This is a genomic window from Kribbella sp. NPDC051952, assembly GCF_040680855.1.
GTDB lineage: Bacteria > Actinomycetota > Actinomycetes > Propionibacteriales > Kribbellaceae > Kribbella.
In genome coordinates this window covers 1-56410 of record NZ_JBFAXQ010000037.1, presented here as the reverse complement: position 1 = coordinate 56410, position 56410 = coordinate 1, and the positions used below count along the sequence as shown (strand labels likewise).

The following is a 56410-nucleotide window of genomic DNA, read 5'->3' as shown; positions in this document are numbered from 1 at the left end:
CTTCGCGGCGGACGCTTCGGCCGGAACGCCGACGGGACGCTCTCCGGCATGCTCTACGGGCAGGCCGGCGAGTTCATGCAGCGGTTGGTCAGCCCGATCTCACTGGAGCAGAAGCTGCTCGGCGCCCGCGGTGTCATGTCCCAGCTGAACGCGGTCGGGATCACCTCGATCCAGGACATCGCCCGCCTGCCCGCGGTGACCGAGGAGGTGATCCCACCGGTCTTTCTCGAGCGCAGCTTCTCCAACGCGGAGATCTTCCAGCGCCTCTCGGAGCGCAGCGAATTGTCCGTCCGGGTGTACGCGTTTCTCCCGCTCGACACCTTCGATCGCCTTGCCGGGCACGGTATTTCGCCGAAGTCCGGTGACGACTGGCTGCGGTACGGCGCGCTGAAGATCTTCATCGACAGTGGGGCGATGCTCCCGCCGTTCGACCCCGCGGACGCACCGGGGACCGGGCTGTCCGACGGCTGGTCGTACCGCTTCGTGGGGGAGCAGCGGCTGTCCGAACTCGTACAGGCCGGAGACGCGGCCGGCTTCGACATCGGGGTGCACGTCACCGGGGACCGTGGGGCCAGGATCGCGATCGAGGCGTTCGAGAACGCCGCAGAACTGAACGGTCCGCGGGATCGGCGGCACCGGCTGATCCACGCCTGGCACCTGGCCGAGGAGGACTTCGCGCGGGCCGGGAAGCTCGGGCTGGTCGCGGACGTGACGTCCGATCAGCTCGTCCTGTACTCGAACGGTCTCGACAAGGCGCTCGGAGTGGCCCGCGCGTCGAACGCGTTCGCCTGGCGCCGGCTGATCGACACCGACGTCACGGTCAACCTGGTCTCGGACTTCCCCGGTGCCTTCAACAAGTCGCACGTGGCCGAAATCGATCCGCTCCGCAACATGTACGCCGCGGTGACCCGCAAGGCCCGTGCGGACGGCGAGCCGTTCCATCCCGAGCAGGCGATCACGGTCGACGAGGCGCTGCTGGCCTACACCGCAAACCCGGCGTACTCCTCCCACGAGGAGGACGTGAAGGGGACCATCACGCCGGGCAAGCTGGCGGATCTCGTCGTACTGAGCGAGGACGTTCGTACCGGTGCGCCTGAGGTGCTGCTGCGAGCGCGGGTCGAGCAGACCTACCTGGGCGGACGGCTGGTGTACGACGTCACGGAATGAGGTCCGTGATCGCGGTCGAGGCGACGACGTCGACGAGCAGCCGCTCGTTGGCGTCGGCGTGTTCCTGGACCAGGCGGCTCGCGGTCGCGACGTCGCGGTCCAGGAACGCGGCCCAGATGGCCCGGTGCTCGGCCAGCGCCTCGGCGGGGCGGTGTGAGGACTCGTGGTACGTCGACTCGAGGATCGAGAGGGCGAACCGCATCTCGACCGCGATGTCGGCGAAGAAGTCGTTGACGCGGGTGCTCCCGATCAGCCCGACCACGGCCTGGTGGAAGGCGAGATCCGCGCTGACGATCGCCTCGGCCTGACCGTCGTTCGTCGCGGACTCGAGGTCCTCGAACGCCTCGGTCAGGCCCTTCAACTGGGCGTCGGACAACTCGCCCGCCCGGGCCGCCGCGCTGCCTTCCAGCGTGGTGCGGACCCGGTAGAGGTCGTGGATGTCGTTCTCGGTGAAGAGCACGACGCGCGAGCCCTTGTGCCGGTAGTGCCGGACGATCCGCTCACGCGCGAGCAGGCCGAGCGCGTCGCGGACAGTACGCCGGGAGACGTCGAACTGGGCCGACAAGCCTTCCTCCCGCAGCTGCTCGCCGGGCTTGAGCGAGCCGCTCATGATCAGGTCGCGCAGCAGTGCCGCGACTTCCTCGGCCGTCGTGCCGCGACTCAACGTCGGGATTCTTCCGTCGACCGGCATGGGCGGTCCCCTCCTCGCCTGAACAAACTCTGCGCAACTGTAGTCGCGTTCTGTCGCCATGGTAGCATTGCTACATTGGTGACCAATTATGGTCAACCATCAGGTGGGAATGGCAGAGTAGGACCGGCGGAGTGGGGATGGCGAATGCTGGGTGTTGAGGTCCTCGAGGAAACCTTCGGTCTTCGTCCGGTGGCGGCATCGCCGCTGGGTGGGGAGGTCGATCAGAACCTGGCTGTTGATCTCGACAACGGTTCGCGGGTGGTCGTGAAGATCTCGCCCCCGGGTGCCGATGCCACGGAGCTGCGCTGGCGACACGGCCTGATGGAGCTGGCCGGCCAGGCGGGTGCGTTGGATCCGGTCAGCGTCCCGAAGCTCTTCGCCGCGCGCACCGGCGAGACACTGCTCGAGGTCGGTCAAGGCCGGCTGATGACCGTGCAGTCGTGGCTGCCGGGCCGGACATTGTCCGAGCTGAGCCATCACTCTCCGCAGCTCCTCGGTGAGCTCGGCCGGACTGCCGCGCGGATGGTCCGCGCGCTGGCGCCGGCTCCCGTGGCAGCGACCACGCATCACTGGGATCTCCTGCGCGCACCGGAATCCATTGCCGCCGGCATCGATGCGGTCGACGATCGGGATCAGCACGAGCAGGTGCGGCGGATCCTCGCCTGGTACGCCGAGGCACTCGGACTGCATCTCGGGAGCCTGCCGATGGCGGTCGTGCACCATGATCTGAACGACTTCAACGTGCTTGCACGCCGCGCGCCGGACGGTCGCCACCACGTGCACGCCGTACTCGATTTTGCCGATGCTTTGCACAGCACGCGGGTCAGTGAGCTGGCGGTCGCGGTGGCGTACGCCATGCTGCGCAAGAAGAATCCGTTGACGGCGGCAACTGCCGTGGTTCGCGGGTATGCGGAGGAATTGGAGCTGACCGACGCGGAGCTCGCGGTCCTCTACCCGCTCGCGGCGGCCCGGTTGTGCGTCAATGCCGTGACGTGGACGACGCGCGGCGGCACGTACGGGCACGACCGGATGGAACACACCTGGCCGACGATCGCCCGCCTCGCCAAGACTCCACCGCAACTCGCCGAGCTGTTGTTCCGCGAAGCGGCCGGCGCTTCGATCGCGCCGGCGCTGCCGGTGCTCGGGCTCGGTGCCCGGTCCACGGTCTCTGATGCTGAGGTAGGCGGCCACCTCGAGGTTGTCACCGGGAGCCGTCGATCGACTGTGTCGGGCGAGACGGCAACGCAGCGGCTCGGCGTGGAAATCACGGCGGAGGAGTCGTTCAAGGTCGTCGCGCCGTACGCCGGTGTGGTCGAAGAGAACGCTGGGTTCCTGGTCCTGCGCCATGAGGGATCCCTGTGGTCTCGCTGGACCGGGCTGACCTCGTCGCTGGCGGCGGGTTCTTACGTCGCCGCCGGTGAGGTCCTGGGTGAGGCCGCGGCGGTTCGAGTGGCGATCTTCCGGTCGCTGGATGCGGCGCTGGTGGTCGACCAGGCCTCGGTGCCGCCGTCGGAAGCGGCCGCCTGGGCGATCGTGTCACCGGATCCACAGGAGTTCCTCGGTCTCGGCGTACGACGCGTGGAGGGTGAGTGGTCCGCCGAGCAGGTGCTCGCGACCAGGAGCCGGCGGTTCGCCCGATCGCAACGCTCGTACTACGACCAGCCGATGAATCTCGTCAGCGGTCGCGGCTCCTGGTTGTTCGACGAGTTCGGCCGCGGGTACCTCGACGCCATCAACAACGTCAGTCACGTCGGCCACGCCAACCCTCGCGTCGTCGCGGCGGCCACTGCGCAGCTGCAGCGGCTCAACACGAACAGCAGATTCCTCTATCCCGGTATCGCCCAGTACGCCGAACGGCTGACCTCGTTGCTGCCCGACCCGCTCGAGGTCGTGTTCCTGGTCTGCAGCGGGAGCGAGGCCAACGACCTGGCGATCCGGATCGCGCGTCAGGTGACGGGACGCTCGGACGTTCTCGTGATCGACGGCGCCTACCACGGCAACACGTCGGTGATCACCGGCCTGAGTCCCAACCGCTACAAAGGTCCCGGCGGCACCGGTCCCGATCCGACGACGCACGAGGTCGAGCAGCCCGATCAGTACCGCGGCCGCTACGGGTACGACGACGTCGACGCGGGACCGAAGTACGCCGCCGATGTCCAACGCCAGATCGACCGGCTCAATGGACTCGGGCGGCCGCCGGCCGCGTTCATCGCGGAGTCGGCCCAGGGGACGGCCGGCAGCATCTTCTATCCCGATGGCTATCTCGAGAACGCCTTTGCGTCTGTCCGGGCCGCCGGTGGGCTGTGTATCTCGGACGAGGTGCAGGTCGGCTTCGGCCGGTTCGGTGATGTGTTCTGGGGCTTCCAGAGCCAAGGCGTCGTACCCGACATCGTGACGATGGGGAAGCCGATCGGCAACGGGCATCCGATGGCCGCGGTCGTGACGACCCGGGAGATCGCGGACGCGTTCGACACCGGGATGAAGTACTTCAACACGTTCGGCGGCAACCCGGTCTCGTGTGCGATCGGAACCGCCGTGCTCGATGAGATCGCCGCGGAGAATCTGCAGCAGCACGCGGAGACGACCGGGCGGGAGCTCAAGCGCAGGCTGGAAGAGCTGGCCGGTCGACATGAGCTGATCGGGGATGTCCGCGGGCACGGCATGTACCTCGGGCTCGAGCTGGTTCGCGATCGCGCGACCAAGGAGCCGGCGGTCCAGGAAGCCTTGCTGGTCAGCGAGCTGATGAAGGACGAGGGTGTGATCGTCTACCCGACCGGGGGCAACACCCTCAAGATCAAACCGCCGCTCACGTTCACGGCGGACGACGCCGAGCTGTTCACCTCGGTACTCGACGAGGTGCTGACCCGGGACTGGTGACTCACCAGCCTTCGGTCAGCACCCGATCGAGGGTGTCGGCGAAGAAGTCGGCATCCTCGATCCCGAGGCCCAGCGGCGGCTTGATCTTGAGCACGCAGAGCCGGTCGGAGGTCGGCTGCATGATCACGCCGAGCTCGCGCATCCGCTCGCAGATCGCGGCGGTCTCCTGCGGAGCCGGTTCCAGCGTGTCGCGATCGCGGACGAGCTCGACACCGACGTACAGACCCATCCCGTGGACCGCGCCGATGAGCGGGTGGCGCTCGGACAGCTCCAGCAGGCGCTCCCGGAGATGGTTGCCTACTACCCGCGCATTCTCCTGGAGCTTCTCGTCCCGCAGTACGTCGAGAACCGTCAGGCCGGCGGCGCAGCTGACCGGGCTGCCGCCGGCCGACGAGAAGAAGTACCCCTGGGTGCGGTACGCCGCCGCGATCTCGGGGGTCGTGATGACCGCGCCGAGCGGGTGACCGTTGCCCATGGCCTTCGCCACCGTGACGATATCGGGTACGACGCCTTGTTGCTCGAAGCCCCAGAAGTGGTTGCCGAGGCGACCGTATCCGACCTGGACCTCGTCGGCGATGCAGAGGCCGCCTGCTCGCCGTACGGCGGCATAGATCTGCTGGAGGTAGCCGTTCGGCAGCGCCATCCCGCCGGCGTTGCCGTAGAACGGCTCGGCCAGGAAGGCGGCCGGGGGAGTGCCCTTCTCCACCAACTGGTTGAGGTAGGCAACGGCATCGTCGGCGTACCGGTAGGTCTCCTCACCTCGGTACTGACCGCGGTAGGTGTTCGGGGCCGCGACCGTGTGCACCCAGGGCGGCCGGGTGGTGAGCGCGTTGGGGTTGTCGGCAACCGAGGTGGAGATGGCGTCGGTGGCGTCCGACCACCCGTGATAGGCCTCGCGGACGGCGATGACGTCACGCCGGCCGGTGGCGGCCCAGGCGAGGCGGAGGGCCAGGTCGTCGGCCTCGGTTCCGCTGTTGACCAGGAAGACCGCGTTGAGCGGGACGGGCAGCAGCTCGGCGAGGCGCTCGGAGAACTCGACGACGGCCCGGTAATGGAAGCGGGAGTTCGTGTTGAGCAGGCGCCACTGGCGCTCGATCGCCTTGGCCAGCCGTGGGTGTCCGTGCCCGAGGATCGACACGTTGTTGACCATATCGAGGTACGCGCGTCCTTCGGTGTCGAACAGGTGGTGGCGCCAGCCGCGTTCGATCTGGGGAGGTTCGCGGAAGTAGTGCTCTTGCACGGTCGCGAACGATGCGTCGCGTCGGGCCAGCAAGGTGCCGTCGTTCAGGTCGGCCGTTGCGTCGGGGTCGAGCAGGCCGGTCGGGTCCGCGGAGGACTGCGCCCACGCCTCGGCGATGGAGGCTCGCGCGAAGAACGGCGGCTGTTGGTCGAGGCTGGTGACCTGCACGTGCAGTGTGCTGACTTCGCCGTGCAGCCGGAGTCGGCCGAGGATGTCGCCGGACTCGACGGGACCCTCGCTGGTGCTGTCGAGATCTGAGGTGGTCAGCCAGAGCGTCGTACCGTCCGGGCCTTTGAGAGTGAGCGAAGTGCCTTGCCTGCTGAGGGTTCCGGGCCACGGGGCTCGGAGCTCCAGGTCGCGGACTGTGAACAGCTCGACGCCGACGCCGACGGATGCTGGGGGATCGAACGAATTCAGCTGCGTCCGCGTCAGCCGTGGTTGGAGGAACGGGACATAGACCGCGCCCGACGCCACTTTGCTGATCGCGTGGACGGCTGCGCCCGACTCCGTGCTGGCCGGGTCCAGGTCGGGGTTCAGCACCGACAGGTCCAGTTGGCCTGGCACGATTGCTCGACCGTCGGCCCAGAGCAGAGGCGATCCGGTGGCAGATCGGCGTTCTTCGGCCGGTCGCACGGCGGCGCGGATGAGCTCGGTGAGGACTTCGAGCGGGAGTGCGGTCGCGTGGTCGAAGATGCGCCACTCGCGAGCAAGGTTCTCGGCGGCGTACCGGTTGTCGCCGTCGACCTGGGTCTGCTGCTGTCCACTCACCATCAGCGCGGCCGCGCGCAGGACGATCAGCGGTGCCATCGCGGCGAGTTCGTCGTCGGAGATCGGCCTGATCCGGTCGAACGACTGGATCGCGGGCAGCATGATCGCCGGATCGGCCGAGTAGTGCAGGAGCGAGGCGCAGGTGACCGCGAGCTCGGCGATCGCCCAGGTCTCCATCAGGTCGCCGAAGTCGATCACGCCGACGGGTTGCGGCCGGCCGTCCGCGCCCGGGCGGGCGATCACGTTGTCGTCGGTGAGGTCGCCGTGGATGAGTTGCCGGGGAAGATTGTCGACGTACGGCGCGAGCGCGTCGGCAGCTGTGGTTGCGGCCGAACGGGCCGCGTCGGGGCCGCCCGGGACGGTGACATAGTCGGCCAGTCGGAAGACGACCTCCTCGGCGTGCCGGAGGTCCCATTGCAGGGCGCGAGCCGGGACCTCGCCGTCGAAGTCGGCCAGGGCTCGGCAGGTGCGGCCGGCGAGCTCGCCGAGTGCGGCGATCACCTCTGGAGCGAGGTAGCTGGAGTCGCTGAGGACGGCGCCGGCGACGTACGTCACGAGCCGCGCATGGGTCGGTTGGCCCGCGAGTACGACGGGTTGCACGGTCTCGCCGTTGAGTCCCGGGACCGCGGCAGGCAGGTCGAGGTCGGGCTCGTGCCGGCCGACGTGAGCGGCAGCCTGATCCTGGGCCAGGAGGTCCGTGGGGGAGAAGGCTGCGTTGGAGACCTTCAGGACATAGGTGTTCGGGTCGGCCTCGATCAGGAAGTTGGCGTCCTGCTGGCTGCCCAACTCGGTCACGGTGCCTTCGATGCCGTACGTCGTACGCACGAACTCTGCCGCCTGGTCCGCGGAGATGTCCGGTACCGGGAGGGACGGCTGGGTGAAGAAGTCGAACGTCTGGGTCATGCGCGTTCCTCCGCGATCGAGTTGCCGCCGTCGACGATGAGGCATTGGCCGGTCAGGTAGGACGAGGACGGGGTGCAGAGGTAGGCGATCAGGCTCGCGACCTCGTCCGCCGTACCGCTGCGGCCGATGGGTGTTCGCAAGCCTTGCTCGCGTTCTGCCGGGGTCTGTGAGTCGGTGTCGATCCAGCCGGGGGCGACGGCGTTGACGGTGACGCCGGCCGCGGCCGAGTCGAGCGCGAGGCCGCGGACGAGTCCGACCACGCCGGCCTTCGCGGCCCCGTACGCGATCTCGCCGCGCATCGCCATCGAGGGCCCGGTCAGACTGGACACCATCACCAGGCGGCCGGCATCAGACTCCTCCAAGGCCGGTACGACGGCCTGCGCGAACAGGAACGCCGCATCCAGATTGCGGGCCAGGCTGGCGCGCCAGGTCTCGAACGAGAGTTCGGTGACAGGTCCGGCCTCCGGGTCGGGGTGCGTCGTGGACGTCATCCCGGCGCAGTTGACGGCAATGTCGAGCCGCCCGAACCGGGAGACTGCCTCGTCGACGAGCCACTGCGCGGTTCCGTCCTGCGTCAGGTCTCCGACCACGCCGACGGTCCCGTCCGGCAGCTCATGCGCGCGCTGATGGACCCGATCCCCAGCCGCCGAGACCACCAGAGCCACCCCACGAGCAGCGAGCGCTCGAGCCACGGCGTACCCAATCCCACGGGCCCCACCAACCCCGGTAACCACCGCAACCCGGCCCAACAAGTCGCCCATCCCGGTGACGGGCGCAGCCCAGTCCACCAACTCGCCCACCCACGCCACCTTCCTCGTGATTGGTGAGCAATTTAGCAGAATCGGAATTGGTGATCAATCCTGAATCTCGCGATACGCGAGCCGGTGTGGAGCTAGAAGCCGAGGCGTTTGCGGAGTTGGGTCAGGTGCTCTGAGGCTTCGACCGACTGTTCCACGTTGGCGGCGGCGATGCCTTGGGAGAGGACGTCCGCGACGATGATCGAGGTGAGGGGCTCGCCGGTCAGGCCGGTGGGGGTGGTGGGGGAGTGCAGGGTGACGGTGACCTGTTCGGTGACCTTGCTGGTCGGGTCCTCGGTGATGAGGATGGTGGAGGCGCCGACCGTACGGGCGTGTTCGAGCAGGGTCTCGACCTCGATCACCGAGCGGCCCGGGGCGAAGAGGACGACCACGTCGCCGGACCCGATGCTGAGCAGATCGTCGGCGAGACGGAACCCGCCGGCCTGGAGGCTGGTCGAGCGGAGACCGACGCGGCGCAGGACCAGAGTCAGGTGATCGGCCGCCACGAACGAGGCGCCGAAGCCGTAGGTCAGCGTGTTCTTCGCGTCGAGCAGCAACTGGATCGCGTGCTGGTACTTCTCCAGTGAGAACGTCGGCTGCAGGAGTTCGATCCGGTCCAACGACTCCGTGAGTACTCGCTGCCAGACGTTCTCGAGGTCACCACCAGATGACTCGACCCGGCGCCGGGTCCGCAGTTCGGGCCGCGCGGCGCGGGCAAAGGGTGCCGCGATCCGGGCCTTCAGCTCCGCGAGCCCGGAGTAGCCGAGCGCTTGGACCGTACGGACGACGGTCGCGTTGCTCGTCTTCGCCTCGGCGCCGAGTTCGACGGCGGACAGGAAGAGGAGCTCCTCGGCCGAGCGCTCGGCCAGCGACTTGCAGACCGCGCGCGCGGCTGGCGAGAAGCCCTCCCACCGTTCCCGAATCCGTGACCGCAGGTCGGCAATGACCTCGGTCTGCGTCTCCTCGGTGGCCTCGTGAGCTTCATCCATGCCATGGATAGTACGAGCCGCCGAGGAGACGCACGCGCCAAGATGCCTGTTGCGGCTAGGTGTCGAGCGCCAGCGGCTTCACTTCTTTGCCGAGGAAAGTGATGAACGCCTCGAGGTCTGGTTCGTCCTGGCAGGGTTGGATCGAGATCGCGGTGACGCCGGCTGCGGCCAGCTCGCCGATCTGCTTGGCGACGCTGCTGGCGTCACCCGCCGCGCCACGTCCGGGCCCGCCGGGGATGCCGTAAGTGCCCAGCTCGGCGTCGACTCGCTCGCGAGCATCGGGGCCGGTGGCCACGATCATGCTGGCGATGACCTCGTGGCCGGGTGAAGCAGTGGACAGCGTGGTCGCGGTCGACTGCCTCGTATCGTCGACATCGAGTCCGAGCGCGAAGATCGTGCCGGTGCCGAGTTCGCCTGCCGCGGCGAGAGACTTAGGACCTGCCGCACCGATCAGCAGCGGCGCGGGCTCGAGCGGTGGATACTCCAGGGCGACGTCGTCGAGTTGTACGTAGCGCCCGGAAACGCTGACCCGCTCGCCGTCCAGCAATCGCCGAAGGGCCGCGGCGTACTCGCGCAGCAACGTGAGCGGTGCATCGGCCCGCACACCGACCTGCTCCATCCATGGTTGTACGCCGTGCCCGATGCCGGCGGCGAACCGTCCGGGGAACAGTCGATCGATGGTCGCGATCTCCATCGCGGCCTGCGCAACCGAACGCAGCGGCACCGGCAAGATGCCGATCCCGACCCGCATCCGCTCGGTCGCCGCAAGCACGGCCATGGCGCTGGCGACCGCACTCTCCTTGAAGCAGTCCTCGGACAGCCAGAAGTCGTCGAGTCCGGCAGCTTCCGCCGACCTGGCCAGTGGCCTGATCGACTCGGGTGGAAGTGCCGGGGGGAAAACCAGGCCCATTCTCAGTCGATTGGTCATGGCGGCCATGCTGGTACGGGCCACCGACAGTTTCACATATCCCCACGTCAGATGCCTGTAGTATATTACACACCACTGAATCGATGGAGGCTGACGTGCAGGTAGGGGTCGTGGATTACCACACCGGCGGCGAGCCGTTCCGGATCGTCGTCTCGGGTGGTCCGGAGATCGCCGGCGCGTCTGTCGCCGACCGGCGGGAGTATGCGCGGCACTCGGACGACGTCGACGTGTTCCGCAAGCTCCTGGTCAACGAGCCCCGCGGTCACGCCGACATGTACGGCGGATTCCTCGTTCCGCCCGACGACGAGGGCGCCGACCTCGGCGTGCTGTTCTGGCACAAGGACGGGTACTCCACCGCGTGCGGTCACGGCACCATCGCGCTCGGAGCCTGGGCGCTCGCGACCGGCCTCGTCACCGGCCCGGAAACCGGCGTGACTCCGGTCGTGATCGACGTACCGTCCGGCCGCGTCACCGCGCTCGTGCACCGGGTCGACGGTGCGATCCAGCAGATCGGGTTCCGCAACGTCCCGGCGTACGTCGTTGCCCGGGGCATCGAAGTCGAGACCGCCCGGGGAACGGTGTACGCCGACATCAGCTTCGGCGGCGCCTTCTACGCCTCGGTCCGGGCCGAGTCCGTCGGCCTGGCGGTGACTGCCGAGCACTACGGCGAACTGGTCGCGCTCGGCTGCGAGGTCAAATGGGCGCTGAACGAAACCGACTGGGTCCGCCACCCCACCGACAACCGGCTGGACGGCCTCTACGGCACGATCCTGTACGACGACCTCGGCCGGCATGACACCGGTCCGCACCAACGCAACCTGACCGTCTTCGCCGACGGTGAGGCTGACCGGTCACCCTGCGGCTCAGGCACTTCGGCCCGGCTGGCTCTTGTCGCCGACGAAGGGCTGATCGGTGCAGGGGAGATCCTCCGGCATGACTCGATCGTCGGCAGCACGTTCTGGGGCCGCATCGTCGAGAACGCGGCCGACGGGGTGATCACCGAGATCGAAGGCACGGCGTACGAGACCGGGCGGAGCACGTTCACGCTGGACCCGGCCGACGAACTCGGGACGGGATTCGTGCTGCGATGACCACCTTGGACGTGCCCAATCTCGGTGGCGGGCTGAATCTGCGGCAGCGGATCCGTGATGTCCTACGCGCGTCGATCATCTCCGGCGCGATGCATCCAGGGCCGGTGTACTCCGCGCCCACGCTGTCCCAGCAGTTCGGCGTCTCGTCGACGCCGGTGCGTGAGGCGCTGCTCGATCTGGTGGCCGAGGGGCTCGTAGAAGCCGTTCGTAACAAGGGGTTCCGGGTCACCCAGCCGTCGGACAAACAGCTCGACGACATCACCGCCGTACGACGGATGCTCGAAGTACCTGGGATGGCTCAGCTGGCCGGCTCGCTGACCGACGCACAGCGCGAAAAGGTGCAGTCGCTCTATCCGGCCGCGCATGATCTGGTCGAGCTTGCGGCGAGGCGAGAGCTGGTCGACTGGGTGCAGGCGGATCGGCGGTTCCATCTCGAGCTGCTCGGTCTGGTGGGCAACGCGGTGTTGCTGGAGCTGGTCGCGAACCTTCGCGCCCGCAGCCGGCTGACCGGCCTGGACTCCCTCGGCATCGATGCGCTCGTCGCCTCGTCCGAGGAGCACGTGACGATCCTCGACCTCCTGCTCGCCGGTGACGAGGCCGGGCTCATTGACGTGATGGGCAGGCATATCGACCACATCCGCGGCGCCTGGGCAGGCCGCCCCGAAGAGCAGGAGACGACATGACCTCGATTGACCTGGCGGTCGTGGGCGCGGGCAACATGGGCGGCGCAATCCTGGCCGGGCTCCGCAAAGGTGAGACCAGGCGTCTGGCGATCGTCGAGCCGAACGAGGCCCAGGCAGCGCGAGTCACCGAGGAGTACGGCGTACGCGCGGTCACGCTGACCGAGGCGGTCCGGGCTCGGGTGTTGGTGATCACCGTCAAGCCGCATCTGGTCCCGGGTTTGCTCGAGGACCTGGCTGCGACCGGGCGGACGCCGGAGCTCGTCATCACGGCGGCGGGAGGGGTCACCACCGAGCGGGTCGAGGCGGCGCTCGGCAGCGACGTCGCGGTCGTTCGCTGCATGCCGAACACCGCGGTCGCCATCGGGCAGGGCGTCATCGCGATCAGTCCTGGGCTCTCGGCGACGCCCAAGCACCTGGCCGAGGTGACGGAGCTGTTCGCGCCGTTGGGTCAGGTGATCGAACTGCCCGAGGCCCAGCTCGATGCCGTGACCGCACTCTCCGGCAGTGGGCCGGCGTACTTCTGTCTGCTGGCCGAGGCACTGATCGACGCCGCCGTACTGCTGGGGATCCCAAGGCCTGCGGCGGAGACGCTGGTGACTCAGACCGCGGCCGGCGCGGGGTTGATGCTGCGTGACCTCGGCAAGGACCCGGTCGCGTTGCGGGCGGCTGTGACGAGTCCGGGCGGGGTGACGATCGCCGCGATCCATGAGCTGGAGCGCAACGCCTTCCGTGGCGCGGTCATGTCCGCGGCCCTCGCCGGTCGCGATCGCTCGACCGAACTCGGCCAGCAAGCATCCACCTAGCGCCGACGTCAGCGTAGGTCGAGGCGCATCAGGACGCGGGGGTGGCGGGCCAGGACGGAGGTGGTGTCGGCGGCCTTCGTGAAGCCGGCGCGTTCGAAGTTCTTGCGGATGCCGGCGTACGCCATGGTCAGGTCGACCTTGGCGTCGCCGCTGTCGAGCGGGTACGCCTCGACGACCGGGGCGCCGTTGGCGCGGGCGAAGTCGACGGCGCCGGTGATGAGTGCGTGCGAGATGCCTTTGCCGCGATGACCGGGCCGGACCCGGATGCACCACAACGACCAGACCGGTAGATCGTCGACGTGCGGGATCTTCCGGCTCCGAGCGAACGTCGTCTCCGCCCGCGGTGCGATCGCAGCCCATCCGACCGGCGTATCCCCGTCGTACGCAAGCACTCCCGGCGCCGGCTCCGCGGCACACAACTCAGCGACGAGCTCGGCCCGCTCCGTCCCGTGCAGCGCGTTGTTCTGCTTGGACGGGATCCGATAACTCAAACACCAACAAACAGTGGACGTCGGCGACTTCGGCCCGATAACACTCCGAACATCCTCGAACACCGACGCCGCCCGAACCTCGATCCCCATGAACCTACGATCGCACGCCAGCCGCAGAGCGAGCCGTAACGGCGGACCAGGCGGTACGGTGACCGAAAGGGGACTGTGAGGGGGAGACATGGCTGACGTCAAGGGGTCGGGGACGGCTGAGGATCCGTGGGTGCTGACCACGCCGCCCGGTGGTTCGGCCTACCAGGTTCATCGCGACGAGACTGCTGGGGAGCTCGTCTGTCAGGTGGGTACGACGAAGCTCAGCTACCAACTGCGGTGCATTGACGACCTGCACGCGATGCTGGCGACCTACGGCGACTGGATGCCGCTCGGCAACGCCGACGAGCAGAAGACGGCCGCGCCCGGCACAGTCGAAGCGTGGGCGCGCTCCGAGGACAATCCGGTCGGCGGCTGGTACGGCCTACGGAAGGGATACCGCGGCCGATTCGCCAACTACGTGCCGCCTGTCCTCGAAGCGCTCGGTCTGGTCGAGCTCGAGCACAACCCACGCAACAACCGGATGCGGGCGCTCTAAGCCTTTCGGTAGGTCAGGAACGCGAGACCGTCGCCGACGGTGCGTGCGTCGACGAGGCGCATCGGCTTCGCGGCGCTGGTCTCGCCGAAGACCCGCGCGCCCGCGCCGACCACGATTGGGTAGGTCGTGAGCCGGAGTTCGTCGACGAGGTCCCGCTCGATCAACGTGTGCACCAGGCGACCGCTGCCGTAGACAACGATCTCGCCGTCGACCCGTTCTTTCAGGGCGGCGACCTCGTCGACCGTGAGGACGGTCGCGTTGCTCCAGCCTTCGACCGGCGACGAGGAGACGACGTACTTGGGCAGGTCGCGCAACCGCTCGGCCCACGCGTCGCTACGCGCAGCCCAGCCGCGGGCGATGAACCAGTGGTACGTACGCCGACCCATCAGCAACGCCTCCGCCGCCAGCGCCTCCTCGAACTCGAGCTTGGCCCACTCCTCGCGATCCCGGTCGGAGGTCTGGCTGAACCAGTTCCCGCGACCGAGACCCTCGTCCCCGGTGGCGTCCTCGATGACGCCGTCGAGCGAGACGTTCTCGCTGACGATGATCGTTCCCATGGCGTACTCCTTCGTCGGTGGTGTTCCTCCGACGGGTACTGACGCCGCCGCACCACGAAAGGGGGCGCCCCTTTTCGAGGTCGGCCGGCGTCTGTACAGGATGTGAAGGTGGACTTGATCAGTAGGGCGCGGGCCGGGGACGACGAAGCGTTCCGGGCGTTGACCGAGCCGCATCGGCGCGAACTGCAGGAGTCCCTGCTGGATGCTTGGCGAGGGCTCAGTGGGTACGACGGTCGCGCGTCGATGCGCACGTGGTTGTACCGGATCGCGACCAACCGCTGCCTGAGTACGTTGCGCTCGGCAAAGCGTCGTACGGCGAAGGAATGGGACATCCCAGGGGTCGAGCCACCCGAGCCGACCCGGCTGGGCGAAATCGTCTGGCTCGAGCCGTATCCGGACTCCCTGCTCGACGGCGCGATCAACGTGCCGCTCGGCCCGGAGGCTCGCTACGAGCAGACCGAGTCCATCTCGCTGGCGTTCGTCACCGCACTCCAGGTCCTGCCACCGCGCCAGCTCGCCGTACTGATCCTGCGGGACGTGCTCGGATTCCACGCCGACGAGACGGCCGAGATGCTGGACACAACCATCGACTCGGTCAAGAGCGCGCTCAAGCGAGCCCGGGCCGGCCTCGAGCGCCGACGATCCGAACCACCTCCGCCTGTCGGCTCACCCGCCGAGGACGCGGTCGTCGCGAACTTCGTCCAGGCCTGGGAGTCCGCCGACATCGACGCCCTGGTCGCACTCCTGACTGACGACGTCTTCATGTCCATGCCACCCCTGCCCTTCGAGTACGAGGGCCGCGACGTCGCCGCCAACTTCTGCGCCAGCCTCTTCCTCGGCGGCCGCCGCTTCCATCTCGTCCCCACCAGAGCCAACGGCCAACCCGCCTTCGGCGCCTACCTGCAGGCGTCCTCCGGCACCCGCCACGGCACCGGCCTGTACGTCCTGACCCTCACCGGCCAACACATAGCCGCCATGACCCGCTTCGAGAACCACACCCTCCCGTGGTTCGGCCTGCCCCGCTCATTACCGCCGCTGGGTGACTAGTCAGGAGTCTGCTACCGTACGGAGACAATGAAAGTCATTGTCAATAACGGTGAGGTGGCTGGGCTGTGAGGTGGCGTGTAGGCGCGGCGGTAGGGGCGTTGGTCTTACTGGCTGGGTGTGGGTCATCATCGGGGGAGGGTGGGAGTACGCCGGTGGCGGACTCGCGGATCCAGGTGGTGGCCTCGACCAACGTGTACGGCGACATCGTCCGGCAGATCGCGGGGGACAAGGTCGAGGTGACGTCGATCATCTCCGACCCGGACCAGGATCCGCACTCCTACGAGGCGAACACGCAGACCCAGCTGTCGTTGTCGAAGGCAAGCGTCGTGGTCGAGAACGGCGGCGGGTACGACGATTTCATGGACAAGATGCTCAAGTCCGCGGGCAACACGTCGGCCAAGGTGCTCAACGTGGTCGACCTCTCCGGCAAGACCGCACCCGCGGGCGGCGAGCTGAACGAGCACGTCTGGTACGACTTCCCGACCATGGCGAAGCTCGCCACGCAACTGGCCGCCACGCTGTCAACGGTCGATTCCGCGAACGGAGCGACGTACACGGCGAATGCGACCGCCTTCACCGCGAAGGTGAAGCAACTGGAAGCGACCGAGGCCTCGATCAGGGCCGCCGACAATGGCGCCGGCGTCGCGATCACCGAGCCCGTGCCGGTGTATCTGCTGACCGCGAGCGGCCTGGTGAACAAGACGCCGGAAGAGTTCAGCGAGGCGATTGAAGAGGGGACCGACGTACCGGCCGCGGTGTTGCAGGAGACGCTGGATCTCTTCGCCAAGAAGCAGGTCAGGGTGCTCGCGTACAACGAGCAGACTTCCGGACCGGAGACAGAGAAGGTGCTGGCGGCGGCAAAGGCCAACAGCGTTGCTGTCGTACCCGTGACCGAGACGCTGCCGGCCGGCAAGGACTACCTGAGGTGGATGACCGCCAACCTCGACGCACTGCGTACGGCGTTGTCTTGATCGGATCAACGCCCGTCCTGCAGTTCGACGACGCCTCGTTCGGATATGGGCATCGCCGGCTGTGGGGCGGCCTCACGATGGACCAGCGGGCGGGCGAGTTCCTCGCGATCCTCGGCGCGAACGGATCGGGCAAGACCAGTCTGTTGAAGGCGGTCCTCGGCCTGCATCCATTGATGTCCGGGACCGTCCGAGTCGCCGGTACGCCGCCACACCGGGGCAGCACGGAGATCGGCTACGTGCCGCAACACCGGCGCATCGACAGCCTCACCCCGTTGCGGGCGCGAGACGTGGTCGGTCAGGGGCTGGACGGGCATCGCTGGGGGATCGGCCGACCTGATCGACGGCGGCGCCGGCTGATCGACGAGGTGCTGGAATCGGTTGGTGCACTGGACTTCGCGGACCGCCCGATCGGGATCCTGTCCGGCGGGCAGCAGCAGCGGGTCCGGATCGCGCAGGCCCTGGTCGCGGATCCGAAGCTGCTGTTGTGCGACGAGCCGTTGTTGTCGCTGGACCTGAGCAGCCAGCGGACGATCTCCGGCCTGGTCGATCGACGTCGCCGTACGCATCACACCGCCATCGTGTTCGTCACCCACGACATCAACCCCGTGCTCCCGTACGTCGACCGGGTCCTCTACCTGGCCGGCGGACGATTCCGTACGGGCGCAGTCGACGAGGTGATGACCTCCTCCACACTCAGCGACCTGTACGAGGCGCCGGTCGAGGTCGTCCGTTCGGGCGGGCGGGTCCTGGTGGCCGGGATTCCCGAGGTGCCCGAGCATGCGCATCACGCGACGACGTTGCGGGCTGGGTGAGGTCGACCGTGTGGCACGAGATCTTCAACTTCGCCAACTACGGCGAGCTGCTGGCGCTGGTCCGGAACTCGCTGATCGCGGGCGTGGTGCTCGGGATAGTGGGTGGCCTGATCGGTGTCTTCGTGATGATGCGCGACCTGCCGTTCGCTGTTCACGGCATCAGCGAGCTCTCGTTCGCGGGCGCGTCCGGCGCGCTGCTGCTCGGCGTTAATGTGGTCGCGGGCTCGCTCGCCGGCTCGATCATCGCGGCGATCCTGATCGGGGTCCTGGGCAGTCGGGCGCGCGATCGGAACTCGATCATCGGGGTGCTGATGCCCTTCGGCCTCGGCCTCGGGGTGCTCTTCCTTGCCCTCTACAAGGGTCGCGCGGCGAACAAGTTCGGCCTGCTGACCGGGCAGATCGTCGCGGTCGACACTCCGCAGCTGTCCTGGCTGATCGGTACGGGCATCGTCGTGCTGGTCGGACTCCTGATCGTCTGGCGCTCGCTGATGTTCGCCAGCTCCGACCCCGAGCAGGCCGCGGCCCGTGGTGTGCCGGTCCGTCTGCTGTCGCTGGTGTTCATGCTCTTACTGGGCCTGGCCGTAGCGATCTCCGTACAGATCGTCGGCGCCCTCCTGGTCCTCAGCATCGTCGTCACCCCGGCAGCGGCTGCCCTTCGAGTGGCCGCCTCGCCCTGGCTGGTCCCGGTCCTGAGCGTCCTCTTTGCCTCCGTCTCGCTGGTCGGCGGAATCCTGCTGGCCCTGGGCGGCAGCCTCCCGATCAGCCCCTACGTGACCACGATCTCCTTCGCGATCTACGTCAGCTGCCGGGTGATCACCTCGCGGAGCACTTGGAGCCGCCCGAGCCTGGTGGCGTGATTTTTCGCGCAGTAGTGCTAGATCTACTGCGCCGTCCGGGTGGCGCCCGTACCGTAGTGGGTATCAGTGGCCGCCCAATCTCTTGCCTCCGCCCTGGCAGTTCTACTGCCGGGTAGTACATCGTTGACCCGGAAGTATTCGGTGGAGGCGGGCAGGTAAGGTGGGCCTTAGTTCGAGTTGGATCGTACTGCCGGTGAGGGGGTGGCTACGTGACTGCTGTTGGTGAGTGGTTCCGTCGGCGTCGTACGCCGAGGACGCGGCGTGGTGCCTCGGTCGAGGCGCGGTTGCACGATCACGTGGAGCGGCTGGGGGAGGAGCACCCGCCGATTCCGTTGGACAGCGTCGATTACACGATGGCGCGGCCGAACGTGCTGGCCGACAAGTTCGGCCCGGTGCTGACGTACATGTCGCGGGTCGAGCTGGAGGTCGAGCGGAATGTGCTCGAGCTGAACCTGCTGCTGCCGGAGCCTCCGCCGGTCGATCGGTTCTTCTACGGCGATGTCTGGCTGCCGCAGGAGACGCACCACGGGCTGATCCTGGACAAGCTGCAGTCGCTGGTCGGGTTGCCGTCGTCGACGCTGAATCTCAACCACATCGACCTGCGGATGCGGCTGCTGGGTGCGCTCGGGAAGTCGACCGCGATCCAGGACGTGACCCGGATGCTCTACTACCTGACCGGTGTGGCAACCGAGCAGTCCGCGATCCTGGCGTACAACAAGCTCCATCGGGGTTTGATGCAGTTGGGTGAGAAGGCGGTCGCGGCAACCGTGATCGGACCGATCCGCCGCCAGGAGCCCGGGCACTTCGCGTACTACAAGATCGCGGCGCAAGGTTTGTGGGAAGAGCTGGGGGCCTGGCAGAAGTGGCTGGCCAGGACCATTCGCCGGTTCTCGTTCGAGCCGGTCGGTGCGTACGACGAGGCCCAGCGCGGCGACTTCGGCGTGGTGATGGAGCGCCTCGGGATCACCGGCGAGGGTGAGGCCGGACTGATGCGGTACGCGGAGCAAATCGGCCGGGTCGAGACCGAGTTGCTGTGGGCGCAGAAGGAGGGGCTCAAGGTTCCGGCGTACGTGGTCGACGCCCTCCGCCACGCCGCCTACCTCGCCGCCGGCCGGAATTCAGCGATGGCCGCTTGACCGATCACCAGCCCGTGACGTGACTCCCGGCAGCCACCAGTTGGCCTTGCCGAGGAGCTTCATCAGGGCGGGGACCAGGATCAGCCGGACGATGGTCGCGTCGATGAGCACAGCCGTGGCCAGACCCAGTCCGAACATCTTGGCGGTCGGGTCGTCGGCCAGGGAGAAGCTGACGAAGACCGCGATCATGATGAGCGCCGCCGAGGTGATCACCCGGCCGGTGGTCGTGATGCCATGGATGGTCGACGCGGTGTTGTCCCCGGTACGGAGGTATTCCTCGCGAATGCGGGACAGCAGGAAGACCTCGTAGTCCATCGACAGCCCGAACACCACGGCGAACATGAACATCGGGATGAAGGGCAGGATCGGCAGCGTCGACTCCAACCCGATCAGGCCGGCGCCCCAGCCCCACTGGAAGACCATCACCATCACCCCGAACGACGCCCCGATGCTCAGCAGGTTCATCAGCGCGGCCTTCAGCGGTACGACGACCGACCGGAAGACGACCGTGAGCAGGACGACGGACAGCAGGATCACCGCGCCGATGAACCACGGCAGCCGATCGTTGACCTTGGCACCCACATCCGCCACCGTCGCCGTCTGCCCGCCGACATGGGCGTCGGCCGGTACCGACGGAAACACCTCGGCACGGAGCCGCTTGACCGTAGTCATCGTGGCCTCGTCCTGCGGACCGGTCGTCGGTACGGCGACCATCGTCGCGACCCCGGCCGTGGTGTTGACCGACGGTGGCGCGACCGAGGCAATCCCCGGATCGGCCTTGACCGCTTCGTACAGCGGCTGGACGACGCCGGGGTCGTGCGAGATGTCGATCGCGATCACCAGCGGGCCGTTGCTGCCGGCACCGAATCCTTCAGCCACGAGGTCGTAGGCCCGGCGCTCGGTTCGCTGCACCGGAAGGACTCCCTCATCAGGCGTGCCGACCCGCAAGGCAAGCACCGGCGCGGCCAGGGCCAGCAGTACGACGGTGGCGCTGATCGCATACGCGGCCGCATGCCTGGACACATGCCCCGCCCACCGTTGCCAACCCATCCCGGGCACCGGCCGAACCCGCCGTACCCGAAGGCGGTTGATCCAGTGCCCGGCCAGGCCGAGGAAGGCCGGCAGCAGCGTCAGCGACGTGAGCACCATGGTCAGCACGATCAGCGAGATGGCGATCCCTCCCGCGGTCATGAACGGTACGCCGGCCACCACCAGCCCGAGGATCGCGATCACCACCGTGCCGCCGGCGAAGAGTACGGACCGCCCCGCGGTGGCGATCGCGCGCCCGACCGAGTCATGCACCTCCAGGCCGCGGGCCAGGTACTCGCGGTGCCGGGTCACGATGATCAGCGCGTAGTCGATGCCGACCCCGAGTCCGATCATGCTCCCGAGTACGGGCGCCCAGCTGGGCAGGTCGATGAGATGGGTGACGAGCGACAGCGAACTGACCGCCAGTGCGAGGCCGAACACGGCCATGCCGACCGGTAGTCCCATCGCGACGATCGACCCGAACGCGAGCAGCAGGATGACCATCGCGGCGATCAACCCGAACGCCTCACCGAGCCCCGGCTGCCCTTCCTCGAACGCGTAGAACAGATCCCCACCCAACTCGACCCGCAGCGGAGACTCCACGGCCGTCAGGGACTTGAGTGCCTCCAGATCGCTCGGTTCCAGCTCGCCGAGCACCGGGTACTGCAGCCGGAGCTGACCGACGCGGCCATCGGGCGAGACGACGGGGTCGCTGACACTGAGCACGTGCGGCAGCTCGGCGGCCGCGGACCGGATCCTCAGCACAGCGGCACGCAGAGCCGGAGAGTCGAGCCTGCCCTCGGCTTCCAGCGGAGTCACAACTACCTGAGCGGTCAGTCCGGCCTGATCCGCCCCCGCGGCGACGAGCAGCTCGGTCGCGTGCTGCGAGTCCACGCCGGGCGCGCCGAACGACTCCTCGAGTTTCTTGCCGAACGCACCGGACGCGGCGACCACCAGCGCCGCCAGCACGAGCCACGCCCCGATCACCACCCAGGGCCGACGTGCGGAGTACCGGCCCAGCCTGTACAGCATCGAGTTCATGATGGATCCCTTCGGCGAGAGTTGGCTTCAGCCTGGAGCCGACGGGCCGACTCGCACCTCGGGCGATGAGCCGGAGCTGCCTCAGCCGATCAGCCGGGTCGCGTCCCGTACTTTGAGCCGATCCGCTCCGCGTCCGGAGTCCGTACGCTGAGGGCATGTTGAGAAACGCCATCCGCTCGCTACTGGCCGAGTCGCGAGCTCCACATCCACCCAGGCGGGTGTGGAGGGACTGGGTTCTGTTTGCCGGGCTGACGACGGCGATCGTGCTCGAGGGCGTACTGCGCGACGACGTGGTCGCGAGGCCGGTCGCGGTGGCCGTCGGCGTGGGTACGGTGCTCGCGCTGATGTGGCGCCGGACCCAACCGCTGGCCGTTGTGGCCGCGGTCTTCGGCGTACTGATCGTGACTTCTACGGCCGTGTTGATCAGCGGCAGCGCGCCGTTCGGGCTGGACACGATGGTCTGTGTGGTCCTGTTGCCGTACTCACTCGTCCGCTGGGGATCCGGGCGAGAGATCGGTACCGGGTTGGTGATCGTCGTGCTCGCGCTGGTGCTGGGGATCGCCAGCGACTTCCCCGGTTGGGTCGAAGCGGTCGTCGGCAGCATGTTCCTGCTGTTCCCCGCGACTCTTGGTGCCGCAGCCCGCTACCGGTGGACCGCCCGGGTTCGTGAGCTCGACCAGGTACGTCTGCGCGAACGCGAGCAGTTGGCCCGGGAGTTGCACGACACGGTCGCGCATCACGTCTCGGCCATCGTCATCCGGGCCCAGGCCGGCCGCGCGGTCGCCGCCACCCGCCCGGACGCGGCAGTCGACGCGCTCGCGATCATCGAGGCCGAGGGCACCCGTACGCTCGCCGAGATGCGAACGATGGTCGGCGTACTGCGCGATGACGGTACGGCGGCGCTCGCGCCGCAACCGGGGATCGGTGACCTGGAGCGGCTCGCGCGCAGCGTGGATGGCCGGACGCGGGTGGAGGTCGAGGTCTCGGGTGATCTCGAGGATCTCGGGCCTGCGGTCGAGGCCGCGATCTATCGCATCGCGCAGGAGTCGATCACGAACGCCGTCCGGCACGCGCGGCAGGCGACCCGCATCGACGTACGGGTCACGTCGTACGACGACACCGTCCAGCTGACCGTCCGCGACGACGGCGAGGCCACCTCGGCGGCGCGGAACCCGCTCGGTTACGGCCTGGTCGGGATGACGGAGCGGGCGACGCTGCTCGGCGGCTCGTTCGCCGCCGGACCTGGATCGGACCGCGGCTGGATCGTCGATGTGGTGTTGCCGCGGACGGCGGTGGCCAGATGACGATCAGGGTGCTCGTCGCCGACGACCAGGATCTCGTCCGGACCGGACTCGCGATGATCCTCGACGCCCAGCCCGGTATCGAGGTGGTCGGCACGGCGGCCGACGGACTGGAGGCGGTGGAGTACGCCCGCCGCCTGCGGCCCGACGTGTGCCTGTTCGACATCAGGATGCCCGGCCTGGACGGGATCGGCGCGACTCGTGAACTCGCCGGAGCCGGCGTCGAGAACCCGCTCGCCGTCGTGGTGATCACGACGTTCGACCTGGACGAGTACGTGTACGGCGCGCTGAAGGCCGGCGCCCGTGGCTTCCTCTTGAAGGACGCCGGCCCCGACCTCCTCGTCCAGGCGATCCACGCCGCTGCCAACGGCGACGCCCTGATCGCGCCGAAGATCACCGCCCGGCTGCTCGCCACGTTCTCCGAACCACCGGCCGGTCGTTCACCGGCCCAGCCGATCGATCCACTGACCGCCCGCGAGGAGGAGGTCCTGATCGCCGCGGCCACCGGCCGGACGAACGCCGAGATCGCAGCCGAGCTCCACATCAGCCTCAGCACGGTGAAGACCCACCTGACCGGCGTGATGGGCAAGATCGGCGCGCGGAACCGCGTCGAGATCGCGATGTGGGCCTACGAAACCGGTCGCCTCAAACCGTGAAGACCATCCGGTTGCCGTCCGGGTCCTGGCGGTCCGCCAGGGGAGTGGTGGTGGCGAGGCCGAGGTGGTTGATCGGGGTGGTTGATGGGGGCAACGAGTCGGACAGCTTCACGGCGTCGGTGCCGAGCCGGAAGACGACCTCGTCCCCGGACTCGACCCGCTGCATGCCGAGGTGGGTGCCGTAGAACTCGATGGCCGCGTCCAGGTCCGGCGCGGCGAGGGCGATGAAGGAGAGCTGACTGACCGGGCCTGAGGTGATCGGTGGGACGCGGAACTCCTCGGCGCGTTGCAGGAGTTCGACGCGTACGCCGTTCGGGTCGGACAGGAACGCGAGTCTGCCCTGACCGCTCCCGGCGACCCTCGGCGACGAAAGTTCGCCGTACCCGAGGGAGATCAGCCGAGCGTAGTCCCCGTCCAGGTCGTCGGTCATGAAGCCGACGTGGTTCAGGCCGTACGTCGCCTCCGGATCGGCGACCTCCTTGTGGAGCAGCTCCACCAGGCCGGTCGCGAGCTGGATGTGCACCCGGTGGACCCGGCTGCTCGTCATGAACAACCGGTCGACCACCTCGGCGCCGATCTCGTCGTAGAACGCCAGGCTGGCGTCCAGATCCTCGACAGGGCCACCGACATGGTTCAGTTCGTAGATCACGAACTCACCCTAGCAAGCGCTTTCCGCTGAGGCTTCCGGTCGAGTGTCGAGCCGCTACTCCGTCAGCGCGTTGGTCAGCAGCGTCACGAGGGCCTCGAGCTGGATGTCGGCCGACGACGTCTCCTCGTCGGCGCCGTCCAGGGCCACCGCGGCGAGGCTGGCCTTGGAGTCGATCAGCTCGGCGATCTTCGTGTCGATGGTCTGGGCCGCGATGATCCGCCACGCCGTGACCGGGTCGTCCTGGCCGATCCGGTGCACCCGGTCGATCGCCTGCGTCTGCTCGGCGTTGGTCCAGGAGAGCTCCGCGAGTACGACGTTGGACGCGACCTGGAGGTTGAGCCCGACCCCGGCCGTCAGCAGGGAGCAGACCGCGATGGACACGTCCGGATCGTTGACGAAGGCATCGATGTGCTTCTGCCGGGTCCGCGGGGTCTGGTCGCCACGGATCGAGGCGAACCGGATGCCGCGCTCGGAGAACAGCTCCTCCGCGGTGTCCATCACCTCGATGTGCCGGGCGAAGAAGACCACCTTGCCGACGCTGTGTGCGAGCTGGGCCGCGTAGTCGGCGGCCAGCCCGGCCTTCGCCTTGCCGATCCGGCGGACCAGGCTGAACACGTTCTCGCCGGTCTTCGCGTCGTCCCGATCGGACCGCTCCCAACCGGCGACCCGGCGGACCAGCTCGTGGTCGATGCCTTCGACGCTGCTGCCGGAGGTCCGAGTCTCGAGCGCGCTCTGGTAGCGAGCGACGAGACGGTCGGCGAGCTCCCGCTCGGCGTCGCGGATCGAGCGGCCGACGGCACCGTCGAGCTCGACAGGCAGGTCGGCGATCCGGCGGGCCGGGATGTCCGCAGCGACGTCCACCTTGCGGCGGCGGACGATACCGAGATCGATCACGCAGGCCCGGGCAGCCGCCGAGAAGGCGGGATCGGCCGGGGTCAGATCGGTCTCCTCCAGCGCCTCCATCAGCTCGGCTCGCGGTCCGGTCTCGTCGATCCAGCCGAGGAACTCCCAGATCGCGGTGAAGTCCTCGATGTCGTTGATCAGCGGCGTACCGGTCAGCGCCATCAGCAACGGCCGTGCGGTCCGGCTGCGGAGACGCTCGGACAGCTGCAGCACGTTGCGCGACCGCTGGGACTTCTTGTTCTTGATGAAGTGCGCCTCGTCGACGACCATGCCGCGGAAGCCGAGATCGCCGAGCCAGCCGACGTGCCGGTCGAGCACCTCGTAGTTGACGATGACGATGTCCGCGAAGCCGTCGACCGTCTCGCCGTCACCCTGCACGACGGTGGCGTTCTTCCGCGGTGTCCACAGACCGGCCTCACGGGCCCAGTTGGTCTTCACAACATTCGGTACGACGACCAGCAGCGGGTAGGCGTCCGCAGCTCGAGCGGCCAGCAGGGCCTGAGCGGTCTTGCCGAGGCCCGGCTCGTCGGCCAGCAGGAACGTGCGATGGCCGGCCGCGGCCGAGGCGATCAGCCGGGCCTGGTGCGGCATCAGCTCCAGGCCGTTGGCTGCCTGCAGTGAGGTCGGCGCGGGCAGTGTCTTGCTCGCCGAGGCGGAAGCGCGCTCGAACGACCGCAGCAACGGCTGGATCAGTTCCCAGCTGGCGAGGCGGCCCGGGCGCGGTGGACGCGACGGGGCTGCGCTGAAGTCGGGTGCCAGGAAGGGGTTGGCCAGCTGGCGCTGGACCACGGTCTGCGGGACGACCCGGCGCGCGGCCGGCTCGGCCGGGGTGGTCGGCTCGTTCGGCTTGGGCTCCTCGCGCGGCGGCTCGAGGCCGGCGGACAGTAGCATCTCGCGCTTGAGTGCCGCGGCCGCCTCGGAGATGACGGCATCCTCGGCCAGCAGCCCGAGCAGCGAGGTCTCGCGCGCGGCGGACTTGGCCAGGATCGTCGCGATCCCGTCGAGCCGCCGCAGCTGCTCGGCGCGGTAGGCGTCGCTGGCGCTCGCGTCGGCGTTGACCCGGGCCCGCTCCTCGCGCACGAGCATCGCCACGATCTGGAACTTCGTCCGCACCGATGGCCGGACCGCGCCACGCTCGACCGCGGCCTCGACCTCGCGCACGCCGCGGGCGAGCACCTGGATCAGACCGTCGGCATCGTCGGCAGGGCGCCGCCGCCGGGTAGCCGGTCGGGTAGCGCCGGACTGGCGCTGGCCTCGTCGGGCCAAGGAATCCTCCTGTGAACTGACATGGTGAAACGCGCACCGTACGGCGTGGTGCCGTCGAAGAGACGCCGTACCTGAAGTGCGGCGGGGCCAGTGGCTCAGTCTGATCCAGTGACTCAGTCTGATCGCGAGCGGTCGGTATCGACGACCGGCCTGGTCGATGCGATCCAATACTAACCGCAGTCGCGGCCGTGAACAGCCCATTACCCCCTGTCGACACGATGTGTGACGTGCGTGGTGTCACCTGCTGGTTGCCCGGACGTCACCTGTTGTGCGGAGATCACGCATACGTTCCGGGTGTCCCAGACAACCAGAAAGGCCCGAAATGATCAGGAAAAAGGCCGTCGTGGCCGCGCTCGCCGCGACCACGGTGATCGCCGCGGCAGGCATGGCCTCGGCCGCCGCCACCGGTGCGTTCTCGTCGGCGCAGGGCTCGGACCTGTCCGCGGCGCACCAGTCGCCGCGCGGACCGAAGAACGTGATCTTCCTCCTCGGTGACGGCATGGGCACCCAGGAGATCACCGCCGCACGCTACTACCAGGGCGTCCAGAACAAGCTCAACGTCGACCGGGCGAAGTACACCGGTTTCGACACGACGTGGTCGGTGAAGCCCGCCGCCAAGCCGCCGTACAAGCCGGACTACGACCCGGACTCGGCGTCGACGGGCTCGAGCTGGGCGACCGGCAAGAAGACGATCGACGAGCGGATCTCGCAGGGCCCGAGCAGCGCGGACAACGTGCCGGGGACGAACTACGCCACCGTCCTGGAGCAGGCGCAGAAGCGCGGCATGAAGGTCGGCGACGTCTCCACCGCCGAGATCACCGACGCGACGCCGGCGGTGCTCTCCTCGCACATCTCGCTGCGCGGCTGCCAGGGCCCGGCCGACATGGCCGCCTGCCCGAAGGAGACCAAGGCCGCGGGTGGCCTCGGTTCGATCGCGGAGCAGCAGGTCGACCACAAGATCGACGTACTCCTCGGCGGCGGCCGGGCGCGGTTCGAGCAGAAGATCACCGGCGGTCCGTACGCCGGCAAGACCGTCGTCGACCAGGCGAAGGCCAAGGGCATCCAGTACGTGACGGACGCCAACGGGCTCAAGTCGGTCAACGACGGTAAGCCGGTTCTCGGCCTGTTCCACCCGAGCAACATGTCGCTGGAGTGGGCCGGCCCGACCGCGTCGCTCGGCAAGGGCAACGCGCCGGCCGCCTGCAAGGAGAACCAGCGGCCGTCGAACGAGCCGAGCCTGGCCGACATGACGACCAAGGCGATCAAGCTACTGGAGAACCGCAAGGGCTTCTTCCTGCAGGTCGAGGGCGCCTCGATCGACAAGCAGGACCACGCCACCAACGCCTGCGGCCAGATCGGTGAGACCGTGGCCTTCGACAAGGCGATCGGCGTTGCGCTCGACTACCAGCGGTCCCACCCGGACACCCTGGTCGTCGTGTCGGCGGACCACTCCCACACCAGCCAGATCGTGGGCGAGGACGCGAGCGGTTCGGGCCTGCCGACCGGCTGGTCGACCAACCTGACCACCAAGGACGGTCAGACCCTGACGCTGACCTACGGCACCGCCGGCTTCGGCGGCGACGGCAAGGCGCCGGTGGCCACCGCGCCGAGCATGCAGCACACGGGTGCCGTCGTACCGGTCTGGGCCCAGGGTCCGGGCGCGGACGCGGTCCTCGGCACGAACGATCACACCCACCTGTTCAAGGTGCTGGGCGGTCACTGATCGAACTCCGACGCGGGCCGGTGGGATATCCCCGCCGGCCCGCGTTGTCGTTCAGGGGAGCAGGCCGTTGACGATCGCGCGGAGGCCGGCGGCGTAGTTGGGGTGCGTCGCCAGTTGTGGCCAGTCGTTGCCGATGGCGGCCAGGTGCGGGGTCTGGGTGGGGTCCAGATCGGTGAAGAAGGGATCGCGCTCGACGGCGCGGTCGGGGGAGTGGGCCTGCACCAGGATCTCGCCGACGGTGTAGAACCAGATGTTGCGGAACACGTCCACGGCCTCTTCGAGGGTGCGGCCGGTCTCGACGGTGGCGGCGATGACGGTCTCGACCGGCCACAGCGACGACGCCGCGAAGAGGCCGACGAAGCCGTTGGCGGTGAGGACCTCGGCGGCCCAGGGCCACTCGGCCAGCGCGTCGTGGATCGCGATCGTGGCGGTGACGATGCGGTCCCGTGGATCGCTGGGCAGCTCGGGTCGCGGCATCTGGGACGCGTACTCGTTCAGCAGGAGCAGCAGTAGGGCTTCCTTGTCTCGGACGTGGTGGTACATCGTCGTCGGGCCGGTCCCGAGCTCGGCGGCCAGGCGGCGAACGGTGAGCTTCTCCCACCCGTCGCGGTCGATCAGCCGGCGGGCCGCCGCCAGGATCTCGGCCCGCGACGTGACCGGTGGTCGACCGGTGCGTCCGTTCGGTGCGCTGCTGCGTTGGGCCACCGCCCCATCATGCCGTCCGACGTCTCACCCGACGAACCCGACACTTGGCAGTTGGTGACTCAAATGCTACTTTCGGAACATGTTCGAAAAGTCGACAGATGTCCGGCCGGGGGTCGTCCTGGCCGCGGTGGCGGTGGTGCAGTTCATGGTGTCGCTGGACCTCTCGGTCGTGAATGTGGGGCTCCCGCAGATCGCGGCCGGCCTCGGATTCAGCGCCTTGGGCCTGACCTGGGTGATCCACGCGTACGCCCTCACGTTCGGTGGGTTCCTCCTCCTGGGTGGCAAGGCCGCGGACCGGTACGGGCGCCGGCGCGTCCTGCTGATCGGTCTCGCGGTCTTCGGTCTCGCCTCGCTCGCGGGCGGCTTCGCCCAGGTGCCGGGGCATTTGGTCGCAGCTCGCACCGTGCAGGGGATCGGGGCCGCCACGCTCGCGCCGGCCGCACTCTCGTTGCTCGCGACCACCTTCCCGTCCGGCAAGGCCCGGATCCGGGCCTTCGGGATCTGGAGTGCGGTGAACGCCATCGGCGGTGCCTTCGGCGTCCTCGCCGGCGGCATTCTCACCCAGTACGCCGGTTGGCGTTGGGTCATGTTCGTGAGCGTTCCGATGGCCGCCGTCGCGTTCGTGCTGGCCGCGCGCGGTGTTCACGCCGATCGGGTCACCACCCGCAGCGGTCGTCCCGACCTGCTGGGTGCCGTGCTGGCGACCGGCGGACTGACGCTGCTTGTGTACGGCGTCGTCCGTACGGATCGCTACCCGTGGTCATCGGCGCGGACGCTGACGACTCTGCTGATCGCGATCGCGCTGTTGGTCGCCTTCGTCGTGGTCGAGAAGACCACTCGTCGCGAGCCGCTGGTCCGGCTCGGCCTGTTCTCGAACCGCTCGGTCAGCGGAGCGAACGCCTTCAACCTCCTGATCGGCGCGGCGATGGCGTCGACGTTCTACTTCATGACGCTGTACCTCCAGAACGTACTCGGGATCGGGCCGGCCAAGGCCGGCCTGATGTTCCTGCCGTTCGCGCTCGGGGTCGTCGCCGGCGCCACGCTCACGGTCAAGCTCGGCCACACGTTCTCGGCCCGCACCTTGCTGGCTGCCGGAGCGCTGCTGAGCGCTGCTGGATTCGCCTGGTTCGGCCTGATCAGCGCCGACGGCAGCTATGTCGCGGACATCCTGTTCCCGTCGCTCATCGCCAGCGTGGGCTTCGGACTCTGCCTCGGACCGGTGGTTTCGACCGCGACCGTGGGCGTTGATCCTCGTGAGACCGGTACGGCGTCAGGTCTGCTGAACAGCTCTCGCCAGATCGGGGCGTCGTTCGGCCTGGCCGCCTTCGGCACCGCCGCGCACGACCGCACCGGACAGGTGGTCACGGGGGAGACGCTCACCAACGGCTATGCGCTCGGGTTCACGCTCTGTGCCGGAGTGTTGGTCGTCGCGGCTCTGGTCGCCTTCGGTGTCCTGCGTCGGGTCGAGACGGTTGCCCCGGCGGTGCAGACCTTGGTCCCTGAACGCGATTGAGTAAGTTGGGTAGGTGGCGAAGGGTTGGTGGTGGGTTGCGCTGGGGGTCGTGGTCGTAGGTGTCGTGGTCGCGCGCAACGACGACGACACCAAGGCCGTGGACAAACCGCAACCAACGGCGACCGCCAAGCCCAAGTCCACGCCGAGTACGACGCCAACCGCGAAGAAGGCCTGGTACGACGACTACGACCCGGCCCAGTTCGCCCCGCAGGTCCGGCGGTACGCGAAACAGGCCGGGGTCAATCCACAGTTGCTGATGGCAATCTTGTACAACGAGGCGTACAAGCCGCACGACCCGAAGTTCGAGCGGTCGTGGGCGGAGGTCGACTCGAATCCCGCGTTCGGGATCGCGAACATGCACAAGCCGGCCTTCGACGACACGAAACGCGGCCGGGACTTCGCGAAGCGGAAGTGGGAGCAGTTGCCCGACGATCCGGCGCTGGCGATCCAGGCGGCGGCGTGGCATCTGCACGACCTGGCCAGGCGGCTGCCGGACACCAAGACCCAGCGCTACACCAAGGACGAGTTGCTTGCCCTCGGCTACAACGCCGGCGGCGGGAACATGCGCTCGTTCGCCAAGGGAACGAAGGTCGGCTCACAGGCCCAGTCGTATCTGGACAAGCTGCACGACAACTGGGACAAGTCCGGCCAAGCGGTCAGCGGCTGATCAGAGGAGAGAACGTGACACAGGATCTGTCCGAGCTTGCCGTCGCCGACTGGCGGCGGAGGGTGTTCGCGCTCTACGAGACCGTCCGCGCCGAAGGTGAACCGGCCAAGGCCCACGCGATCTGGCAGGCCGGGCGCGACGAGTTGCTGATGACCCACCCCGCGTCACCGGTGGAGGACCGCGAGGCGTACGGCGGAGCCCAGATCGGTGACTACCAGCCGGAACTGCGCTTCGAGGTCGAGATCGACACGAACGTGGAGCGAGTGCGCTGGGAGGCCGCTTCAGCGACGGACGGCGTCATCCCGTTCACGCGCATCGGCGTACTGCATCTGCCGGACGTCGGCGACCTGGATGTGTGGTGGCTCGAGTCGTACGGCGGTGGGCTGTTCGTCCCCGTCAAGGACGCGCTCGCCGGCCAACGCACGTACGGCGGTGGCCGGTACCTGATCGACACCGTCAAGGGCGCGGATCTCGGCGGCGACCTCCGCGCAGGTTGGCTGGTAGCCGACCTCAACTTCACCTACAACCCGTCCTGCGCCTACAGCCCGTTATGGACCTGCCCACTCGCGCCGGCCACCAACACGCTGAAGGCACGACTACCGGTCGGCGAGCTGACCTCGGCCTAGGCGAGGTTCTGCCCGGCTGTTTGCGGGTGAGGGGCGCGGGCACCGGTTGGGGTGCACGGGGAATGTCAGCTGCTGGGTCAACGGCCCGGCCTCGTCAGATGGGAAGGGTTATGACTCTCATTCTGTTCCTCATCGCGGCGGTCCTCGTCATTTTCGGGATCGTTTCGCTCATCCGCGGCCAACTGCTGTGGGGCATCGCGCTGATCATCATCGGCCTGCTGGTCGGTCCTGGTGGCGTCAGCATCTTCACCTGATCCCGCTCCTGGATCTCCATCGGAATCTGGTCGCCCCCACGCTGCCTCCGCGTGGGGGCGGCGCCGTGTTTGCCGGATCGGCGACGGGTACCGGGTGCGTGGACGAGAGGAGCAAGCAGATGCCTGCAGGATCCAGCCCGAAACGAGAACGGCAGTACGAGCACATCAAGGCCGGCCTGAAGAAGCGCGGCCGGAGCGAGGACACCGCCGAGGAGATCGCCGCGCGCACCGTGAACAAGGAACGCGCCCGCGCCGGCGAGTCCAAGGAGAAGAGCCGCTCGTCCACCCACGACATCTCGTCGGGTCGCCGCGGCGGACTCCGTTCACACAGTGGCTCGAAGGGCCGCACCAAGGCCCAGCTGTACAACGAGGCCAAGGACAAGAACATCAAGGGCCGCTCGACGATGACAAAGGCCGAACTCGCCAAGGCAGTCGGCCGGTAGGGAATCCCGTGCAGCAGATCGACACCAGGCCTCTGAACGACGACGAGCTGCAAGGGATCGATGCGTACTGGCGGGCCGCCAACTACTTGTCCGTCGGTCAGATCTATCTGCTGTCGAATCCGCTACTCCGCGAGCCGCTGCGGCCTGAGCACATCAAGCCGCGGCTGCTCGGCCATTGGGGTACGACGCCCGGCCTGAACCTCATCTACGCACACCTGAACCGAGCCATTCGGCAGCGCGAGACTCCGTTCCTGTACGTCACCGGTCCCGGGCACGGCGGACCCGCGCTGGTCGCCAATACCTGGCTCGAGGGCAGCTGGACGGCGGAGTACCCGAACACGACGCGGGACGAGGCCGGCATGGCCCGCCTGTTCAAGCAGTTCTCGTTCCCCGGCGGTATCCCGAGCCATGTGGCCGCGGATGTCCCGGGCTCGATCAACGAGGGCGGCGAGCTCGGATACTCACTCAGTCACGCGTACGGCGCAGCCGCCGACAACCCCGATCTCGTCGTGGCCTGCGTGATCGGGGACGGTGAGGCCGAGACCGGTCCGTTGGCTGCGTCATGGCACTCGAACAAGTTTCTCGACCCGGGCCGCGACGGCGCGGTGCTGCCGATCCTGGCGCTCAACGGCTACAAGATCGCCAACCCCGCAATCCTGGCCCGGATCGGTGACGATGAACTGACCGCACTCCTGCAGGGGTACGGTCACGAGCCGTTCCTGGTCGAGGGCTCGGATCCGGAGACCGTCCATCAGGCACTAGCGGCGACGCTGGACCGATGCCTGGATCGGATCAGCGAGATCCAGCTCGAGGCGCGGACCGAGTCGCAGAGCCCTACGAGGCCCGTTTGGCCGATGATCGTGCTGCGGACGCCGAAGGGCTGGACCGGACCACGGGTTGTCGACGGTCTACCGGTCGAGGACACCTGGAGAGCACATCAGGTGCCGCTGTCCGGCGTACGGACCAACGAGGATCACCTGCGTCAGTTGGAGTCGTGGCTGCGTAGCTACCGGCCGGAGGAGCTGTTCGACGAGGGCGGCCGTCCGGTTGAGGCCCTGACCGAGCTGGCACCCGGTCCGGCGTTGCGGATGGGCTCGTCGCCGCATGCGAACGGTGGCCTGCTGAGCCGGGATCTGGAGCTGCCGCCGGTCGAGGAGTACGCCGTACCGGTGAAGTCGCCCGGGGCCGAGGACGGGGAACCGACGAAGGTGTTCGCGGCGTATCCGCGATGCGTTCCGCCTGAATGCCGACAATCTGCGGCTGTTCGGGCCGGACGAGACCGAGTCGAACCGGCTGAGCGCGGTCTACGAGGCGACGGAGAAGGCCTGGCTCGCGGAACGCCGGGACACCGATGAGCATCTCGCTCCGGACGGACGGGTGTTCGAGATCCTCAGCGAGCACACCTGCCAGGGCTGGTTGGAGGGGTATCTGCTGACCGGCCGGCACGGACTGTTCTCGTCGTACGAGGCGTTCGTGCACATCGTCGACTCGATGGTGAACCAGCACGCCAAGTGGCTGAAGACGATCAATCGGCTCGAGTGGCGACGCCCGATCCCGTCGCTGAACTACCTGCTCACGTCGCACGTCTGGCGGCAGGACCACAACGGCTTCTCGCATCAGGATCCGGGGTTCATCGACCACGTGGTGAACAAGAAGGCAGAAGTGGTCCGGGTCTATCTCCCGCCGGACGCGAACACACTGCTGTCCACGATGGACCACTGCCTGCGCACCCGGAACTACATCAACGTTGTTGTCGCAGGCAAGCAACCGCAGCCGAACTGGCTGGCCTGGGAGGCGGCCGCCCTGCATTGCGCGCGCGGGCTGGGTGTCTGGGACTTCGCCAGCAACGACGACGGTGATCCGGACGTGGTGATGGCCTGTGCGGGCGATGTACCGACGATGGAGACGCTCGCCGCGGTCGATCTGCTCCGCCAGCACGTGCCGGACCTGCGGATCCGCGTGATCAATGTGGTCGACCTGATGCGGTTGCAGGACGCCACCGAGCATCCGCATGGTTTGCCCGATGCCGAGTTCGACGCCCTGTTCACCACCGACAAGCCGGTGATCTTCGCTTACCACGGCTATCCGTGGCTGATCCACCGGCTGACGTATCGACGCAACGGGCACGCCAACCTGCACGTCCGCGGCTACATCGAGGAGGGTACGACGACCACGCGGTTCGACATGGTGGTCCGCAACAACCTCGACCGCTATCACCTGGCGATGGACGTGATCGATCGGGTCCCGTCGCTGCGCAGCCGGGCGGTGACGACCCGGCAGTACTTCGCCGATCAGCGAACCCGCCACCACGCGTACGTGATCAAGTACGGCGAGGACCTGCCGGAGGTGCGGGACTGGCGGTGGGTGTCCTGATGGACCTCCTGATCGTGAATGCCGGCTCGTCGAGCCTCAAGCTCCGGGTGCTGGCGCCGGACGACGAGGTGAAGGACGAGCGAGCGATCTCGGACTGGGACGGATCCGCCGACGCGCTGTCCGAGCTGGAGGCGGAGGCGGTCGTGCATCGGGTCATGCACGGCGGTTCACGGTTCGGCGGAGCGGTGATCGTGGACGACGAGGTGGAGGCGGCGATCGAGGAGCTGGTCCCGCTGGCACCGCTGCACCAGCCGCATGCGCTCTCGTTGATCCGGGCGTCGCGCCGTGACGATCGCCCGGTGGTCGCGTGTTTCGACACGTCGTACCACCGGACCATTCCTGATGCGGCCGCGACGTACGCCCTGCCGCTGGAGTGGCGGGCTCGCTTCGGCCTGCGGAAGTTCGGCTTCCATGGGCTGTCGCACGAGTACGTCGCTCGCACGGTCAGCGCACGGCGCATCGTGAGCTGTCATCTCGGCGCCGGTGCGTCCTTGTGCGCGATCGACGGCGGACGGTCGGTCGACACGACGATGGGTTTCACCCCGCTGGACGGCCTGGTGATGGCGACCCGCTCCGGCTCGGTCGACCCCGGGCTGTTGCTGTGGTTGCAGACCAACGGTGGGCTGACCGCCGAGGAGCTCGGCGACGCACTGGAACACCGGTCGGGGCTTCGCGGACTCACCGACAAGATCGGTGACCTGGCGGAGATCGTGGAGGCGTCGGACCAGGCGGCGAACAGGCTCGCGTACGACGTCTACATCCATCGGCTCACTGGGGAGATCGCCCGGATGGTCGCGGCACTGGGCGGGCTCGACGCGCTGGTGTTCACCGGCGGCGTCGGCGAGCACTCGGCGCCGGTGCGCGCGGCCACCTGTCGTGCGCTCGCGTGGCTGGGTCTCGTGCTTGATGCCAAGAGCAACGAAACGGCCGAGCCGGTGATCACCGCGCCGGACTCACCGGTGACGGCGTACGTCCTACCCGCCCGTGAGGACCTGGCGATGGCAGCCCAGGCCCGCCGCCTACTCGAGTAGGCGGCGGCTCGCACCTTCTGGGCCGGTACCCAGACGGCGATCAGGTAGCTGGGGGAGCCAGCGCCTGACGGACGAGGACGAGGGCGAACAGGACCAGGGTCAGGGCGTGGACGACGGTGCACCACAGGCAGATGGCGTCGATCTGGAACAGCTCCGCCCAGATCAGGTAGCAGACGAAGACGACTCCGACGAGTACGGCGGCCAGACGCAGCCGGCCGGGCCAGGGGGAGGGCATCCGCCAGGCCGGTGGCAGGGACAGCACCGTCATCCCGACGAAGAAGAGCAGGCCCAGGAGTGCGACCGGGATGCCGAAGAGCTTCGAGTATTCGCTCGAGGTGACCTTCAGGCAGTTCACGACGCCGGTGTCCGGGCAGGCGAGCGTGGTGCCGGCGGTGAAGTGCTCATAGGTCAGGTACGCCGCCACCGCGAGACCGGCGACGGACACGGCCAGGGTGGTCCACGGGAGCCAGCCCAGCCCGGTCGAGGTCTCGGAGCGTTGTGTCGTGCTGCTCACCGCTCAGCTCTTCCCGAGCTTCGCGGCGGCCGACTTCACCGTGTCGGTCGAGCACACGTTCGCCGGTTGGTTGTTGGTCATCGCGCAGATCGCCGCCGTGTAGACGTTCGCGGAGCCGACCACGGCCTTCGCGATCGGGCTGTTCGGATCCTTGAGCGAGTCGGCGATCTGGGCCTGCGTCTTCCCGGCGAGCAGGTCCGGGCTGTACGACGCGCCGGCCGACACGAACTTGCCGCCGAGGTCGACGAACGGGATCGACCCGCCGTCGCCCTGCACGTACGGCGGCTTGTTGTAGGTCTCGACGATCTTCTGGTCCTCGGCGGTCGGAGTGTCGAGCGGCTCGTAGCTGTTGCCGGCCGGCACGTTGCTCAGCTCCTCGACACCGGTGAACGAGAGGTACTGGCTGGTGTAGGTCGCGCCGTGGAAGGACAGGGTCGCGGTGTTCGGGTAGACGTCGGCACTGGCCGAGTGCGTCGTACCGAGGTTGCTGAAGGTGCCGAAGCGGGACAGTGCGACCGTGACCGGCCAGCGCTCGGCCGCGCAGAACGGGCAGTACTCGGCGCCGAAGTAGAGCATCTTCGGCTTGCCGTTCGCGGTCAGTGCCGGCGCGGTGATCGCGGACGGCCCGGCCTGGACCCCGGCGGTGCCGACCGCGGCGAAGGTCGACTCCGGAACCGACTTCAGCGCGGAGACGATCTCGGCGCTGGCGACACCGGAGGCTCCGGTCGCGTCGTTCTTCTTGCCGCCGCCGACCAGACGGATCGTGACCAGGCCGCCGACGATGACGATCACGACCACCACGGCACCGAGTGCGAGCAGAAGCCGTCGACGCCGCTCGGCCCGCTGCTGGGCAGCAAGCTGTGCCGCGATGCGCTCGCGGGCCTTGGCCTTCTGCTCGACACGCCTACTCATGACTCTCCTTCATTCACGACGCCCTCCGGGCAGGCCGAATCCGTTCGGCACCCATGGAAGACAACTGCTGATCATCCCCGGAAGTTCCGCTCCGTGAGAGCGAACCATCGTTCCGTCACCGCGAGATTACCGAGCGCTCGGATCGGCCCGCCGCGCGGGTAGGTTTCCGGGCATGGACTGGCAGCGATGGCATGACAAGTACGACGAGCCCGGGTCGGAACTGGCGCGCCGGTTGGCCGCCGTACAGGAGCACGTCCGGGCCGGCCTTGATCGGTGTCCGCCGGGTGAGTTGAAAGTGATCAGCCTGTGTGCGGGCCAGGGCCGGGACCTGTTGGAGGTGCTGCCCGATCACCCGCGCCGCGACGATGTCCGCGCGCGCCTGGTCGAACTGGATCCGCGCAACACGGCGTACGCCGAGAAGCTGGCGGACGGTCTGCCCCAGGTGGAGGTGGTGACCGGCGACGCGTCATTGACGGACCAGTACGACGGAATGGTGCCGGCGGACCTGGTCCTCGTCTGTGGGGTGTTCGGCAACATCTCGGCTGCGGACATCGAGCAGACAATCGCTGCTTGTCCGCAGTTCTGCCGTCCGGGCGCGACGCTGATTTGGACTCGGCACCGGGAGGAGCCGGATCTCGCGCCGCAGATCTGCGAGTGGTTCGAGACGCGCGGGTTCGAGCGGGTGTGGCTCTCGGATCCGAATGCCGGCTTCGGTGTCGGAGTGCATCGGTTCACGGGTGAGACGCGGCCGTTGGAGCTGGGTCGACGGCTGTTCAGCTTCGAGCGCGGCGGCGTCTGACGGTTGCCTCCCTGCGAGACATCGCTTATGTTACATAGGAGATGTCATATCGCATCACGGAGGTGCTGATGCAGGGCACGGACGAGACTGCGCGACGGTTGCTCGGTTCCGCGGCGATGCTGTCCCGGGATCCGGAGACCGAGATCGACTGGGATGCTCCGGTCGGCGACGGGTACGGCCTGAGTCCGGAGTGGAGCACGCTCTACGGCACGCCGTACTGGGATGAACTGAGCGAGGAGCAGCGGCGGGAGCTGACCCGGCACGAGGCGGCGTCGGTGGCGACGACCGGGATCTGGTTCGAGCTCATCCTGCAGCAGCTGATCCTGCGCGATGTGTACGACAAGCCGGCCCGCAGCGCCGAGTTCCAGTGGTCGCTGACCGAGATCGCCGATGAGTGCCGGCACTCGATCATGTTCGCGAAGGCGACCGCCCGGATGGTCGAGCCGTCGTACCGGCCGCGGCTGCTGGCGCGTGAGCTCGGCCGCGCGTTCAAGACGGTCGCGACGGGGGAGTCGGCGTACGCCGCGATCTTGGTCGCCGAGGAGGTCCTCGACGTCATGCAGCGCGGCTGGATGCGGGATCGCCGGGTCGAACCGCTGGTGCGGCAGGTGAACCACATCCATGTGGTCGAGGAGTCGCGGCACATGGTGTTCGCGCGCGAGGAGACCCGCGAGCGCCTCGCCGGTGCGGGCCGCGGCCGGCGGTGGGTCAGCGCGCTGGTGATCGCGATCGCGGCGGACATGATCGTGTCGAGCATGGTCGGCCGTGAGGTGTACGCGAACGTCGGTCTGGATGTGGATCGGGCGGTTCGCGAGGCGCGGCACAACGAGCATCACCGGTCGCTGCTGCGGACGAGCTGCGCGAACCTGATGGACTTCCTCGGGTCTGTCGGCCTGCTGACTCCCGCTGCGGCCCGGGTGTATCGGCGTACCGGGTTGTTATGAGCTACGCCATCTCCGGTGAGTGCTGCTCGGACGCCAGTTGTGTTGCGGTGTGTCCGATGAACTGCATTCATCCGTCACCGGGAGAGCCTAGATTCGGGGCCGGGGCGAGTCTGTTCATCGACCCGCGGACGTGTATCGACTGCGGTGCGTGCGCGGACATCTGCCCGGTCGACGCGGCCAAACCGGTGGATCAGTCCGCGCCGGAGGATGTCGAGCGGAACGCGGCGTACTACGCGGACCGGGAGCCGCTCGACGGGACGGACCTGGACGCCTGGCAGGCACCGGCGTACCAGACCTGGGGTGGGGGACCGCGGCGCGTGCTCGTCGTGGGTGCGGGGCCGGCCGGGATGTACGCGACGCGCGAGTTGCTGCTCCGGACCACGGCCGAGGTGACGCTGGTGGATCGGTTGGCCGAGGTCGGTGGGCTGGCGCGGTTCGGTGTCGCGCCGGATCATCCGCGGACCCGGCAGATCATCTCCACCTTCGAACGTATCGCGGAGCATCCGCGGGTGCGATGGCGTCCGGGGACCGACGCGGCCGGGCTCGCGAGCGGGTACGACGCAGTGATCCACGCGGTCGGCGCCTACCAGAGCCGGCGGCTGGGGATCCCGGGTGAGGAAGCCGCCTGCGCTGCCGAGGACTTCGTTGCCTGGTACAACGATCGGCCTGGCGCCGTGCTGCCGGTGGAGCTGACCGGTCCGCGGGCGGTTGTCGTCGGCAACGGTAACGTCGCTCTCGACCTGGCCCGGGTGCTGTTGAGCGATGAGACGCGGTTGGCTCAGATGGAGCTGCGGGACGACGTACGGCGTACTCTCGCGGCGAGCGGGATCCGGGAAGTGGTTCTGCTCGGTCGTCGCGGTCCGGAAGAGGCGGCGTACACGGCTTCCGCACTGGACGAGCTGTCGGCGTTTCCGGGTGCTCAGCTGCGGTTCAACGCCCGGCCGACCCGGTGGAGCGAGGCCGGGCTGGAGCTCGACACCGGCGAGACGATTGCTGCGGGCAACCTGTTCACCGCGATCGGGTTCGAGGGCAAGCCGGTCGCCGGGCTGCCGTTCGACGCCGAGCGTGGCGTCGTACCGAACGTCCGCGGCGCCGTCGTCGACCGGCCCGGACAGTACGTCGCGGGCTGGATCAAACGCGGCGCTCGCGGTGGGATCGGGATCAACAAGGCGTGCGCCCAGGAGACCGTCCTGACCATGCTCGCGACCAGTTAGGTCGTCCAGGGACGCAGCTTCTCCGGGTTGCGGACGGCCCAGATGTTCGCGATCCGGTCGTCGGCGATGTCGAACGCGATCACGGTCTCGATCACGCCCTCGAACTCGATCACCAGGCCGGGCTGACCGTTCACGGTCCGCTCCAGCAGGGTGCGGCCGTAGGCGATGATCGGCAGGCCGACGAAGTACTGCGCGACCTCGGCGTTGCCGTGGACCGGGTACAGGGCGGCCGTGACCACACCGCCGCCGTCGGCGGTCGCGGTGACCTCGGGGTCGAGGAGCGTGATCAGCGCCTGGATGTCGGACGCCTCCCAGGCCTGCTTGAACTTGCCGATCAGCTCGGAGCGCTGGGCGGTCGGCGGCGGGGGATTCTGCGAGGAGTTGATCCGGCGCCGGGCCGAGGAGGCGAGCTGACGGCAGGCGGCCGGAGTCCGTCCGACGATCTCGGCCACTTCCGGGAAGGGGTACCGGAACACGTCGTGCAGGATGAACGCGACCCGCTCGGCCGGCGTCATCGCGTCGAGTACGACGAGGAACGCCATGTTCACCGACTCGTCCAGGGTCACCCGGTCGGCCGGATCGGCGCTGGTCGTCCACTCGGAGGTCTCGGGCAGCGGCTCCGGGACCCACTCACCGACGTACCGCTCGCGCCGCGCCCGGGCCGACTTCAGGAGGTCGAGGCAGATCCGGCTGGCGACCTTGGACAGCCAGGCACCGGGTACGTCGATCGCTTCCTGCTCGCGGGGTGACATCGCGTACCACCGGGCGTACGTCTCCTGGACCACGTCCTCGGCGTCGGCCAGCGAGCCGAGCAGCCGGTAAGCGAGGTTGATCAGCTGCCGCCGCTCGCTCATGATCGCGCTCAGTCCCGGATCGAGCCGCTCGTCCCCGGTCATGATGCTTCCCTTCGGTCAGATCCACCGTCCCTGGTACGACGAAACTCCGTACCCGACTGTGAGGTCTCACAGTCTCGCCGGTCGTTTCGTCGTACAGACATGACAACACAGCAGGCAATTGACGAGGTGGAGATCCGCGAGCGGATCGAGGTTCTGCGCACCGGGATCATGACCGGAGACCTGGAGGCGCTGAAGACGATGTTCGCGCCGAATCTGGTCTCGTTCGACGTGGAGGCGCCGCTGCGGCACCTCGGCGCGGAGAAGAAGTGGAAGAACTGGGAGGGGGTCTTCAGCTTCTACCAGCAGCCGATCGGGTACGAGGTCCGCGACCTCACCGTGCTCGTGGACGGCAACCTGGCCGTCGTCTACAGCCTCAACCAGATCAGCGGCACGATGGCGAACGGCATCAAGAGTGAGTACTGGGTCCGCTGGACGGCGGCCTGGCAGAAGCTCGACGGCCAGTGGATGATCGTCCACGACCAGGTGTCGTTCCCGACCTACATGGAGACCGGTCAGGCCGCGAAGGACCTCACGCCCTGAGCCACTCCGGCCAGGGCCGCAGCTCGCCCGAGGCCTCGGCGAGCGCGGTCAGGATATCGGGGGTCGTCGGGCGGTGCCGAGGGTCCGGCTCAATCAGTCGGTCGAGGATCGGGAAGGATTCCTTCGCGGCTTCGATCAGCGTCTGACCGAGGCTGAAGAGGTCCATCGCGATCGAGACCGGGGCGCAGGCCTCCTGTTCGGGCGAGGCGTAGCCGATGGTTCCGACCGGGTGGCCGGCCGGTTGTTCGCTACCCAGCCGCCGGGCCGTGCCGAAGTCGATCAGGATCGGCCGGGCGTCCCGCAGTACGACGTTCTCCGGCTTCACGTCCAGGTGGGCGAGGCCTCGGTGGTGCAGGGCCATCAGGGCAGGGAGCAGTTGCGCGCCGAGGAGAGCGGTCTCTTCGACCGTGAGTACGCCGTTGTCCTCGAGCTCGTCGGCCAGCGTCGGGCCGTCGACGTACTCGACCATGAGGTGTGGGATCGCGTCGTCGGTGCCGTCGGCGAGGAGCCGGGGGAGTGCCGGGTGGTGATTGCCGGCCAGGGCGGTGGTCTCGCGGCGGAGGGTCTTCACGGCGCGGGGGTGCTGGATCTGGTGCGGCCGGGCGGCCTTCAGTACGGCGGGACACCAGAGGTCGGCCGACCAGACCAGCCAGGTCTCACAGCGGTGGCCGACACCGAGCCGGTCGAGGGCGAACACTCCACCCGGCAACTCGCAGCCCTCGGCCCAGTCCCAGACGGGGAGTCCGTCCTCGGTGTCGACGTTCATGGTCGGCCTTCCTGATCACGAGGTGTGAGCCTGCCGCCGGGTATGAGCCGGCGGCAGGCTGGTGGGTCAGCTGCGCGAGCGGCTGCGGGAACGGCTGCGGCTGCGCGAACGGGACCGGCTACGGGACCGTCCACGGCCGTGGTGCATGACCGGCTTGATGCGGAGCATGGTGGTCACCTCCTTCCACTGAGTTGGTGTTCGGACAGGCTGACGACCCGGTCGGCGATGGCCGCCAGGTCGCGATCGTGGGTGACCAGCAGCACCGTGCGGCGCGCGGTCGTGGTCCGGATGGCCTCGATCACGGCTGCGGCCGAGACCGGGTCGAGGGAGGCGGTCGGCTCGTCCAGCAGGACCATCGGGGCGGAGGAGACCGCGGCGCGGGCCAGGGCGACCCGGCGGCGCTGGCCGCCGGACAGACGGATGCCGCTCTCGCCGAGGGGTGTGTCGTAGCCGTACGGCATCCGGTCGGCAAACTCGTCCACCAGTGCCGACCGGCCGGCCGCGATCACTCCGGCCCGGGTGGCGTTCTGGTTGCCGAAAGCGATGTTCTCGGCGACGGTTGCGTCCAGCAACCACGGGTCCTGCGGGACGAACGCGAACCGGTCCCGCAGGCTGCGCTGGTCGCAGTCGCGGACGTCGACCCCGTCGATCAGGATCCGGCCGGCGTCGACGTCGTACAGGCGGAGCAGCAGTTGGAGCACGGTGCTCTTGCCGATGCCGCTGGGGCCAAGCAGGCAGACGGTCTCGCCGGCCGCGATGTCGAGGTCGAAGTGGTCGAGTACGGGTCGGCCGGGCTCGTAGCCGAAGGACACGCGCTCGAACCGTACGCCGGAGCGCAGTGCTGGGGCCGGGCGAGCGTCGTACCGATCCTCGACTGCCTCGTCGCAGTCCAGGACCTCGCGGACCCGCAGAGCACTGGCGCCGGCCTTGGCCAGTACGACGGACAGCCGGGTCAGGCCGCGGACGGGGGAGTAGAGGTCGCGAAGGTAGGCGAGTACGACGAGGAGTTGGCCGACGGAGAGCGCTCCGGCGAGGACGTGCTGTCCGCCGAGGACGAGCACCAGCGCGGCGCCGATCGCAAGTACGACGTCCGCCATCGGGGTCCAGCGTGCATCCACGTCGATCGCTCGCAGTTCAACATCCAGTACGGCGCGGTTCCGGGTGCCGAAGATTGCGGAGGCTCGGTCGATCCGGCCGAAGGCCTGGACGGCGCGGACGTTCCGCAGCAGGTCGGTCGTTGCCCCTGCCAACCGTCCCGACTCGGTCCGGGCGTCGTGCTGAGCCGTGCGGATCAGCCGGCGCTGACGGACCGCCAAGGCGACCAGGACGGGGGCGACCGTGAGACCGATGAGGGCGAGCTCGGGGTCGAAGGCGAACAGGAGCGCGAGAACACCGATCAGCATCACCGCATCCGGCAGGAACGACGTGGTCACCGCGACGACCGCGTCGAGCAGCCGACCGACGTCCGTGGTGAGACGGGATACCAGCTCGCCGCTGCGCATCCGGTCGTGCCAGCGGAGTGATCGGGTCATCGTGCGCTGGAACATCATGGCGCGCAGCGACGCGCCGATCCGCTCAGCAGCACCTTCGACCGTCCGGAGGCTCGCCATATCGAGCAATCCGATGATTGTTGACAATAGGACGCTGCCCAGGGCGGCCAGCGTGAGGACGAGAAGCGGATCCGCGGCCGGGTTCGGGCCGAGGGCATGGTCGACCGCGAGGGCCAGCGGCCAGGGGCGGACGAGCACCGCGCCGACTCGCAGTACGACGAGGCCGGCCGCGGCGGCGAGTGCAGGCAGCTGCACTCGGGCGGCAGGCCCGGCGACGGCGAGTGAGAGCGGGAGCTTCATGCCGTCAACAGTCGTCGCGGGATGGTCGGCGCCGGTAGTGCACCTTGGTACTACGACTGTCGTCGGGGCTGTTTCGCCGTACCCGGGCCCTTACGATCCCAGACATGGTGAGACTGCTACGTCCGCGCGGGGACCGCGAGCCGATCTCGACGGTCGGGCTGCTGGTGCGCTTCACCGCGGCCGGACTGATCGTGCTGCTCTCCCTGGCCGCGTTGATCGCCTTCGTGGCGCGACAGGCCGGGGTCGAGCAGGCGACGGATTCGGCCCGGCAGGTGACGTTCGTGACCGCGCGTGGGGTGGTCGAGCCGCGGCTCACCCCGGCCGTGGTCGCCGGTCAGCAGGCGGCATTGCAGGATTTCGACAGTGCGATGCGGAAGTACGTCCTGCAGGGCTCGCTCGTCCGGGTGAAGTTGTGGAATGCCGACGGTCGGATTGTCTACTCCGACGAGCAGCGGTTGATCGGGCAACAGTTCCCGCTCGGCGCCGAGGAGCTCGAGGCGCTCCGCCTGCAGGGGAGCAGCGCGTCCGAGGTCAGTGACCTGAGCCGGCCGGAGAACCGGTTCGAGATCCCGTACAAGAAGCTCCTCGAGGTGTACGTCGGGGTGCGGGGGACCAACGGAGAAGCGCTGCTGTTCGAGGCGTACTTCCAGTACCAGGCCGTGACCGAGGCGGGTCAGGCCGCGTGGCAGCGGTTCGCGCCACCTACCTTGGGTGCCTTGCTGGTGCTGGAGCTCGTGCAGATTCCGTTCGCGTGGTCGCTGGCTCGACGGGTGCAGCGGCAGCAGCGGGACCGGGAGCGGTTGCTGCAGCACGCGGTCGACGCGTCGGATGCCGAGCGTCGGCGGATCGCGGGGGAGTTGCACGATGGCGTCGTGCAGGAGTTGACCGGGCTGAACTATGCGCTGGATGCGATGCGGCTGGGCAATCCGACCGAGGGACAGCGGGCCGATCTGATCGCGGAGAGCGCAGGTCGGTTGCGGGGGAGTATCGGGTCGCTCCGGTCGCTGCTGGTGGACATCTACCCGCCGAATCTGGCCGAGGAAGGGCTCGCGTCGGCGTTGGCCGAGTTGGCGGGCGGGCTCGAGCGGGCGGGGATCGACGTACGCCTCGAGACCGACACCGCCGAGGAGTTGCCGCCCGCAACCGCCGCGTTGTTGTTCCGGGCGGCGCAGGAAGTGGTGCGGAACGTGGCTGCCCACAGCGGTGCGCGCGAGGTGCTGATCAAGGCGCAGCGGGTGGACGGGCGTGCCTTGTTGATTGTCGACGACGACGGCCGGGGCTTCGACGAATCGCGGCTCGATGAGCGGAGCAGCAACGGGCACCTCGGGCTACGCTCGATCGGCGACCTGCTCGCGGAATCGGGTGGCACGCTGACAGTCCGGGCCGCGCCCGGTCAGGGGACACGGGTGGAAGCCGAGGTGCCGGTGTGATCCGGGTGTTGATTGTCGACGATCATGCAATCGTACGAACCGGCCTGTCCCAGCTCCTCGGTACGGCGGACGACATCGAGCTGGTCGGGGCCGCGAGTGACGGTGCCGAGGCGGTGACGATGGCGGCCGAGCTGCAACCGGACGTCGTACTGATGGATCTGTCCATGCCCGGTACGGACGGGATCGCGGCGACCCGGCAGATCGTGGCGGCTGTCCCAGCGGCGCATGTGCTGGTGCTGACGTCGTTCAGCGACCAGTCGCGGATCCTGGACGCGTTGCAGGCGGGTGCCGAGGGGTATCTGCTGAAGCACAGTGAGCCTGAGGTGATCCTGGCCGGGGTGCGGGAGATCGTGGCCGGCGGGTCGCCGCTGGATCCGAAGGCGGCGCGGGTGCTGCTGACGAACCGTCGCAGTCCGGGGCCGGAGACCAAGCTGACCGATCGCGAGCAGGAGGTGCTCGACATGGTCGGCGCCGGCCTGCCGAACAAGACGATCGCGCGCCGGCTCGGGATCAGTGAGCGCACGGTGAAGGCGCATCTCACGAATGTGTACCAGCGTCTGGGCGTCACCGACCGCACCCAAGCGGCCCTCTGGGCCCAGCGCCAGCAGCGACGGGACGAGTAGGTACTAGTACCAAGGTCCGATGGTGCTCATGGGCCGCGTAGGACACGATCGAGGCATGGACTCGGAAGACGTACGCCGTCGACCGGTTGTGTTGCAGACCGGCGCAGAAGACCCACAGCCGGCCCGACGGTCGGTGCGCTACCTCGCCTGGGCCGGCACCGGGCTGCTCGGCCTGGTCGCCGCGGCCGGCCTGGTCGCCGGAGGTACGGCGGTCTGGTCCGCGTTCGACCCCGGTACGCCGGGCAACTCGCCGGCGCCACTGTGGTTCCCGCCACCCGAGACCATCGCTCCCCAGAGCTCGAAGGTCACCACAACGCCGGACGACCACGGCGGCGACCGCACCCGCACACCCGAGACTCACGCCACCACGCCGGATGATCACGGTGGCGACCGGACCCAGAGCCCGAGGACGTCGTCCAGTACCTCGCGCACCACCGAGCCCGGCGACGACAAGGGCGGCGACCGCTCGAAGCCCACCTCCGGCAAATCAGGTTCCGGCAAGTCCGGCTCCTCCGATGGCAAGTCCGGTTCCTCCGACGACAAGTCCGGCCACAACTAGGGGACGATCTGGGTGCCGCCGGCGCCTTTGATCACCGCCGCCGCATCGTCGAGCGACCCGATCGCGGCCCGTCCCTTCGTGGCCTCCACGAACCGTGCGGCCGCGGTCACCTTCGGCCCCATCGATCCCGCCGGAAACCCGATCGCCGCCAGCTCCGCGACCCCGATCTCCCGCAGCGGGCGCTGCGTCGGAGTCCCGTAGTCGAGGTAGACCGCCGGCACATCCGTCAGCATCACCATCAGATCGGCCCGCAGTTCGGTAGCGATCAGTGCAGCAGTCAGATCCTTGTCGACCACCGCATCGACCCCGGCCAACCCGCTGGCGCGCTCGGCAACCGGCACCCCGCCGCCACCCGCCAAGATCACCACAACCCCGTTGCGAAGCAGGACCTCGGCCGCATCCAGCTCCACCACCTGCTGCGGCTCGGGCGAGGCAACGACCCGTCGCCACTGATCACCGTCCGGCCGGAACGACCAGGTGGTCCGCAACTCCAGCCGCCGCGCCTCCTCCTCCGGATACCCGGTCCCGACGAACTTGGTCGGCGTACCGAACGCTGGATCGCTCGCGGAGACGACCGTCTGCGTCACCAGGGTGACCGCCGGGCGTGGCAGCCCTGCGTTGTGGAGTGCCTGCTGGATCCAGTACCCGATCACCCCTTGGGTTTCCGCGACGAGGTCGCTGAGCGGATAGGGCTTCGACAGCCCCGGATCCGACGTACTCTCCAGCGCGAGCAGGCCCACCTGCGGACCGTTGCCGTGCACAAATACCACCTCGTGCTCGGCCGCGACCGCCGCCAACGCCGGCGCCGCCGCGGCCAAGTGGGCGACCTGCACGTCAGCGTCCGGCCGTTCCCCCCGCCGCAACAACGCATTCCCCCCGAGCGCAATCACCATCCGCATGAGGCCAGGGTCGCACGTGTCGGATCGGCGCCGGGGCCGATCGTCTGCAGAGTGTCGGGTGGGTGAAACTGGGTGCATGGAGGCACACGGGTGAAGTACGTGTTGTCCGGAATGAGTACCGAAGACGAACTCGCCCGCGTGGTGCGTGATCACGCGGGCAAGTTGGCCGGGGCGCTGGTGTCGATGCTCGGCGACTTCTCCGCCGCCGAGGACCTGGTCCAGGACGCGGTGGAGATCGCGCTGCGCCGCTGGCCGGTCGAAGGCATCCCGGATCGGCCGGATGCGTGGCTGTTCACGGTCGCCAAGCGCCGCGGTCTCGACGTACTGCGGAGACAGCAGAACTACCGGGCCAAGCTGGCCCAGCTGGAATGGCCGGCCCAGCCCGCGCCCGACGACCGGCTCCGGTTGATCTTCACCTGCTGCCACCCGGCGCTCGCCCGCGAGGCTCAGATCGCCTTGACGTTGCGCGTGGTCTGCGGACTGACGACCGCGCAGATCGCGGCAGCCTTCCTGGCGTCGGAGTCGGCCGTCGCGCAGCGGATCACCCGGGCCAAGCGCAAGATCACCGACGCCGGGATCCCGTACCGCATCCCGCGTGATGACGAAGTTGCCGAACGCCTGGCCGAGGTGCTGACAGTGATTTACCTGCTCTTCAACGAGGGCTACCTGTCCAGCACCGCCGAGCGTGTCCATTCCCGCGACCTGGTCGACGACGCCGAGTGGCTCACCGCCCTCCTACATGGCCTGCTGCCCAACGAGCCTGAGGTAGGCGGCCTGCTCGCGCTGATCCGCCTGCATCGAGCCCGTACGGCGGCCCGCTTCACGACCTCCGGCGAGTTGATCCTGCTGGAGAAGCAGGATCGCGGCCGCTGGGACCAAGCCGCTATCGCCGACGCGACCACCCTGCTGACCCGTACGGCGCGGCGCCACCATGCACCGGGTCCGTACCAACTGCAAGCAGCGATCGCCGCCTGCCACAGCGAGGCTCCGACCTGGGCGGAAACAGACTGGGAGCAGATCCTCGTCCTCTACGACATGCTGCTGACCTTCCAGCCGACACCGGTGACCCGCCTGCATCGAGCTGTCGCGCTCTCCTTCGTCAACGGATCGAAGCGCGCTCTCGCCGAGCTCGACGAACTGGAGACCCAGCTTCGGGCCTATCCGTTGTTCCACGCGACCCGGGCCCAGTTTCTCCGTGACCTCGGCCGCGACGCCGAGGCGCATGCTGCGGACGAGCGGGCCGCGTCGCTGACCACCAATCCGGCGCAACTCGGCCTGCTGGAGGAGCGGCTGGCCCAATAACCCACCATCCTGGCTGCATGGGTGAACTGGGGCGGGGCGAACGGCTGTGGTTCCTGGACTGGCTACGAGTACTCGCGGTGTTCGGGGTGTTCCTGTTCCACACCCTGCGGCCCTTCGACGACGGTGACTGGCATGTGAAGAACGCGGAGACCAGCGAGGGCATCTCGATCGCGATCGCCTTCCTCGGGCTCTGGGGTCTGGCGTTCTTCTTCCTGCTCTCGGGTGCCGGTGCGTGGCTCGCCCTCCGCTGGCGGACCGCGCTCGCATTCCTGAAGGAGCGCAGTCTGCGGCTCTTGGTGCCGTTCGTGATCGCGTACGTCGTGCTGTCACCACTGCAGTACTTCATCGAGGAGCACCACAAAGGCCGCTCGACCGCGTCGTTCCTCGGTGACGCGAAGACGTTCTTCAGCGACCTCGGTGGTGATGCGCCACTCTGGCTGCGCGACACCTACCACCTGTGGTTCCTCGTGTACCTGATCCAGTTCGCCGTACTCGGCCTGCCGCTGTTCCTCTGGTTGCGGGGGCGGCCGAAGGACTGGATCGCGCGGCGGTGCGAGCGGCGCGGATCGATCCTGCTGCTCGCGATCCCGCTGATTCCGATCCACTGGTTACTGCTGGCCGCGCCCGGTCCGGATCACGGGTGGGGCGAGTTCATCTTCTTCTTCGACTTCTTCGTGGTCGGGTTCCTGGTGATGTCGGACCAGCGCCTGGTCGCGGCCGTACGACGGGATGCTCTGCCCGGACTCGTCCTCGGGATCGGCGCCTTCGTGCTCGGGGTTGTCACCGGGATCATCGACTTCCTCGAGGGCTGGTGGGAGGACCCGGGCTACTCGTGGCAGTACCTCTGGTACTCGCCGCTGATCACTCTCGCCGTGTGGGGCTGGCTGACCGCGGTCCTGGGCGGCGGCATGCGACTGGCCGCGTTCCGGCGCCCGCTACCCGTCCCCCTCGCGCGCGCGGCGATGCCGTACTTCATCGTGCATCAGCCGATCATTCTCGCGATCGCCTACTTCGTGGTGCAGTGGGACGCGGGGATCTGGACCAAGTACGCCGTACTGATGCCGGCTGCCTTCGTGGTGTCGGCGGCCCTCGCGCTGCTCTTGTCCGCGCTGCCCGGAGTGTCGACGCTGCTTGGCGTCAAACGGGTCAGACGCTCCGAAGAACCGACACCACAATCCCCAGGATGACCGCGTTGTCGCCGTCGATCACGTCGTACGCCGGGTTGCGCGGCTCGAGATACACGTGGCCGTTGCGCCGGCGGTACACCTTGACCGTCGCCTCCTCGTCGATCATCGCGGCGACGATCTGACCCGAATGCGCCTCGGACTGCTGCCGGACCACGACGAGGTCGCCGTCGCAGATCGCGGCGTCGATCATCGACTCACCGCGGACGCGCAGGCCGAAAACGTTCCCGCCGCCGGTCAGCCCGCGGGGGAGTTGCATGACGTCGTCCACGTGCTCGATCGCGGCAATCGGCGTACCGGCCGCGATATCGCCGACCACGGGCACCGGCACCGAGTCCTCGGACTCGCGTGCGGCCTGCTCCGGCAGGAACATCCGTACGTCGATCGGCCGGGAGACCGACGGGCTGCGTCGCAGGAAGCCCTTGTCCTCGAGACTGGCCAGGTGCTTCGACACCGACGACGAGGAGCGCAGCCCGACCGCGTCACCGAGCTGCCGGCTGCTGGGCGGATACCCGTACCGCGTCACCCAGTCCCGAATCACCACCAGGATCCGCTGTTGCCGCTCCGGTAGGGCGGCGGTGTCGAGGTCCCCGAACGGGTCAAGATCAGTCACCGCGAGATCTTAGTTCGATCCGTCCCGCGGACCCCCGACCGACCCGCCGGACCGTTTTGGCAACATCCGCGGATCGGCTCCGACGTCGCCCCCGAGAGCGTGCAGAGGGCGCGCCCGAGGAGGGAGGTCAAAGATGAACGTCGGACGCGCACGGTGGTCGGTGACCGCGGTGTTCTTCGTCAACGGATGCCTGGTGTCCACCTACCTGTCCCGCATCCCGTCGCTGAAGGCCGAGCACCAGTTGACCGAGGCCCAGCTCGGCATCGTGCTCACGTTGTTCGGGGCTGCGGCGCTGGTGTCGATGCAGTTCGTCGGCGGTCTGGTGGCTCGGGTGGGCAGCCGGAGGTTGATCCGGATCGCGCTCGCAATCCTTCCCGTTCTGCTGGCGGGCGTCGGTCTGGCGCGCAACGTTCTACAACTCGGTGCTGCGGTCCTCCTGATGGGGCTGGTGCATGGTGCGGTCGATGTGGCCATGAACGCTCATGCGGTGACGGTGGAGCGGCTGCGCGGCCGGCCGATCCTGAGCGGGTGCCACGCGGCCTGGAGCGTGAGTGCGGTGCTGACCTCGCTGCTGAGTGCGGCGGCTACCCGTGCCGACGTCGGCCTGGGTACGCAGTTCGTCATCGTGGCCGCCGTACTCCTGGTGGCCGGGCAGGTCGTCACGCGTGGGTTGCTTCCGCCCGGCGCTGATCAGACCGACCGGGTGACGCGCTCCAGGTGGACGTCGGGCTGGACCCGGCCGGTACTCATCTTCGGCGCGATGGGGTTCGTGGTGATGATGGGTGAGGCGGCCGTGATCAGCTGGAGCGGTGTATTGCTGCACGAGTCGCGCGGTGCGGACCTCGCGACGGCCGGCCTCGCGTTCACGGCGTTCACCGCCTTCCAGACCGTCGGGCGCTTGATCGGCGACCGGCTGACCGAGCGGTACGGCGCCGCCGCATTGTTCCGGAGCTGCGCACTGGTGGCGGTGATCGGGCTGGCCGTGGTCGTCGCCGTACCCCTGTGGCCGGTGTCGATCGCCGGCTTCGCGTTGGTCGGGCTCGGCGGATCGGTCCTGCTCCCGCTGATCTTCAGCGCGATCGGCCGGACCGGCGAGGCCGCGACCGCGGTGTCGCGGCTCACCACCTTCACGTACGCCGGTGTCCTGATCGGACCGGCCATCGTCGGCTGGTTCGCGGCCGCGGTCGGACTGATCTGGACGTTCACCGGCCTCCTGCCGCTGCTCATCGGCGTGGCGGCGAACAGCCGGCTGATGGCAGCGCGCTCGGTAACCCCGCAGGTTGCGGCAACGCGCTAGCTGACCTGGGACAGGAGGGTGATCAGCTGGTCTCGGTCGAGGTCTTCGGAGCGCGGGGCGTTGATCCGCTCGCAGATGGCGAGGGCCTGCCGCCACGCGTCGGCGGCCTCGGACGTCCGCCCGGCCGCGTAGTAGGTGTGGCCGAGATTCGACAGTACGACGGCCTCGCCCCAGGGGTAGCCGAGATCCCGGTGCAGGCGGAGGGACTCGAGGTGGCAGCTGAGGGCTTCGTCGTACCGGCCGCGGGCGCGTTCGATGGTGCCGAGCGTGTCGAGCACCGGACCTTCGCCGCGGCGGCTGTTGTTGCGCCGGTAGTAGCGGATCGCCTCACCGGCGGTCGCGGCAGCCTCGTCGTACCGGCCGGCGGCGTGGTAACAGGCGGCGAGGTTTCCGTGCGTCCGGGCCTCACCGGCCTCGTCACCGATCCGGCGCTTGATCTCCAGCGATTGGTGGTTGAGCGCGATCGCCTCGTCGATACGGCCGAGTTTGTCGTGGGCGATGGCCAGATTGCCGAGCGCGCGGGCGGCACCGATGTCGTGGCCCGCGGTGGTGAAGAGCGCCCGTGCGCGCTCGAAGTGGACGATCGCCCGTTCGCAGTCGTCGCCCTGGTCCTCGTAGCGCAGCCCGAGGCTGTTGTGGGTGAAGGCCGCGGGCAACGGGTCATCGAGCCGGCTGCAGCTGTCCAGCGCCAGGTGCAGGAGTTCGGTCAGCAGGTCGAGGTCGCGGCCGCTCAAGTCCCCCTCGCAGGACTCGACGAGCTCGTAGGTGTGGCGGTCGTGGCCGGTGGCATGCGCGAGCCGGATCACGGCCGCGAGCACCTGCCGCTCGTCGTCGAACCATTGGACCGCGTCGGCCGCGTGCTCGAAAGTCAGTGGAGTGACGCCAGCCGGTGGTGGCGGCAGCTCGCGCAGGGTTCCGCGGTCGTCGCGTACAACGCGGGCGTTGAACGCGGTGTAGACGTACCAACTGAGGAGCCGGTCGAGCCCCTCCGCTGCGTCCGGCAGCCGCTGGCTGAGCTCGGCGGCGTGCGCCCGGACCAGGTCGTGCATCTCGTACCGGCCGTGGCCGGCGTCCTTCACGAGGTGCAGGTCGGCGAGCCGGTTCAGCAACCGGCGCGCGTCCGAGTTGGTTGCCCCAAGCAACGCTGCAACAGCCGGTACGGCGAAGTCGTTGGCCGGGAACATGCCGAGATGCTCGTAGAGCCGGGCAGTCGCGGGCTGGAGCGCGCGATGCGACCACGAGAAGATCACCCGCAGGTCGGCCGATTCGTCGTCGGTCTGGAAGGCGTCGAGGACCGACTTCTCCGCCTGGAGCTGACCGATCAGCGTGGCCACATCGTCCGGCGTACGGCCGGCCGCATGCTCGGCCGCGATCGCCAGCGCGAGGGGGAGATGACCGCAGCTGCGAGCGAGCTCCGCGACGTCCGAGTCCGCGTCCGGAGCGATCGAGCGGATGAGTCGCTCGGAGTCGGCCGGGGTGAGCTCGGTCAGCGTGACTCGGTGGGCGCCGTCGCGGACGACCAGGCTGCGGAGGCGGTCCCGGCTGGTCACGATGACCAGACAGCCACGGCCAGGAAGCAGTGGGCGGAGCTGGTCGGCGTCACGGGCGTTGTCGAGCAGGAACAGCATCCGGCGGCCGTCGAGCGTGCTGCGGAGCAGCGCGGTTTGCTCGGCCTCATCCACGGGGATCCGCTCGGCGCGAACCCCGAGACCGCTGAGCAGCAACCGAAGAGCCGAAGGCGTCGACATCACCTCGGCGGGGTCGAACCCGCGCAGGTTGAGGTGGAGCTGACCGTCGGGGAAGAGGTGCCGGACCTGATGCGCCCAGTGCACGGCCAGCGTGGTCTTGCCCGCGCCACCGACTCCACAGATCGCAGCGACCACGGTCGGAGGGTCGTCGCCGTCCAGGTCTTCGAGGAGCTCGTTCAGGGCCTTGAGCTCGTCCTCGCGGCCGGTGATGCGGGTGTTCTCGGGCGGGAGTTGCCTCGGCACGACTGCCTGACGGATCGGCGCCGGCGCGGCGTTGGCATCCGAGTCGGCCGCTAGGAGGTCCGCATGCAGCGCGCGCAGCTCGGCTCCTGGATCGACCCCGAGCTGCTCGGAGATCAGACGGCGTACGTCGTCGTAACAGGCCAGGGCCTCGGCGTGCCGGCCGGTGGCGTCGAGGAGCCGGATCAGGCGTGCCCACAGTGGTTCGCGCAGCGGGTACTGACTGGTCAGGTCCCGAACCTCGGCGAGCAAGGGCTCGAGGGTGCCGCCGGCGATGTCGAGATCGATCCGGCGCTCGCGGGCGGTCAGGTAGCGCTCGATCAAGCCGGGCTGGATCGCCTCGGTGAACCAGTCGGAGGACAGGTCGGCGAACGGCGCTCCCACCCACAGCTCGAGCGCGGCCTCCAAGGCTCGCCGCTCGTCACCCGGCACCGGAATCCGGGCCGCTTGATCGAGTTCGTCGGCGAAACGCAGTACGTCGATACTCGGCCGGGGGAGCGCCAGGGCGTAACCCTCCGGGCGGGCCTCGATGACGTCGGGCGGGAGCATCGTCCGCAGCCGGGAGATACAGGTCTGCACGGCCGACCGGAGCCGGGCCGGCGGCTGATCGGTCCAGACCCGGTCGCCGATCGCCTCGATCGAGACGGTGTCACCGGCGGACACCGCGAGTACGGCGAGCAGATCGCGCAGTCGCGGTGCGGAGATCGGGAGCTCGGCACCCTCGACCCGGACCCCGAACGCACCGAGAAGCCGGACCTCGATCTCCGGGTCCAAACGCTCCTCGTTCTCCGCCATCCGCCCTCCAACTGCCAATTCCACACCCTAGCGATGAAAGAGTGCTTCCATGACTGCGCCGACGGAAGCTGTCCTGGACGCCTTCGGGCTGTCCGAACCCGCCGTCCTGTTGCCGGGTGGGCAGGGCGAGACCTGGCGCTCCGAGGGGATCGTGCTCAAGCGCGCCGAGTTGGAGAGCTCCTGGCGCGCGGAAGTGCTGGACGGGCTGCCGGAGTCCAGTGAGTTCCGGGTGGCGCGGCCGGTGCGGACTCGCGACGGTGAGTGGATCGCCTTCGGGTGGGAGGCGTCGTGGTTGCTGCCCGGAGCAACGGATACCGGACGGCAGGACGACGTACTGACGGCTGGGGCTGCGTTTCATGCGGCCGTGGCTGATCTGCCTCGGCCGGGGTTCATCGACGAGCGTGACGATCCTTGGTCGGACGGCGATCGGGTCGCGTGGGAAGAGCGGTCGATCGACGGCAGTCCGGCGTACCAGGAGGTGGTCGCGCCGCTGGTCGCGGCGCGTCGGCCGGTCGAGCTCGTCGCCCAGGTGGTGCATGGTGATCTGCCGGGGAACGTGATGTTCGCGGACGGGTTGCCGCCGGCAATCATCGACTGGCCGGTGTACTGGCGGCCGCCCGCGTGGGCAGCGGCCGTCGCGGTGGTCGACGCGCTGTGCTGGTACGGCGCCAAGCCCGACCTGGCCGAACGATGGTCACACCTGCCGGAGTGGGGTCAGATGCTCGTTCGCGCGCTGATCTACCGGATCGCAACCGACGAACTCGCCCAGGGCGCCCAGGTGTGGACACCTGCCCATCGCGCCGCCTACGCACCGGTGATCGAGCTCGCCGTCCCGTCCGCGCGCTGATTCGCCGGGAGCCGCGCGGCGACGAGAATGGTGCCGAAAGCAAGCACTCCGAGGACCGCGCCGATCCAGCCGACGGCCGGATAGCCCGCGCCCGCGCCGATGGCGAGTCCGCCGAGCCACGGTCCGACCGTGATCCCGACGTTGAAGGCCGAGATGTTGAATGCCGCCGCGAGCGTCGGCGCGGACCCGGCGACCGTGAACACCCGCGAGTTGACGGCGGGGTTGCTGGCGAATCCGAACGTGCCCACCAGCACGATCGCGGGTACGGCGAGCCACGGTGTGCCGGTCGTGAGCGCCAGCAGGACCGCGGCGGCGACGATGCCGGTCAGGCTCACCGTCAGCGTGGTGAACGGCCGGCGGTCGGCGAAGCGACCGCTGATCGAGATCCCGATCAGCGCGCCGACGCCGTACAGGGCGAGGATCAGTGGGACCCAGCCGTCGGACAGGCCCGTGGTCTCGGTCAGCAGGGGAGCGAGGTAGCTGAAGATCACCAGGATCGCCCCGGTCGAGAGAGCAGTGGTGCTGTAGGCGAGCCAGAGTTGGGGATTGGCCAGGACGCGCGTCTCCTGGCGCAACTGCGGAGCGTCGTGGGTGCGGCCCGCGGGAATGGTCGCGATGACGCCGATCATCGCGAGGGCCGAGAGGACGGCGACAGCCCAGAACGCGGAGCGCCAGCCGAGGTGCTGGCCGAGGGCGGTCCCGGCCGGCAGCCCGACGATCGTTGCGACGGTGAGGCCGCCAGCGAGGACGCTCATCGCCTTGGCTCGCGCTTGTGGACCGGCGAGCTGGATGGCGGTGACGGACGCGACCGCCCAGAACCCGGCGTACACGAAGGCGCCGACGATGCGGGTCGCGACGAGTACG

53 protein-coding genes (1 of these 53 cut by a window edge) are annotated in these 56410 nt (G+C 68.5%); 33 read left to right on the top strand and 20 right to left on the bottom strand.

Going from position 1 to position 56410, the window contains the following annotated elements:
* Positions 1-1167 carry the 3' portion of an amidohydrolase gene (locus tag AB0L70_RS38345; protein ID WP_363691795.1) on the top strand. Its footprint begins 543 nt before the window's first position, so only the last 1167 of its 1710 coding nucleotides appear in the window; the start codon falls outside the window, past its left edge; the stop codon is at positions 1165-1167.
* On the opposite strand, the gene AB0L70_RS38340 is transcribed toward AB0L70_RS38345, so the two are convergent.
* Entirely contained in the window at positions 1157-1858 is a 702-nt protein-coding gene (locus AB0L70_RS38340) for a GntR family transcriptional regulator (RefSeq protein WP_363691794.1), read from the bottom strand. The two genes, AB0L70_RS38345 and AB0L70_RS38340, sit on opposite strands and share 11 nt — an antisense overlap.
* Before the next feature lie 144 nt (positions 1859-2002).
* Between AB0L70_RS38340 and AB0L70_RS38335 the strand changes: the two genes are divergently transcribed.
* A complete protein-coding gene (locus AB0L70_RS38335) occupies positions 2003-4735 on the top strand; it encodes an aminotransferase class III-fold pyridoxal phosphate-dependent enzyme (RefSeq protein WP_363691793.1) in 2733 nt (910 codons plus the stop codon).
* A 1-nt stretch (position 4736) separates the two neighbouring features.
* Here AB0L70_RS38335 and AB0L70_RS38330 read toward each other — a convergent pair whose 3' ends face one another.
* The 4 genes from AB0L70_RS38330 to AB0L70_RS38315 form a co-directional block, all read right to left on the bottom strand.
* Positions 4737-7646: an aminotransferase gene (locus AB0L70_RS38330; RefSeq protein ID WP_363691792.1), complete on the bottom strand. Its 2910-nt coding sequence runs from the start codon at positions 7644-7646 to the stop codon at positions 4737-4739.
* Positions 7643-8446: an SDR family oxidoreductase gene (locus AB0L70_RS38325; RefSeq protein WP_363691791.1), complete on the bottom strand. Its 804-nt coding sequence runs from the start codon at positions 8444-8446 to the stop codon at positions 7643-7645. Before AB0L70_RS38325 ends, AB0L70_RS38330 begins: the two co-directional genes overlap by 4 nt.
* 92 nt (positions 8447-8538) lie before the next feature.
* Positions 8539-9432: a MurR/RpiR family transcriptional regulator gene (locus tag AB0L70_RS38320; RefSeq protein ID WP_363691790.1), complete on the bottom strand. Its 894-nt coding sequence runs from the start codon at positions 9430-9432 to the stop codon at positions 8539-8541.
* 55 nt (positions 9433-9487) lie between these two features.
* Positions 9488-10360 carry an LLM class flavin-dependent oxidoreductase gene (locus tag AB0L70_RS38315; RefSeq protein ID WP_363691789.1) on the bottom strand — a complete coding sequence of 291 codons (873 nt, stop codon included), beginning with the start codon at positions 10358-10360 and terminating at the stop codon, positions 9488-9490.
* A 95-nt stretch (positions 10361-10455) separates the two neighbouring features.
* On the opposite strand from AB0L70_RS38315, the gene AB0L70_RS38310 reads away from it, so the two are divergent.
* The 3 genes from AB0L70_RS38310 to proC are packed head-to-tail and all read left to right on the top strand — an operon-like array spanning position 10456 to position 12937.
* Positions 10456-11451, top strand: a complete 996-nt coding sequence (locus AB0L70_RS38310; RefSeq protein WP_363691788.1) for a proline racemase family protein — start codon at positions 10456-10458, stop codon at positions 11449-11451.
* Positions 11448-12134 carry a GntR family transcriptional regulator gene (locus AB0L70_RS38305; protein ID WP_363691787.1) on the top strand — a complete coding sequence of 229 codons (687 nt, stop codon included), beginning with the start codon at positions 11448-11450 and terminating at the stop codon, positions 12132-12134. The genes AB0L70_RS38310 and AB0L70_RS38305 overlap by 4 nt, the downstream gene beginning before the upstream one ends.
* Complete coding sequence (proC, locus tag AB0L70_RS38300) at positions 12131-12937, top strand: pyrroline-5-carboxylate reductase (RefSeq protein ID WP_363691786.1); 807 nt, start codon at positions 12131-12133, stop codon at positions 12935-12937. The genes AB0L70_RS38305 and proC overlap by 4 nt, the downstream gene beginning before the upstream one ends.
* A gap of 8 nt (positions 12938-12945) precedes the next feature.
* On the opposite strand, the gene AB0L70_RS38295 is transcribed toward proC, so the two are convergent.
* Positions 12946-13428, bottom strand: a complete 483-nt coding sequence (locus AB0L70_RS38295) for a GNAT family N-acetyltransferase (RefSeq protein WP_363691785.1) — start codon at positions 13426-13428, stop codon at positions 12946-12948.
* Positions 13429-13606: 178 nt separating this feature from the next.
* On the opposite strand from AB0L70_RS38295, the gene AB0L70_RS38290 reads away from it, so the two are divergent.
* Positions 13607-14014, top strand: coding sequence for a DUF6855 family protein (locus tag AB0L70_RS38290; RefSeq protein ID WP_363691784.1), 408 nt, complete (start codon positions 13607-13609; stop codon positions 14012-14014).
* Here the strand turns inward: AB0L70_RS38290 and AB0L70_RS38285 are convergent.
* Complete coding sequence (locus AB0L70_RS38285) at positions 14011-14571, bottom strand: dihydrofolate reductase family protein (RefSeq protein WP_363691783.1); 561 nt, start codon at positions 14569-14571, stop codon at positions 14011-14013. The two genes, AB0L70_RS38290 and AB0L70_RS38285, sit on opposite strands and share 4 nt — an antisense overlap.
* Positions 14572-14679: 108 nt before the next feature.
* Between AB0L70_RS38285 and AB0L70_RS38280 the strand changes: the two genes are divergently transcribed.
* The 5 genes from AB0L70_RS38280 (at position 14680) to AB0L70_RS38260 (ending at position 19394) form a co-directional block, all read left to right on the top strand.
* Entirely contained in the window at positions 14680-15618 is a 939-nt protein-coding gene (locus tag AB0L70_RS38280) for an RNA polymerase subunit sigma-70 (RefSeq protein ID WP_363691782.1), read from the top strand.
* Positions 15619-15770: 152 nt separating this feature from the next.
* Positions 15771-16589, top strand: a complete 819-nt coding sequence (locus tag AB0L70_RS38275; RefSeq protein WP_363691781.1) for a zinc ABC transporter substrate-binding protein — start codon at positions 15771-15773, stop codon at positions 16587-16589.
* Entirely contained in the window at positions 16586-17401 is an 816-nt protein-coding gene (locus AB0L70_RS38270; protein WP_363691779.1) for an ABC transporter ATP-binding protein, read from the top strand. The genes AB0L70_RS38275 and AB0L70_RS38270 overlap by 4 nt, the downstream gene beginning before the upstream one ends.
* Positions 17398-18258 carry a metal ABC transporter permease gene (locus tag AB0L70_RS38265; protein ID WP_363691778.1) on the top strand — a complete coding sequence of 287 codons (861 nt, stop codon included), beginning with the start codon at positions 17398-17400 and terminating at the stop codon, positions 18256-18258. Before AB0L70_RS38270 ends, AB0L70_RS38265 begins: the two co-directional genes overlap by 4 nt.
* Before the next feature lie 209 nt (positions 18259-18467).
* Positions 18468-19394, top strand: coding sequence for a GTP-binding protein LepA (locus AB0L70_RS38260; protein WP_363691777.1), 927 nt, complete (start codon positions 18468-18470; stop codon positions 19392-19394).
* On the opposite strand, the gene AB0L70_RS38255 is transcribed toward AB0L70_RS38260, so the two are convergent.
* Positions 19377-21455, bottom strand: coding sequence for an MMPL family transporter (locus tag AB0L70_RS38255; RefSeq protein WP_363691776.1), 2079 nt, complete (start codon positions 21453-21455; stop codon positions 19377-19379). The genes AB0L70_RS38260 and AB0L70_RS38255 overlap by 18 nt on opposite strands.
* A gap of 164 nt (positions 21456-21619) precedes the next feature.
* Here AB0L70_RS38255 and AB0L70_RS38250 point away from each other — a divergent pair, with 164 nt between their 5' ends.
* Both AB0L70_RS38250 and AB0L70_RS38245 read left to right on the top strand, forming a co-directional pair.
* Positions 21620-22768 (top strand): histidine kinase, encoded by a 1149-nt coding sequence (locus tag AB0L70_RS38250; protein ID WP_363691775.1) that lies wholly within the window; start codon positions 21620-21622, stop codon positions 22766-22768.
* On the top strand, positions 22765-23421 hold the full coding sequence (locus AB0L70_RS38245) for a response regulator transcription factor (RefSeq protein ID WP_363691774.1): 657 nt from the start codon (positions 22765-22767) through the stop codon (positions 23419-23421). The genes AB0L70_RS38250 and AB0L70_RS38245 overlap by 4 nt, the downstream gene beginning before the upstream one ends.
* Here the strand turns inward: AB0L70_RS38245 and AB0L70_RS38240 are convergent.
* Positions 23411-24070 carry a VOC family protein gene (locus tag AB0L70_RS38240; protein ID WP_363691773.1) on the bottom strand — a complete coding sequence of 220 codons (660 nt, stop codon included), beginning with the start codon at positions 24068-24070 and terminating at the stop codon, positions 23411-23413. The genes AB0L70_RS38245 and AB0L70_RS38240 overlap by 11 nt on opposite strands.
* 54 nt (positions 24071-24124) lie before the next feature.
* The gene (locus AB0L70_RS38235; RefSeq protein ID WP_363691772.1) at positions 24125-26239 is read right to left on the bottom strand and encodes a DEAD/DEAH box helicase; all 2115 of its coding nucleotides are present in this window, start codon (positions 26237-26239) and stop codon (positions 24125-24127) included.
* Between the two features lie 322 nt (positions 26240-26561).
* On the opposite strand from AB0L70_RS38235, the gene AB0L70_RS38230 reads away from it, so the two are divergent.
* Positions 26562-27962 carry an alkaline phosphatase gene (locus tag AB0L70_RS38230; protein ID WP_363691771.1) on the top strand — a complete coding sequence of 467 codons (1401 nt, stop codon included), beginning with the start codon at positions 26562-26564 and terminating at the stop codon, positions 27960-27962.
* A 51-nt stretch (positions 27963-28013) separates the two neighbouring features.
* On the opposite strand, the gene AB0L70_RS38225 is transcribed toward AB0L70_RS38230, so the two are convergent.
* Positions 28014-28667, bottom strand: coding sequence for a helix-turn-helix domain-containing protein (locus AB0L70_RS38225; RefSeq protein WP_363691770.1), 654 nt, complete (start codon positions 28665-28667; stop codon positions 28014-28016).
* Positions 28668-28746: 79 nt separating this feature from the next.
* Here AB0L70_RS38225 and AB0L70_RS38220 point away from each other — a divergent pair, with 79 nt between their 5' ends.
* From AB0L70_RS38220 to AB0L70_RS38185, 8 genes are all read left to right on the top strand, one after another.
* Positions 28747-30180 carry an MFS transporter gene (locus AB0L70_RS38220; RefSeq protein ID WP_363691769.1) on the top strand — a complete coding sequence of 478 codons (1434 nt, stop codon included), beginning with the start codon at positions 28747-28749 and terminating at the stop codon, positions 30178-30180.
* 13 nt (positions 30181-30193) lie between these two features.
* Positions 30194-30847 (top strand): transglycosylase SLT domain-containing protein, encoded by a 654-nt coding sequence (locus tag AB0L70_RS38215; protein ID WP_363691768.1) that lies wholly within the window; start codon positions 30194-30196, stop codon positions 30845-30847.
* Between the two features lie 14 nt (positions 30848-30861).
* Entirely contained in the window at positions 30862-31473 is a 612-nt protein-coding gene (locus tag AB0L70_RS38210) for a DUF1684 domain-containing protein (RefSeq protein WP_363691767.1), read from the top strand.
* Between the two features lie 110 nt (positions 31474-31583).
* Positions 31584-31727: a GPGG-motif small membrane protein gene (locus AB0L70_RS38205; RefSeq protein WP_363691766.1), complete on the top strand. Its 144-nt coding sequence runs from the start codon at positions 31584-31586 to the stop codon at positions 31725-31727.
* A 119-nt stretch (positions 31728-31846) separates the two neighbouring features.
* The gene (locus AB0L70_RS38200; RefSeq protein ID WP_363691765.1) at positions 31847-32170 is read left to right on the top strand and encodes a plasmid stabilization protein; all 324 of its coding nucleotides are present in this window, start codon (positions 31847-31849) and stop codon (positions 32168-32170) included.
* An 8-nt stretch (positions 32171-32178) separates the two neighbouring features.
* On the top strand, positions 32179-33525 hold the full coding sequence (locus tag AB0L70_RS38195; RefSeq protein ID WP_363691764.1) for a phosphoketolase family protein: 1347 nt from the start codon (positions 32179-32181) through the stop codon (positions 33523-33525).
* Complete coding sequence (locus AB0L70_RS38190) at positions 33410-34543, top strand: phosphoketolase family protein (protein WP_363691800.1); 1134 nt, start codon at positions 33410-33412, stop codon at positions 34541-34543. The genes AB0L70_RS38195 and AB0L70_RS38190 overlap by 116 nt, the downstream gene beginning before the upstream one ends.
* A complete protein-coding gene (locus AB0L70_RS38185; protein WP_363691762.1) occupies positions 34543-35574 on the top strand; it encodes an acetate/propionate family kinase in 1032 nt (343 codons plus the stop codon). Before AB0L70_RS38190 ends, AB0L70_RS38185 begins: the two co-directional genes overlap by 1 nt.
* A 40-nt stretch (positions 35575-35614) precedes the next feature.
* Here AB0L70_RS38185 and AB0L70_RS38180 read toward each other — a convergent pair whose 3' ends face one another.
* Complete coding sequence (locus AB0L70_RS38180; RefSeq protein ID WP_363691761.1) at positions 35615-36088, bottom strand: vitamin K epoxide reductase family protein; 474 nt, start codon at positions 36086-36088, stop codon at positions 35615-35617.
* Between the two features lie 3 nt (positions 36089-36091).
* Positions 36092-37000 carry a DUF929 family protein gene (locus AB0L70_RS38175; RefSeq protein WP_363691760.1) on the bottom strand — a complete coding sequence of 303 codons (909 nt, stop codon included), beginning with the start codon at positions 36998-37000 and terminating at the stop codon, positions 36092-36094.
* 172 nt (positions 37001-37172) lie between these two features.
* Between AB0L70_RS38175 and AB0L70_RS38170 the strand changes: the two genes are divergently transcribed.
* The 3 genes from AB0L70_RS38170 to AB0L70_RS38160 are packed head-to-tail and all read left to right on the top strand — an operon-like array spanning position 37173 to position 39957.
* Positions 37173-37799 carry a class I SAM-dependent methyltransferase gene (locus AB0L70_RS38170; protein WP_363691759.1) on the top strand — a complete coding sequence of 209 codons (627 nt, stop codon included), beginning with the start codon at positions 37173-37175 and terminating at the stop codon, positions 37797-37799.
* Between the two features lie 41 nt (positions 37800-37840).
* Positions 37841-38743, top strand: a complete 903-nt coding sequence (locus AB0L70_RS38165; RefSeq protein WP_363691758.1) for a diiron oxygenase — start codon at positions 37841-37843, stop codon at positions 38741-38743.
* A complete protein-coding gene (locus AB0L70_RS38160; protein WP_363691757.1) occupies positions 38740-39957 on the top strand; it encodes an FAD-dependent oxidoreductase in 1218 nt (405 codons plus the stop codon). The genes AB0L70_RS38165 and AB0L70_RS38160 overlap by 4 nt, the downstream gene beginning before the upstream one ends.
* Here the strand turns inward: AB0L70_RS38160 and sigJ are convergent.
* Positions 39954-40853 (bottom strand): RNA polymerase sigma factor SigJ, encoded by a 900-nt coding sequence (sigJ, locus tag AB0L70_RS38155; RefSeq protein ID WP_363691756.1) that lies wholly within the window; start codon positions 40851-40853, stop codon positions 39954-39956. The two genes, AB0L70_RS38160 and sigJ, sit on opposite strands and share 4 nt — an antisense overlap.
* A gap of 99 nt (positions 40854-40952) precedes the next feature.
* Here sigJ and AB0L70_RS38150 point away from each other — a divergent pair, with 99 nt between their 5' ends.
* Positions 40953-41393 (top strand): nuclear transport factor 2 family protein, encoded by a 441-nt coding sequence (locus tag AB0L70_RS38150; RefSeq protein ID WP_363691755.1) that lies wholly within the window; start codon positions 40953-40955, stop codon positions 41391-41393.
* Here the strand turns inward: AB0L70_RS38150 and AB0L70_RS38145 are convergent.
* Together AB0L70_RS38145 and AB0L70_RS38140 are read right to left on the bottom strand one after the other, a co-directional pair.
* Complete coding sequence (locus tag AB0L70_RS38145) at positions 41383-42159, bottom strand: serine/threonine-protein kinase (protein WP_363691754.1); 777 nt, start codon at positions 42157-42159, stop codon at positions 41383-41385. The genes AB0L70_RS38150 and AB0L70_RS38145 overlap by 11 nt on opposite strands.
* 173 nt (positions 42160-42332) lie before the next feature.
* Positions 42333-44009, bottom strand: a complete 1677-nt coding sequence (locus AB0L70_RS38140; protein ID WP_363691753.1) for an ABC transporter ATP-binding protein — start codon at positions 44007-44009, stop codon at positions 42333-42335.
* A gap of 104 nt (positions 44010-44113) precedes the next feature.
* On the opposite strand from AB0L70_RS38140, the gene AB0L70_RS38135 reads away from it, so the two are divergent.
* The 3 genes from AB0L70_RS38135 to AB0L70_RS38125 are packed head-to-tail and all read left to right on the top strand — an operon-like array spanning position 44114 to position 46621.
* Entirely contained in the window at positions 44114-45439 is a 1326-nt protein-coding gene (locus AB0L70_RS38135) for a histidine kinase (protein WP_363691752.1), read from the top strand.
* Entirely contained in the window at positions 45436-46062 is a 627-nt protein-coding gene (locus AB0L70_RS38130) for a response regulator transcription factor (RefSeq protein WP_363691751.1), read from the top strand. Before AB0L70_RS38135 ends, AB0L70_RS38130 begins: the two co-directional genes overlap by 4 nt.
* Before the next feature lie 55 nt (positions 46063-46117).
* Positions 46118-46621 (top strand): hypothetical protein, encoded by a 504-nt coding sequence (locus AB0L70_RS38125; protein WP_363691750.1) that lies wholly within the window; start codon positions 46118-46120, stop codon positions 46619-46621.
* On the opposite strand, the gene AB0L70_RS38120 is transcribed toward AB0L70_RS38125, so the two are convergent.
* Complete coding sequence (locus AB0L70_RS38120) at positions 46618-47520, bottom strand: carbamate kinase (protein ID WP_363691749.1); 903 nt, start codon at positions 47518-47520, stop codon at positions 46618-46620. The genes AB0L70_RS38125 and AB0L70_RS38120 overlap by 4 nt on opposite strands.
* Before the next feature lie 90 nt (positions 47521-47610).
* Between AB0L70_RS38120 and AB0L70_RS38115 the strand changes: the two genes are divergently transcribed.
* Together AB0L70_RS38115 and AB0L70_RS38110 are read left to right on the top strand one after the other, a co-directional pair.
* Positions 47611-48822 carry a DUF6596 domain-containing protein gene (locus tag AB0L70_RS38115; protein ID WP_363691748.1) on the top strand — a complete coding sequence of 404 codons (1212 nt, stop codon included), beginning with the start codon at positions 47611-47613 and terminating at the stop codon, positions 48820-48822.
* A gap of 17 nt (positions 48823-48839) precedes the next feature.
* Positions 48840-50009: an acyltransferase gene (locus tag AB0L70_RS38110; protein ID WP_363691747.1), complete on the top strand. Its 1170-nt coding sequence runs from the start codon at positions 48840-48842 to the stop codon at positions 50007-50009.
* Here AB0L70_RS38110 and lexA read toward each other — a convergent pair.
* Complete coding sequence (gene lexA, locus AB0L70_RS38105; RefSeq protein ID WP_363691746.1) at positions 49969-50619, bottom strand: transcriptional repressor LexA; 651 nt, start codon at positions 50617-50619, stop codon at positions 49969-49971. The genes AB0L70_RS38110 and lexA overlap by 41 nt on opposite strands.
* Positions 50620-50752: 133 nt before the next feature.
* Here lexA and AB0L70_RS38100 point away from each other — a divergent pair, with 133 nt between their 5' ends.
* Entirely contained in the window at positions 50753-51916 is a 1164-nt protein-coding gene (locus AB0L70_RS38100; RefSeq protein ID WP_363691745.1) for an MFS transporter, read from the top strand.
* On the opposite strand, the gene AB0L70_RS38095 is transcribed toward AB0L70_RS38100, so the two are convergent.
* Entirely contained in the window at positions 51913-54699 is a 2787-nt protein-coding gene (locus AB0L70_RS38095; protein WP_363691744.1) for a tetratricopeptide repeat protein, read from the bottom strand. The two genes, AB0L70_RS38100 and AB0L70_RS38095, sit on opposite strands and share 4 nt — an antisense overlap.
* Before the next feature lie 49 nt (positions 54700-54748).
* Between AB0L70_RS38095 and AB0L70_RS38090 the strand changes: the two genes are divergently transcribed.
* Entirely contained in the window at positions 54749-55546 is a 798-nt protein-coding gene (locus tag AB0L70_RS38090) for a TIGR02569 family protein (RefSeq protein WP_363691743.1), read from the top strand.
* Here the strand turns inward: AB0L70_RS38090 and AB0L70_RS38085 are convergent.
* On the bottom strand, positions 55504-56410 hold a 907-nt coding region (locus AB0L70_RS38085), incomplete at its 5' end, for an MFS transporter (RefSeq protein WP_363691742.1). The genes AB0L70_RS38090 and AB0L70_RS38085 overlap by 43 nt on opposite strands.

Bases quoted from the DNA above. Each gene is read 5' to 3' on its own strand.
- AB0L70_RS38340 (WP_363691794.1), bottom strand. From the start codon at position 1,858: ATGCCGGTCGACGGAAGAATCCCGACGTTGAGTCGCGGCACGACGGCC.
- AB0L70_RS38335 (WP_363691793.1), top strand. From the start codon at position 2,003: ATGCTGGGTGTTGAGGTCCTCGAGGAAACCTTCGGTCTTCGTCCGGTG.
- AB0L70_RS38330 (WP_363691792.1), bottom strand. From the start codon at position 7,646: ATGACCCAGACGTTCGACTTCTTCACCCAGCCGTCCCTCCCGGTACCG.
- AB0L70_RS38320 (WP_363691790.1), bottom strand. From the start codon at position 9,432: ATGGATGAAGCTCACGAGGCCACCGAGGAGACGCAGACCGAGGTCATT.
- AB0L70_RS38315 (WP_363691789.1), bottom strand. From the start codon at position 10,360: ATGACCAATCGACTGAGAATGGGCCTGGTTTTCCCCCCGGCACTTCCA.
- AB0L70_RS38305 (WP_363691787.1), top strand. From the start codon at position 11,448: ATGACCACCTTGGACGTGCCCAATCTCGGTGGCGGGCTGAATCTGCGG.
- proC (WP_363691786.1), top strand. From the start codon at position 12,131: ATGACCTCGATTGACCTGGCGGTCGTGGGCGCGGGCAACATGGGCGGC.
- AB0L70_RS38290 (WP_363691784.1), top strand. From the start codon at position 13,607: ATGGCTGACGTCAAGGGGTCGGGGACGGCTGAGGATCCGTGGGTGCTG.
- AB0L70_RS38285 (WP_363691783.1), bottom strand. From the start codon at position 14,571: ATGGGAACGATCATCGTCAGCGAGAACGTCTCGCTCGACGGCGTCATC.
- AB0L70_RS38255 (WP_363691776.1), bottom strand. From the start codon at position 21,455: ATGCTGTACAGGCTGGGCCGGTACTCCGCACGTCGGCCCTGGGTGGTG.
- AB0L70_RS38250 (WP_363691775.1), top strand. From the start codon at position 21,620: ATGTTGAGAAACGCCATCCGCTCGCTACTGGCCGAGTCGCGAGCTCCA.
- AB0L70_RS38245 (WP_363691774.1), top strand. From the start codon at position 22,765: ATGACGATCAGGGTGCTCGTCGCCGACGACCAGGATCTCGTCCGGACC.
- AB0L70_RS38230 (WP_363691771.1), top strand. From the start codon at position 26,562: ATGATCAGGAAAAAGGCCGTCGTGGCCGCGCTCGCCGCGACCACGGTG.
- AB0L70_RS38220 (WP_363691769.1), top strand. From the start codon at position 28,747: ATGTTCGAAAAGTCGACAGATGTCCGGCCGGGGGTCGTCCTGGCCGCG.
- AB0L70_RS38205 (WP_363691766.1), top strand. From the start codon at position 31,584: ATGACTCTCATTCTGTTCCTCATCGCGGCGGTCCTCGTCATTTTCGGG.
- AB0L70_RS38200 (WP_363691765.1), top strand. From the start codon at position 31,847: ATGCCTGCAGGATCCAGCCCGAAACGAGAACGGCAGTACGAGCACATC.
- AB0L70_RS38185 (WP_363691762.1), top strand. From the start codon at position 34,543: ATGGACCTCCTGATCGTGAATGCCGGCTCGTCGAGCCTCAAGCTCCGG.
- AB0L70_RS38175 (WP_363691760.1), bottom strand. From the start codon at position 37,000: ATGAGTAGGCGTGTCGAGCAGAAGGCCAAGGCCCGCGAGCGCATCGCG.
- AB0L70_RS38170 (WP_363691759.1), top strand. From the start codon at position 37,173: ATGGACTGGCAGCGATGGCATGACAAGTACGACGAGCCCGGGTCGGAA.
- AB0L70_RS38165 (WP_363691758.1), top strand. From the start codon at position 37,841: ATGTCATATCGCATCACGGAGGTGCTGATGCAGGGCACGGACGAGACT.
- AB0L70_RS38160 (WP_363691757.1), top strand. From the start codon at position 38,740: ATGAGCTACGCCATCTCCGGTGAGTGCTGCTCGGACGCCAGTTGTGTT.
- sigJ (WP_363691756.1), bottom strand. From the start codon at position 40,853: ATGACCGGGGACGAGCGGCTCGATCCGGGACTGAGCGCGATCATGAGC.
- AB0L70_RS38150 (WP_363691755.1), top strand. From the start codon at position 40,953: ATGACAACACAGCAGGCAATTGACGAGGTGGAGATCCGCGAGCGGATC.
- AB0L70_RS38145 (WP_363691754.1), bottom strand. From the start codon at position 42,159: ATGAACGTCGACACCGAGGACGGACTCCCCGTCTGGGACTGGGCCGAG.
- AB0L70_RS38140 (WP_363691753.1), bottom strand. From the start codon at position 44,009: ATGAAGCTCCCGCTCTCACTCGCCGTCGCCGGGCCTGCCGCCCGAGTG.
- AB0L70_RS38135 (WP_363691752.1), top strand. From the start codon at position 44,114: ATGGTGAGACTGCTACGTCCGCGCGGGGACCGCGAGCCGATCTCGACG.
- AB0L70_RS38125 (WP_363691750.1), top strand. From the start codon at position 46,118: ATGGACTCGGAAGACGTACGCCGTCGACCGGTTGTGTTGCAGACCGGC.
- AB0L70_RS38120 (WP_363691749.1), bottom strand. From the start codon at position 47,520: ATGCGGATGGTGATTGCGCTCGGGGGGAATGCGTTGTTGCGGCGGGGG.
- AB0L70_RS38110 (WP_363691747.1), top strand. From the start codon at position 48,840: ATGGGTGAACTGGGGCGGGGCGAACGGCTGTGGTTCCTGGACTGGCTA.
- AB0L70_RS38100 (WP_363691745.1), top strand. From the start codon at position 50,753: ATGAACGTCGGACGCGCACGGTGGTCGGTGACCGCGGTGTTCTTCGTC.
- AB0L70_RS38095 (WP_363691744.1), bottom strand. From the start codon at position 54,699: ATGGCGGAGAACGAGGAGCGTTTGGACCCGGAGATCGAGGTCCGGCTT.
- AB0L70_RS38090 (WP_363691743.1), top strand. From the start codon at position 54,749: ATGACTGCGCCGACGGAAGCTGTCCTGGACGCCTTCGGGCTGTCCGAA.